Below are 57,671 nucleotides of genomic sequence, written 5' to 3' on the forward strand. Positions count from 1 at the left end.
ACTTAAAATCCTGCGGTAGGTGACTACCGTGCCGGTTCAAGTCCGGCCCTCGGCACCATTGTTTTTAATATAAGATGCGCTCTTTAATGATCATGCCGGTGTGGCGGAATTGGCAGACGCGCACGACTCAAAATCGTGTTCCTCACGGAGTGCCGGTTCGACCCCGGCCACCGGTATCTAGTTTTAGATATTCTTTCATTCATTACAGAAGAATTAAGGAATATCAACGTTTAAAACGTCTTTCTACAAATTGTAGGAGGGCGTTTTTTATTTGTTTTTTAGCTGATTTTTCACACGACAAAATTGCTTCCAATCGTGTTCTGTTCACTGGTGAAAGGGAAATTAGCTAAATGGCAAGACGTTAAAATATTTGAGACTACATTCTATTCAGTATTACATGAATAAATTTAAGAGGTTTCTTAATGTTCTAACAGTACAAGGAATAAATATTTCTGAATTAAAGCCTTACGAGGAACATATGAAGGAGATTATCTTTTACTTTATTGATGGTTACCTTATTATTAAACTAAAGGGATTGGATAATTGAAGAAGGATGAGATAAATTGTACATAGGAGAGGTGTTGTAATGGTTACGGTTAAAAATGCTGAAAGTTATCTTAAAGATATCATTGGTAAAGATACCGATGATATAAAAAAGGTTTGGGAAACATTTAAGGCTTTTTCAAAGGAGACAGTTGAGGGCGAAGAAGATAAAGAAATTTTATTTCAGTGTGGTGTCTATGACTTTACAGGAGAGGAACTATTTCATTTTGACCTTGTACGTCAGTTTACAGTTTATGAAGAAGATGATTATTCTCACATGGAACAACTACACTGTGAATTTTTATTTAAACCAACAAGCGAGTTAAAAAAGTTAAAGGTGGTAGAAGAATGGTCAATGGATTATGACGATATCGATCATTTTTTTAATCATATTGAAAGTATTCATGAGTTTAAAATACCTTTGAGTTTAAAGCCGATAAAATCAGAAATATATCAAGAAGAACTTTGATTGTTATTTCATAAACGGGTACTTTACTTTAAGAGGGTATACCTTGCCTTTTAGGAATAATTTATCATGGATTGCCGGTTCAGCTCCGGCCATCGGTATCTATTAAAAGTTTCATGATTGGTTTTTACCGTGAACCTAACGTTTCACCCTTGTGGTAAACGTTTTTTTGTGGTTATTAAAAATAGAAAACTATTAGAAAATAATGAGCATATACTTCTTTTAGCAGAATAATCTTTAGATGATTTGCAACATTTGATAAGATACATTTAACCATGTAAGGTAGCACATTCACATAAAACAGTGTACAACCTTTGTGTAACTAAATGAATATTTGGGGATACATACACATCTATAGCTGACATCATCATTGTGACCCAATTTTAGGGGAGAATTTATGAAAAAACAAAATGACCATGAAGAGTTATTGACAGGTGGCAATGTCTCGAACGTATATCGTTCGGGAGATACGGTTCGTCGAGAAGTAAAGTCAGACAATATCAATATACGAAAGCTGCTAAAGCATTTAGAAAAAAAGAATTTCTCCTATGCTCCAAAGTTTTTAGGGGTTGATGAAAAAGGTAGAGAGATCTTGTCTTTCATTGAAGGCGTAGCTGGCCATGATTCCTTAAAAGAATACATGTGCTCTCACCAAGCCTTAAAAGAAATAGCGAGGATGCTTAGATTGTATCATGATGCTGTTTGTGATTTTCCCATTTCAGACGATTGGGAACGAATGGACAATACGCCTAACAACATAGAGGTTGTATGTCATAATGATTTTGCTATGTACAATATCATTTTCAATAACGAAAAACCAGTAGGAATTATTGATTTTGATGTAGCTGCTCCTGGTCCAAGGCTTTGGGATATCGCATATACTCTGTATACATGTGTACCTATCAGTAGGTTTTTTCGCACCAAAACAGGAGATATCGTGAACTATCATTCATCAGACCATGCAGACCAGATAAAACATAGAGTCAAACTGTTTTTTGAAGCTTATGGTGAGGAAATAGCAGAAGATTATTTGGATATGGTGCTGTTGCGTTTAAAAGGGTTATGTCAGTACATGAAACGAAAAGCGAGTGAAGGGGATATCGCTTTTCAAAACATGATTCATGAGGGGCACCTTGAGCATTATCAAAAAGACATTCAATTCATTCATGAACATAGAAAAGATTGGATGTAAAGAGGCGGCGTTGTTATTGCAAACGAATACGATATTACAGACCATGATTGAAGACGAGGGATCACATGATTATCCTCTTTTTAGACAGTACTGTGTGAAAAAAGAACAGGGCCTGCGTAAAGATGCGCTAAAAGTTCTTCAGGCCTTTATTGAAGAGATGAAAGAGAACGATTTTGAAGTACAGCGTTTATTTGTTGCTTGGCTGTTTGAGAAGATTGAACGGTTTGAGGATGGTCATCATTTGCTTGTGTATCCATTGATAATTGGGGTAATTCAGCCTGTTCTGCAAGAGTGGGAGAAGGTTGACCCAATGGATGTGAGACCATATCGCTGGCAGGGCTTGTTTGTACATCAGGGAGAAGGGCTGCCCTATTTATTGAAAGCGCTAGAGTTTGGAGGCAGCAGTGAGCAGCGTGTCATTGTTCAAATTTGCGAAACCTATTTATCGGCTTTATGGTATTCGTTTCATCATATACATGAAGATCTTTATTTAAGCACCTATGAGAAAGACCAAGAGCGAATTCAAGGTATTGAAGATGTCATGATGCTGATTGAAGATAAGAGGATTCGTACTAATGTTGAAAAACAAGTAGCCTATTATGATCAGCTTTTATCGGACTGGAAGAAATTTCAGCAAACGGAGACAAGAGGCTTCATGAAATGGTGTGCGGAGCGTAAGAAGCCGTATGAGTGGGTAGAGGCTTTTTATTATCAACAATAGATGAGGAAACGGCAGAATTCATTCTGCCGTTTATTTATGCCATATTCGTTCTATTTCTACATGATCTGGTTTGAAATATTTCAGGATATAGACATCTGGATTGCTTAATTTTTCCCACTCCTCGAATCCAATCGTTGGATCGGCGTGTTTAAGAAGCAGGCTCATGATATTGCCATGTGTGATGAATAGGGTATGATCTTTTTCTAATTTTATTTGTTCGTGGAGCGCTTCTACAATACGATTCATGGCTTCTTGGCTCGATTCTCCGCCTTCACAGGTCATATGTAAGTCTGTAAAACTAAGCTTTAGCTTCTCATACCAATTGTCTATTGGCTTACTGCTTAACACACGTTCAGAGAGGCGTTGATCGATTTTTATCTCGAGCTGTTTTGCATGAGCAAGGGGCTCAGTAGTTTGGATCGCTCGTTTATAAGGACTTGAGATAATCTGATTAAGATGAATGCTGGAAAAAAACTGTGACAGTTCGTGAGATTGAGTGATGCCTTGTGGTGTTAAAGCTGCATCTTTAGATTGTCCATCTGCTTGGCAGTGTCTGACGATATAATATGTTTTCATTGGATACACCTTTCATTGAGTATAAAAAAATCATCCAGTATTGGATGAGGATTTGCGAAGATCTAGGTAAGCTTGTTCGTATCTGTTTCTTTATAGGGATCTGTGAGCTTGGAGGTCAGGTCTAGGTTGAACAAAAAATCATCGACGGTGTCTGTGCCAAAGGGAAGTGTGGAGAAGTTGATTTGGATGCTGTCTTCTTGTTTTTCTGAAGCGACTTGCTGTGCAGGCTGCTTTTTTCTCCAGTTCTTAAACAAGCGCATGTGAGGCCCCCTTTTCTTTGAAAAAGATGGATTTATACATAATATACGGGGAGAGTTGTCCAGGCGTCAAATGTTTTCTTCAAAAGGAACGATTCAATTGGTAAAAAAAGAGCCACAGGAAAGTGCGGCTCTTGTTGTTTCAGTTTACATTGCGCGTTGTAATGCTTGTAGTAATTTACGTTCGCATCTTAAGTTATATCGCTTCTTATGGAGTTTCTCCGTTTTAAACCTGCCTATGAGACGCCGGACACCGGGATCATAAATGATGAGCTCCCTGCAAGTTTGATCATGTAATAGTGCCTGAAACCAGCTATATTTTTTGAGATGTGCTGCGTTCCTCGAGATCTCCTCTTCATCCACTTTTAAAAAAGGGATATACACAGCAAGTGAAAAGATGTCTAAAATGAATCCCATTTTGCTTCCTCCTTTCATATTATTCATTACGCTTAGGAGAAGGCAAGGTTTCATTCAATAAACGTTAAAAACAATCCCAGTGCATAAACCATTCTTTTGATTCTTTGTCATAATAGAAATACATCGTGCCGTTATCACCAATCATGAAACGAGGTTTTTCTTCTGAGGCGATTTGTAGCATGAATTCGCCTTGTTGTTGATGGGGTGGGGATTGAATATACGCCCCATATCCACCGATTTTTGTGAACGAATAATTTGTGTATTGATTAAAAAAGTGGTCTGTCGCTTCTTCACTTTCGTTTACTTCTGTTAGATCCACATATGACCATGCTTCTTCCCAGCAAGGGAAATCCCTTTGCTCACTTTTGTTCCATTGGATTTGAAAGGGTTTGAGTCCTCTCACTTCTTCAGGAGTCTCAGCTACTTCTAAACCTTCGATTGATGCATATTCAATGAGCTTCCAGCCTTCGCCGTTTTTGGTGATATCAATCGGAAGTGCTTTCTGGTTGAGGAAAATTTGAATCAGCTTACACTCATTGAAGCCGTTCATTCCTCCTGGCACTTCTGGTAAATAAATTTGTAAGATCGGAATCATGGCACCATCTTGATCTGTCGGCCAGCCCTGATGAGGATCGATGAAAAAATGGCCTGCAAACCAGCTGTGTACAGCTGGATCAGGACGGAACCCGCCTATTTTGGCAATGGCTGGCGTTTTCCCAATTAGATTTAATTCTTGAAAAGCTTTGTTCTCCATCTAATGTCCCTCCAGCTGTTAGCCTGCAATGTGTGCATCATGAAATGTGCCATTTATATTTCCTGTGATAATAATGACATGTCCCCAAAATAAATCACCGTCATGATAGTAGACTTCAAACTCTCCCTCAGGGTAAACATGCAGGCTTTCAAGTGAAATGCGGCTCATAAATTGATTCAGTGTGAGTTCTTCTTGCTTTTCAACTGATTCGTCTTGTTCCTGCCAATCCTTTGCTAGATCTATCAGCTGATTCGCGGCAAATGATTTAATAGAAGAATCCCATTTAGCTTGTTCTTGTATGAGTTGTTTTGCTGTAGAAAGAGAGTCATTTATTTTTTCATCTTCTTCGAGGTTGAAGTAGAGAAGGCACTCTTCATTGCTCCATTGGATCGTCTTTTCAAATAAGTCTAGTCCTTTCACTAACTCAAAGGTTCCAAGTATGTCATCATGATAAAACACAGGCTTTTGGGCTTGTTCTAAAATTTCTTGAAGTGCTTGATCCTTTGTATCTGTATTGATCAAAGATACAAGCATGAATTCACCTTCGCCCTTTCGGACCTGGAGTGTAACGATTGATTCTTTATGTAATTGTGCCTGCTTTTCCCTTAATCCTTCGTCATCTGTTAACCAGCAAAGTCTTACATTTTCGTTTGTGATATGGCCGTTTTCCTTCCAGGCAATTAGTGGAATAGAAGCGGTCCAAAGAGGTGCCTGTCCTGCTTTTCCTGCCCCTACACCAGAAGGTCCTGTAACAGCAATGATAGTGACTATATCTTCTGAAAATCTTCCTTCAAAAGTGTTGATTTGTTTGTTAATCTTCATGTGATGTCCTCCAGCTCGATTTTTTTGTCATGAACATAAGGATGATATGATCAAAATCTACCTCTTAATCACACCGCACATTAGTAGGGGAAATCAAGCTTTTTTTGTTTAAAACTGTTTTTTTAGGAGGTACATGGATTAATGAAGGTTGAGTCACAATAAAAGAAGCATGGATCGAATTTTGTATAAATTTGGGTAAGTGAGTCGAAAAGCCTAGGTGATTCTTCCTTTTCTTTATAATTACTTTGACACGAATAGATGAAAAAAGTAAAGTAATACTGAGTGATTTACAAAACCTTCTTCATCCACTAAAACATGAAGTGTGCGTAAATTTAATGTAAATGGATATTTTTCCTTTTATTTACTCGTATTTTTTTTGAAACTTATGATGCCTCTCGTTCGTTATATTAAAGGAGCGCATGTATCCGGCGGAGACAGAGCATTGGAATGCTTGACGAAGAAGATTTACATTTGCAAAATGAATGTAAATTTTTTATGATTTCATTTATATCAGAACGATGATAAGAAAGAAGAGGTTTTATGAAAAAAATATTTGCGAACAAATATAGCTTTTTTGTTTTGGCTGTCCTATTATTCTGGGCTAAATCATACACAGCCTACAAAATGGACTTTAATTTAGGAGTAAAAGGTTCTTTTCAAGAGGGGCTTCTCTTATTGAATCCATTTAGTTCAGCCATTGTGTTTTTTGGACTTGCTCTCTTTTTGAAGGGGCGTAAATCTGCCATTGTTTTAATTGTTATTGATTTTATTATGACCGCACTTTTATATGCAAATGTAGCGTATTACCGTTTCTTTGATGACTTTTTGACTTTCTCAACAATGAAGCAGGCAGGAAATCTTGGGGGAGGCATGACTGGCGGTGTGTTAGCAAGCATTAAGCCGCATGACCTTTTATACTTCCTTGATATCATCATCTTGATTGCGATTGTCATTTGGAGACCGGAAGTGAAGAAGTTCCAAATGAAAAAGACGTTTGCACTGCTGATTGTAGCTGCAGGTATTGGACTGTTCTTTGTAAACCTTCATTTGGCTGAAAAGGATCGTCCAGAATTATTAACGAGAACCTTTGATCATAAGTATGTTGTCAAATACTTAGGTGTTTACAATTATACGATTTATGACGGGGTACAAGCAGCACAAAACGCAACGCAGGTTGCAAATGCAAGCAGTGAAGATTTAACGGATGTTGTGAACTATACGTCTTCTCACTATGCGAAGCCAAATGCAGAGTATTTTGGAAAAGCAAAAGGTAAAAACATTATTAAAATTCATTTAGAAAGCTTCCAGTCTTTCTTAATTGACTACAAATTAAATGGAGAAGAAGTGACGCCATTTTTAAACAAACTGGCTCATGGGAAAGATGACTTTACGTATTTCGATAACTTCTTCCATCAGACTGGTCAAGGGAAGACATCTGATGCTGAGCTGATGATGGATAATAGTATGTTTGGCTTGCCAGAGGGAGCAGCATTTGTGACAAAGGGTGAAAATACCTTCCAATCACTACCTGCCATCCTAGATCAAAAAGCAGGCTATACGAGTGCAGTTCTTCACGGGGACTATAAATCTTTCTGGAACCGTGACACGATTTATAAACATATGGGAATTGATCAATTCTTTGATGCTTCCTATTACAACATGGATGAAGAAAACCTTGTGAATATGGGTCTGAAGGATAAACCGTTCTTCAAAGAATCAATTCCAATGCTAGAATCAATGAAAAAGCCATTTTATGCACATTTAATGACACTGACAAATCACTATCCATTTAATTTAGATGAAAAAGATGCGACAATCGCTAAAGCAACAACGGGCGATAAAACAGTCGATAACTATTTCCAAACAGCAAGATATTTAGATGAGTCATTAGAGCAATTCTTCAAAGACTTGAAAAAATCAGGTATGTATAAAGACTCAGTCATTTTATTGTATGGTGACCATAACGGTATTTCTGAGAACCATAACCGTGCAATGAGTGAAATTCAAGGGAAAGAAATCACTCCTTATCAAAATGCACAAAACCAGCGTGTTCCGCTCATGATTCGTATTCCTGGTAAGAAGGGCGGCGTGAACCATACGTATGGTGGTGAAGTCGACGTGATGCCAACACTTCTTCACTTACAAGGTATCGATTCAAATGAATTCGTGAATTTTGGAACAGACTTATTCTCTAAAAAGCATGATGAGACTGTTGCCTTCCGTAATGGAAACTATGTGACACCGAAATACACACTTGTCGATAATACCGTTTATGATACGAAAACAGGTAAAGTGGTGAAACAAAATAAAAAGACAGAGGCGATTAAAGCCCGTGTTGATAATCAGTTAAGTCTTTCAGATAAAGTGCTCTATAGGGATCTTCTTCGATTCCATAAGTTATCTGATTTCAAACCAGTGAATCCATCGGATTATTTCTATGGTAAAGCAAACAAAGAAAAAGAAGCGGATTCTTCTGCTAACTAACTGAGTTTTGGGCAAGCACAGAAAGGTGCTTGCCTTTTTCTCTCTCTTTGCTTGATTTGTTGGCAAAATATGTTTATATTTAGGGAGAAACAAGCGTGACGCCGGCTGGCAGCTGGTGACACACATTTCGTCCTTGGGGAATTCAGGAGGAGCTTATGACAACAAATACAAAAACACAAAAAAAGAAATCAGAATTATGGGGCTGGATCAAAGCCATCTTAATCGCATTTATTGCTGTTTTTATCATTCGGAACTTTTTATTCGCACCGTACATTGTGAAAGGGACTTCTATGGACCCAACACTGCATAACACAGAGCGGGTGTTTGTGAATAAAACGGTTGATTATTTCGGTGATTATAAACGGGGACAGATCATTGTTCTTGATGGGGAAGATCGCAGCACTCATTATGTCAAACGATTGATTGGTTTACCTGGTGATAAAATTGAAATGAAAAATGATCAGCTATTTGTTAATGGGAAAAAAGTGGCAGAGCCTTACTTAGCGTCAAACAAAAAGAAAGCAGCGGCAGATGGTTCTTTGCTGACACCTGATTTTGGCCCTCTGACTGTTCCAAAAGGAAAGTACTTTGTCATGGGGGACAATCGCCAAAATTCAATGGACAGCCGCAACGGCTTAGGTCTTTTTACAAAGCGCGATATTCAAGGAACTACCTCATTTGTATTTTATCCTTTCCAAGACATTCGATTACTCAATCATTAATAAACAAGAAAAAAGCACACAGCCGTGTGCTTTTTTCTATGTCATTCAGACTGACTTTTGGTAATCGCCTGTTCAAGATCTGCAAGAATATCTTCAATCGCTTCTGTTCCAACGGATAAACGAATGAGCTCTGGTGTGACACCTGTCGCTTTTTGTTCTGCCTCGCTTAATTGTTGATGCGTTGTGCTGGCAGGATGAATGATGAGAGATTTAGAATCGCCCACGTTTGCGAGATGGGAGAAAAGTTTCACAGAATCAATGAGCTTTTTACCTGCTTCACGTCCACCTTTGATTCCGAATGTGAGGATCGCGCCTTGTCCTTTTGGTAAATAGGTTTGAGCAAGTTCATAGGATTCGTGACTTTCAAGGCCCGGATAGCTTACCCAATCGACAAGAGGATGATCCTGTAAGAACTGTGCTGTTTTCAACGCATTTTCACTATGCCGCTCAAGACGAAGGTGTAATGTTTCTAAGCCCTGCAGAAGTAAAAATGAGTTGAATGGCGACAGAGCTGCCCCTAAATCACGTAAGAGCTGTACTCGTGCTTTTGTGATATAAGCCGCTTCTCCAATCGCTTCTGTATATGTTAGACCGTGATAACTTGGATCTGGTTCAGTCAGCCCTTTGAACTTATCGCTGTCAGCCCAAGGGAATCGGCCGCTATCAACGATGACGCCGCCAATTGATGTACCATGACCGCCAATAAATTTCGTCGCTGAATGGACGACAATGTCTGCACCGAACTCAATAGGTCTTAATAAATAAGGGCTGGCGAGTGTATTGTCCACAATAAGCGGGATATGATGCTTGTGTGCAATGGCTGAGATGGCTTCAATATGTAAAATGTCGCCTTTTGGATTCCCAATGCTTTCTGCATACACTGCCTTTGTTTTGTCTGTGATCGCTGCTTCAAGTTCTTCAAGGTTGGATGAGTCGACGAATTTTACTGTAATTCCGAGTTTTTTGAGTGTATGGGCAAATAAATTGTAGGTGCCGCCATAAAGACTACTTGAGGAAACGATTTCATCCCCGGCTCCTGCAATGTTTAAAATAGAATAAGTCGTCGCTGCTTGCCCAGAAGAAACAGCAAGTGCACCAATCCCACCTTCAAGCTCTGCGATACGCTTTTCAAATACGTCATTTGTCGGGTTCATAATACGTGAATAAATATTTCCCGGTTCCTGAAGACCGAATAAATTCGCTGCATGATCACTATCTCTAAAACCAAAGGAGCTTGTTTGGTAAATAGGCACGGCTCTTGAATAGGTCGCTGAATCAAGTTCCTGACCTGCGTGAATGGCTTTTGTTTCTAAACGAAATGGACGTTCTTCTGACATGTGTGTATCCTCCTTTTGTTAGATAAAACCAACTGTTTTGATAAGAAATATTTAATAAGACTATAAATCTTGTTCACTGCTCGGTCAATCATTTTTTAGATAAATCTGAAAAAATAATAAATATAGTTGACAGGTAGGAATAGTGTGTATTAACATGAGCATACTGAAAACGCGAACAAGAATGGCTGATCGGTTAACCGAAGGCTCTATCACTCAAGCATGAGTGAAGAGCCTTTTTTTATTTGAATGAGAAAGGATGATGAAGATGGAAAAAAAGAAAAAACGAAAAAAATACAGAAAACACATGGATATCACACTAGACATCTTAATTGAGCGGAATAAATATGAGATTTACAGCAGCAAGGAACGAATAGAAGCAATTTACGATCGGATTGATGAAAAGCATACAAGGACAAAATAACTATTTTATAAAATTGAGTTGATTTATGGGATTAATGTGATTTAGGATGGTGCTAACAAATCAATATGATTAGCTGATCGGACAACACGAAGGCTCTTATCTCTTTTTTTGGGATAAGGGCCTTTCTGTGTATGTATCTGATGGCAAGAGGAGTGGAGGGTTTCAATGACGATTTCAATTGATATTGCGGATAAATCCTTTTGGAAAGACAAACAGACCATTCGGGTTCTTGAAGACTTGAGATTGAGCATGATTCCAGGTGAATTTGTAACAGTGATAGGTCCGAGTGGATGCGGAAAAAGTACATTGCTAAAAATCATAGGCGGGCTCGACACATCGTATGATGGACAAATTTTGATAGGAGACAGACGGGTCACAGAACCAGGAATGAAACAGGGCTTTATCTTTCAGGAACACCGCCTGTTTCCATGGCTGTCAGTCGAAGAAAACATAGCGGCCAATTTCAATTTAAAACAACAGGATGTACGCCGCAAAGTGGATGAATTGATTGAAATTGTTCGATTAAAAGGATTTGAACATGCCTATCCACATGAGCTTTCAGGAGGAATGTCGCAACGGGTTGCCATTGCGAGAGCACTCCTTCGTGATCCGGAGATCTTATTGCTTGATGAACCATTTGGTGCGCTGGATGCATTCACACGAAAACACTTGCAGGATGTGCTGCTGGACATTTGGCAGGAGAAAAAAACAACGATGATGCTCGTTACTCATGATATTGATGAATCGATTTATTTAGGAAATGAAATTGTGCTCTTACAAGCGAGACCTGGCCGAATCCATAAAATTCTTCCTGTGAATCTGCCTTTTCCGCGTGATAGAACATCAACCTCTTTTCAACATTTAAGACAAAAGGTGCTTTCAGAATTTGAGAAAACAGATGAATTGTTACTAACTGATGGATCAGGGATTTAGGGAGGGGAAATCGCATGAAAAAGATACAAATGATCGTGATTTTTTTGAGTCTTCTCCTTGTTTTAGCAGGGTGTGGTCAAGCAGCAGACGGCTCAGAAAACAAGGTGAAAGAAATTCGGATTGGGATTCAGCAAAGTTTGAGCCCGCTGCTTTTAGCAAAGGAAAAAGGGTGGTTTGAACAATCATTTGAAAAAGAAGGAGTGAAGGTAAAGTGGGTGGAGTTTCAAAGTGGTCCTCCCCAATTTGAAGGACTTGCTGCAAATCAATTAGATTTCTCGCAAGTTGGAAACTCACCTGTCATAGCAGGTCAGGCAGCGGGTATTGATTTTAAGGAAATTGGTTTATCTCAGGATGGGCTGAAAGCGAACGGTATTTTAGTGAATAAGAACAGTGAGATTCAAAAAGTAGAAGATTTAAAAGGGAAAAAAATTGCTGTCGCTAAAGGGAGCAGTGGCTTTGATTTTTTATACAAAGTATTAGATCAGGCAGGTTTATCTGCGAAGGATGTTCAGATCATTCAGCTACAGCCAGATGAAGCGATATCAGCATTTGAAAATGGATCCGTTGATGCTTGGTCGATCTGGGAGCCGTTCTTATCACTTGAAACGATCAAGAAAGGAGCAAAGCTGCTGGTGAATGGGGAAGCGACTGATTTATATTCTCCAGGTTTCACACTTGTTCGCACTCAGTTTGCTGATCAGCATCCTGAACTAGTGGTGAAATTTTTAAAGGTATATGACCATGCGGTGAAGTGGCAGAAATCACATCCAGAAGAGGCTGTTACTCTATATGCGCGTTTAAAAAATTTAGATAAGAAGGTCGTCACACAAGTATTAAACAATACGGAACCACTCAATAAGCCCATTTCGAAGAAGATCATCAATGCTCAGCAGCATACCGCTGATTTTCAATATAAAACAAAGGCGATCCAGCGGAAAATTGATGTCAATCAGGTTGTAGATAATTCGTTTATTGAAAAAATGCTGAAAGAGGAGATGGATGAATGAAAGCTATTTCGAACCCGGCTTTAGCATCTAAAATTGAGCGGTCAAAGAGAAAAAGGAGAAAAGCGTCTTCTTTATATAAGTTAAAGGGACTGGTATTACCTGTTCTACTTATTGCGGTTTGGCAGATTATAGCTGGTTCTCAAATTGTTTCTTCCACTGTATTGCCTTCGCCCGTTTTGATTGCTGAATCCTTTCGAGAGTTGATACGTTCTGGTGAGCTGTTTGGCCATCTTTACATCAGTCTTTATCGAGCAATATGTGGATTTTTACTTGGGGGAGGCTTAGGTCTTATGCTGGGAGTATGCGTAGGGTTTTCTAAAAAAACAGAGCAGTATGTAGATCCGACCTTGCAAATGCTGAGAACCGTTCCTCATTTAGCGGTCACCCCTTTATTCATCCTCTGGTTTGGCTTTGATGAAACGGCGAAAATTTTATTGATTGCACTTGGGGCTTTTTTTCCGATTTATATTAATACTTTTCTTGGTATTCGCAGTGTAGATAATAAGCTGTTTGATGTGGCCCGCGCCTTAGAGTTTAATCTGTATCAAAGCATCACAAAACTGATTTTACCGGCTGCTCTTCCGCATATTCTTCTGGGCGTGAGGCTGTCATTAGGAATTGCTTGGCTAGGTTTAGTGGTAGCTGAGTTAATGGGTTCAAGCAGCGGCGTCGGCTATATGATTATGGATGCAAGGCAATTCTCTCAAACGGATAAAGTGTTTGTCGGAATTATCATCTTTGCAGTAGTAGGTAAGCTGACAGATTCATTTGTACGTCTGTTAGAAAAGCGTCTGCTCAAGTGGCGCACTAGTTATCAAGGTGAATAATAACAGGGGGCGATGTCATGAATATTTTATGGTTTATTCCAACACATGGAGACGGCCGTTATTTAGGTTCAGCAAAAGGGGCAAGACAGGCAGACTATCCATATTTTAAACAGATTGCTCAAGCAGCTGATCAGCTTGGTTATACAGGGGTCTTGCTGCCGACTGGGAGATCATGTGAAGATCCATGGCTGACGGCAGCTGCTTTAGCTGCTGAAACCACTCATTTAAAGTTTCTCGTAGCTCTTAGACCAGGGCTTATGCAACCGTCTGTTGCTGCTAGAATGACGTCTACATTAGATCGTCTTTCAGGTGGAAGGCTGCTGATTAATGTGGTAGCAGGGGGAAGTAAAGAGGAGCTTGAAGGAGATGGGTTATTTATTTCTCATGATGAACGCTATGAGGCAACAGAAGAGTTTCTGACGATTTGGAAGCGATTATTGAAAGGAGAAAATGTACAATTTCATGGAAAACATCTACAAGCAGAAAATGGCCGGCTGTTATTCCCGCCAGCTCAAACCCCCCATCCACCAGTCTATTTTGGCGGATCATCAGCAGCAGGAATTCAAGCGGCCGCCAAGCATACAGATGTCTATTTAACTTGGGGCGAACCGCCTGCACAAGTAAAAGAGAAAATTGTTCAAGTGAAGAAACAGGCTGAAAAGGAAGGAAGAACGGTGAAGTTTGGCATTCGTCTTCATGTGATCGTGAGAGATACCGAAGAGGAGGCATGGCAGGCAGCAGAACATCTAATTCGCCATTTGGATCAAAAAACAATTGATGAGGCGCAAAAAGTTTTACAGGGGATGGACTCAGTAGGTCAAAGACGAATGGTGGATTTGCATCAAGGGAGAAAAGACAAACTTGAAATCAGCCCAAATCTTTGGGCAGGCATTGGCTTAGTACGCGGCGGTGCAGGAACAGCACTCGTCGGAGATCCGCAAACAGTAGCAGATCGTATCATAGAATACCAGTCTCTAGGCATTGATACATTTATATTTTCTGGTTACCCGCACCTAGAAGAAGCTTATTATTTAGCAGAGCTTGTTTTCCCGCTCCTTCCATTCAAGAGATCGGGGGATACAGGACTCTCTGTGCCAGCTGGTGAAATCATTGGGAACAATCATTTTCCAGATGCAGCCTCTGCTGCTAGTTCCTCATAAATATGAAAAAGCAAAGCAGTCTGCGATGGCTGCTTTGCTTTTTTTCATAGAATAGGAGCGAGTCATATGTTGTGTACTGCTGAACAAGGTAAGGGCTTTTTTCCCAATCGATTTTCTTGTATATACATATTTTCAGAGTCAAGAGAAGAAGGAAAATATACTCACTCTTTTATCGGAATGATCAGTAAATATTTCATAATTGATGTTATTACGACATATAATCAGGACTTTTATATCTGATATATCGGGGGAATTCTTTCTATCTCACAAAAAAGAAAGAATAAAAATGATAGATGATAAATATGGACTATTTGAAAAAGGGAAGAAAAAAGATGGTGCAAATGACATTAAATGGGTTTTGTGGTTCTTAAGAGGTGTTAAAATCTAGTAAATAAGAGAGGGTTTAAACAGATGAAAGTGAATAATTGAATAAAAAGTCACGTTTTAATCAAATGTATGTTCGGTCAAAAATGGGATGTTCTGTAGATGTTTGGCGTGTGACGCCTATGATACGATCATCATAAGCTGGGAGGTGAAAAGTATGACTTATGCAGCGCCGCAAGTTGACTATTCCACTATGGAACCTGCTATTATGGACCAAGCTTGGTTCTTAGTATTTGTTGCTGTACTTCTTGGATTGGGAGCAACAGTCGTTCTAGGAGCAGCAGTTTGGTGTTTAGCAAACGGCAAGGGTAGCTTTACAGGAGCCGTTCAGTGGGAAAGTGGCTTAAAAGTCCAAATTGAATGTAAGTAGCTATACTTAGGATTCATCTTTTTACTTCTTAGATAAGACACCAGGGCTAAACCGTCTGTGGCGGGCGGTTTAGCCTGATCTGTTTTTAAAGAAAATGCAGACACTTGGAGGTTATATGTTTACGATCGAGAATTTAACCAAAACGTATAAAAATAACGTGACTGCTGTCAATGATTTTCATTTAAAGATCAACCCTCATCAAATCGTTGCTGTTGCTGGACCGAATGGTTCGGGTAAAACAACGATGATTAACTGTATACTCGGCATCATTAAGCATACAGAAGGAAAAATTCATTTGCAGGGCGTCACTAATGATGAACCATCCTTTAAAAAACAAGTAGCCTATGTTCCAGATGATCTGCTGCTCCCTGAAGCATTGACTGGTGCTGAATATTTAGAGTTTGTTTCTTCTATGTATGAATGTAAAACAATTCACAGAAGAAATCAACTAATTGAACTGTTTGATATGGACTCGGCTTTATCAAGACCGATCGAAACCTATTCACATGGGATGAAAAAAAAGACACAGCTGATTGCTGCCTTTATGCTTGATAGTCAATTGGTGATCATGGATGAGCCTTTTAGAGGACTTGATATTGAAGCGGTTATAAACACAAAGAAACTGATGAAGCGGTATGCCGAGCACCATGGTGCGATCTTGCTTTCAACGCATGATATGCTTTCAGCGGAAGAGCTGTGCCAGAAAATCGCCATTATTTCTAAGGGAAATAAAATGGATGAAGGGACAGTCTCAGCCTTAAAGGAGAAGTATCAATCAAGCACACTGGAACAGGTGTTTCTGAAAGCTTCAATGTTAAGTGATAGGGGTGCACATTTTGATGAAATCATTAATCATTTCTAAAATGATGCTTAAAATGTGGCAGCAGGAAATGTATAAGCTCTTTGATACTCAAACGAAGCGGATCATTGTGGTCTTATTCTTTTTGTTTGCCGTCACAATGGGGGCCATTATCGGATACAGCTTTACAGGTGTCTTTATGAAGGCTTTCTTAAATGGAGATGAACGGTCACTTGGATTACTCGTTGTCTCAATGGCGATCAATGCCTCTATTTTTACAAGCTTGTTATTCGTTTTGATCAAGGTCAGAACACCTGAACAAGACCGATTTTCTATGCAGCTCAGCTGGTTTCCGCTCTCTACCTTTCAGAAAAGTTTTGGATACTTCATTCCGATGGTGACAGTGGTGGCAGGACTTGTTTTATTTTTTATCGGTATTCTGCTTTTACCTAATTTTATTGCCCAGGGAATAGGTGTTTTCTTTATCTTTACTTTCTTTTTGATGGTGCTTTTGCAGTCGCTTTTTGTCTTAATGCTCCTGCAGTTTATTTACAATATCACTTATTTACTCGTTTTGAAATTAAAATTACCGTTGCAAAAATTTGCAGCGATATTTGTTTTATTGGCACTCGTTGTGGCGTATGGATTGACGCATTTTGATATTAGCCAAATTCAGCAATCATATCTACAGTTTGATTATCATTTGATGTATTTTACAGCACCGTTTTTCTTAGCGGCACAAGGAATGTCTCCTGAAGGGGTGAATTATGCCATCTTGATTCTGTTCATCCTCTTATCGGCAGGCGGCGCATTTCTTTCTCTTGCGATGATGCCGATTATGGCAGAGAAAAAAGCGTTAACCTTTTTACACAAGATGCCATTCTCTTCTTCAAAAAAGTGGTCACTTATTGTGAAGGAAATGAAGTCACAGGTACGGAATGAAGAAAACATTTTAAACTTTCTTATTCTTCTCATAGTGATCTTATTCGTTCGTTATCAATTTGGATTCCGCTTTGAAGAAGAAGCGTTTTTTGTTCTATGTGCTCTTGCTGGATTAACAGCCTTCAATTCGTTTGGCAATGATAAACGAATGCTGGGGATGTATAAAACATTTGGCCTGAGATCCTGGGAAGTGGCTTTGTACAAGTTTATCGGTCTTCTGCTTGTTGGTGTACTGCAAATTGTTTTATTCATGCTGACAACGCTGACGCTTCCTGATCAAATTTGGCACGCGTTGATTGGTGCGGCTGTCTTATGCAATGCCACTGCGCTCTTTTATGTAGTAGGTATTTTACTTCCTCTTGATCGAAACAATCCCTACACAGGCATATTTTCATTTGGAGCGCTTATTTTACTCATGATTCCGATTGTTTTTATTGGGAACTATGTCATAGGGGCATCGAGTCAAACGCTTCAATGGCTGCTTGTCGCTGCATTTGAGGGTCTGCTCATCTTTGCCATATACAAAGGTTTTTCATGGAGGTATTCACATGATTCAACTTCTTAACAATAAGCTAAAGATTGAGCGGGTACCGGAACTAGCGCCGTATGTGACCTTACAAAAGAGGCATCTCACGGATACGCAGTATGGAAGCACACTCCCGATCAATGAAAGTGCCTATCATATGTTAACGAAAGTGGACGGTAAAAGGACAGAAGCGAGTATTACCGCAGAGCTCGCCGATTTGTTTCAGGTCGATGAGTCGGTGATTGCTCGTGATTTTTATCAGCTGATGACGGGATTGAATCAGCATCACTTGCTGTCCATTCATTATCATTCACCGTATCGGATTGTGACAGCCTGCTGTCAATTTTTCAAGCAGTATCAAATCAAAATGAAGGAACGATTTGATTGTACTGGTCACTCGTTCCTTCACATTTTTGGAACGGCTTTGCTCATGGTGACGCGTAAAATCATCTTTTTCTGGCTACTTTTTATGGTCATGGCAGGGCTCGCTTTTTTATTCATTCCTGATCCATCGATTGCAGCCATTGCGATTTATTTTACGATTATTTATTTCGGGTTAATTACCGGAACTGCCTTACATGAGGCGGCACATGGCTATGCGCATCGAAAATTTGCAGGGCGAGATGGTCCTCAAGGCTTTTTTGCGAGTGACATGATGTCAGTGAAGTTTGTAAGACCCGTGTTAGATCCGTTTCAGAAAAAGCAGGTGTGGATCACGCTGCTTGGACCGCTCGTTCCCGGTGTGATTGGCGCAGCAGGCATCATTGTGACCATTTTATTTCTAAAAGAAAATCCGGTTTCAACAGGTTTTTTCATTTTTTCAATCTCGTATTTTATCCAATTACTCTATCTTCTTCCGTTTATGGGGGATGGTAAATCCATTATGAAGCAGCTATTGCTTGGGGGAATGGGAGGACAACGATCATGAACGTACAGGCGATGAAACAAGGCGCAATAGTTGGTGGTTTTCTAGGGTTCTTAGGCTTTCCGATGCTGACAATCGGCGTATTGTTCTATCATTTATTTCAATCAAAAACGAATGATGCTTTATTATTTAACAGTCTCGCTTTTGAAATGGAAGGCTCGTCCGCATTTACTTTTCAGATCAAGCCAAACTTTTTTATTTATATGATTGTGATTTTTGCTGCGAGTTTTCTCATTGTGGCATGCCTATCAGCAATAAAGCAGAAAAGAGCGAAAGGTTAGGAGAATTCTCCTAATCTTTTTTTGTATGACAAACCAAATTTTAGTATAATAAGAAATAAAAAACATCAAAGGGGATCACAATGTTTAAAAAATGGAGCATTCTTTTATTCACAGTTTTTCTATTAGCAGGATGCGGCGAGAAGGCTGCAGAAACAACGACAACCGAAAAGACGGTTTCGACAATAAAAACAGAGCCTGCTACTAAAAACCAAGTAACCATCGAACAAATGAAACTCTCAAAAAAAGAAAAAAACTTACTAGAAGCAGAAACGACTAATGAAAAGGTGGCTCTGACACTGAAAGGATTAACGAAGAAGAACAAGAGTATTACGTTTATCGGGAGCCATTACAAAAATGGCCGATTAGTGAATAAGGAAGCATCATCTGCTACCTTTACTTTACACCAGAATGGAACCGACCAAACGGTGAATGTACTTCTTCAATTACATCATGAGAAAGATACATATGAATCACAATTTAGTATTTGGTCAGATAAAAAGAATGATGGGATGACGAAAGCGACATCAAGCTTTCCGTTCAAAGTAAGTGACTATGTATTTTCTGCACAATCTGAAACTGTCAAAGTGGCTTCAGGAGAAAAGGCTCTGATTGCGTATACAGCGGCGATGGGGAAAGACGGGGGTTCAACTATATTTGAAGAGATTGAGAAGAATCCAAAGCAAGCGCTGAAAAATAAGTCACATGCATACTTATTTTATATCCAGCTAGATAAATAACTATCGTAATATATACGGAGAATATGAATTTTTTTGACGAAAAATCTTCATATTCTCTTGACGAATTGTTAAGAAAGTTGTAACATAATAAAAGTCAACGCGATGACGTTGCTTTTAAAAAATTGATGCGGGTGTAGTTTAGTGGTAAAACCTCAGCCTTCCAAGCTGATGTCGTGAGTTCGATTCTCATCACCCGCTCCAATACATAATTTTGTTTATAACGCAGTATTTCGTTTCATAGATAAACGAAGTGTTGCGTTTTTTATTATGTCAGTATAATGTGAAAAAGCACTGTCAGGCTACAGTGCTTTTTCAATGAGTTCATATTTGCTTTCTCCCCCATGTATTTGTACAAACATCTTCGTCAAGGATTGAATAAGAGCTTCACTCTTTTCCCGGGAAATAGATGGAGGGAAAAGGATGATTTGAAGAATGTTCTTTGTGTCTGGAGAAATATGTGCTGTACTTGCTTGAGAAAATAATCCATTCAGTCCTGCGCCGTCCTGCCATTCGATGTGACCAGCCTCATGTTTTGTCAGTGAAAGCGGTCCTTTGATGCGATCGGCATCTAATGTCAGGATGGGTAAGAAATATTTTAGTGAGAAAAATATCGACAAATCCTGTACGGAATTGGTCGAGTCAATAAATTGTTCCTTTTGGATATCAGAAAGAAGTGAAAGGAAAGGAACATCTTTTAAAAGATCCGTCCATTCTTTGATGGCTGGTACTTCTTCTAAGACTTTATCTTCGTATTCAAAAAATAAAGATTCTTGAAACAGGCGTAAGCGGCCTTTTAACATTTGAGGTGATGTGCCAACTTCAATATGCGAATATTCAATCTGCCCAACATGGATAGACGGGTTTTGAGGATGAGAAATTTCCATATGTATCTTCACAGTGACTCACTCCAATCGGTCATGATACACTCGTATTATACTGAAAACAACAGAAGAAACAAAGAAAGGAGGTTTGCAAGGTGATTCATGTTGGAGAATTAAAAGAAGAATTGATTCAATATGCGAAAGAAATTGGTGTCGATAAAATTCGATTTGCAAGTGCCGATACATTTGATTCATTAAAGGACCGCCTCATCTTACATGAATCGTTAGGGTATTTGTCAGGTTTTGAAGAGCCTGATATTGAAAAACGAACAAACCCTTCTTTGCTGCTTCCGAAGGCCAAATCAATTGTTGCGATAGCGCTCGCGTACCCTTCCAAAATGAAAGATGCTCCACGAAGTACAAAGGATGCGAGAAGGGGGATCTTTTGCCGGGCTTCATGGGGAACAGATTATCATGTCGTGCTGAAAAAAAAGCTTGATATGCTCGAAGAATTTTTGCGGAGCAAGCATGTCGATATACGGACAAAATCAATGGTGGATACAGGAGAATTGTCTGATCGTGCTGTAGCAGAACGTGCTGGCATTGGTTTTAGTGCAAAGAACTGTATGATTATCACGCCAGAGTTTGGATCTTATGTGTATTTGGCTGAAATGATCACAAATGTCCCGTTTGAGCCGGATGAGAAAATTGAAGAGCAGTGCGGAACATGCAATAAATGTGTGGATTCGTGTCCAACAGGTGCGCTTGTGAATCCTGGACAGCTGAATTCTCAGCGGTGCATTTCATTTTTAACGCAGACAAAAGGGTTTTTACCTGACGAATTTCGTTCGAAAATAGGAAATCGATTGTACGGGTGTGATACGTGTCAAACTGTCTGCCCGATCAATAAAGGAAAAGATTTTCATCTGCATCCTGAAATGGAACCGGATCCTGAAATTGCAAAGCCGCTGTTAAAGCCGCTTCTGACGATCAGCAATCGTGAGTTTAAGGAAAAATACGGTCATGTTTCAGGTTCATGGCGGGGGAAAAAGCCCATTCAGCGGAATGCAATTTTGGCACTCGCTCATTTTAAAGATACATCTGCCTTACCAGTGTTAATTGAGCTGATGCACAAGGACCCAAGACCGGTCATTCGGGGAACAGCTGCTTGGGCAATTGGGAAAATTGGCGATGATCAGCAGCTCCCAGAGCTGGAAAAGGCCCTTGAGCGGGAAAGTGATGAAGAAGCGAAAGCGGAGATTGTGAAAGGGATTGAGCTCCTGCAGACACCTTTAAATACTAAATAACATCCCTGTGAACATAGAATGAACCAAACAGAGATTTTAAAAAATGTTTGGTGGTGTCTGTGTGAAACAATTATTAGAGAAAACTTTAGAAGACAGGCTGGCGTATTTAATCAATGACCGTGCAATCAAGCAGCCGCAGCTTATGTCTGATGTGGAAGCAGTAGAGCGGAAAAAAGAGCTTTTTGCTAGAAGACAGGTTGAAATTGTGAAGGCGAAAGCAAAAACAAAACTTCTCGATTCATCCATTCAAGATGATGGTGCTCAGCATGTGCAGTATCTTGCTCATCTCACATATGTCTGCAAGGATGTAGACGATTCTTTTTATTTAGAGGAACAGGTGGAAAAAAGAGAAGCATTTCTTTATAACGACATGCTTGTCAAAGATCGGATGATGCTAGAAGAACGGCAAAGGGAAGAGCTTATGGATGAGCGCTTTCAGATCGAAGAACAATTCGGCAGAGCTTTTCACTATGACCGGCGGGCAGCTGTGCAGTATGCGGAGACTTACTGGAATAAGCGGAATCCAGCCTATAAAAATTTTGAAGATAACTGTACAAATTTTATTTCACAATGTTTGAAAGCAGGGAATGCGCCAACAAGAGGATATCCGAACCGCGGGTCTGGCTGGTGGGTGCGTCCGCATACGTGGAGTTATAGCTGGACGGTGGCTCATTCGATGAAAAATTATTTAGCGAATTCGAAAGCGGGTTTGAGAGCAAAGAAACTCAAAGAAGCGCATGAGCTTCATATTGGTGATGTCATTTGCTACGATTTTGAAGGTGATGGAAGGTATAATCATACAACCATTGTTGTTGATCATGACAAAGGCGGAATGCCTCTTGTGAATGCACAGACGTATGACTGCCGTATGCGTTATTGGTCATACGAGGATTCGACCGCCTATACACCTGCTATTCGATATATGTTTTTTCACATTTTGGACGATGCCGCGAAAGGTAGTTAGTGGTATAATGTTGAGCGGAAAAGAAAATTAGAGGTGAACTTTTTTGGGACTTCATGTCGTTTTATATCAACCAGAAATTCCAGCTAATACTGGAAATATTGCGCGTACATGTGCAGCAACAAATACAACCCTTCATCTGATTCGTCCGCTTGGTTTTTCGACAGATGACAAAATGCTGAAGCGTGCAGGACTCGATTATTGGAAATATGCCAATGTGGTCTATCATGATTCACTTGATGAATTGTTTGAGGCTCATCCGAAGGGGCAATTTTTCTATATCACAAAATTTGGCCAAAAGCCGCATACGACATTTGATTACTCTCAGCTGGATGAAGACTATTTCTTCGTCTTTGGCAGAGAGACAAGTGGATTGCCAAAAGATTTGATTGAACAGAATATGGACCGTTGTCTTCGCTTACCGATGACAGAGCATGTTCGTTCTCTGAATCTGTCGAATACGGCAGCCATTCTTGTATATGAGGCACTTCGCCAGCAGCAATATCGCGATCTCATATAAGATCATGATAAAAGCCGAGATACTGATCTCGGCTTTTTTATGTGAGATAAGATAAAGATAGATGAAAAATATGACTTAATTATACTTTTTTTGACATGTTAAAAATAGGTAGTATGATAGATTGTGATGACGTTTTCAAAAAATGATGAATCCATTAGGAGGAGTAATGAGATGAAAAAGCTACTGATCACTAGTGCCATTAGCTCAGCAATTTTAATGGGGACGATTCCAGTCAGTATTCCAGGACTCTCTCAGACGCAGGAGATAGAAGCAGCTCAGCTATCAAAAGGGATTGGCGGGCGTACTTATATCAATAGTAACGGATCCATATTGGTCACAAAAATTCAGCTCCCTCCCGCAATGAGTGTGTCAAATGGTACAGCTTATATTTATTCTGGATTCACAGGTTCAAAGGAAGCGGATATTGGGCTTCAATACAGTCCAACCTATAATGTGTGGAAACCTACGATGAAAGTGGGAGCAAATAATCAAGAGACATATATCGAAGGAAAAAATGACTTTACGTATACAAAGGGATTTAAACCTGGAAGTACTGTTCAAATGACGATTTATAAAAATTTGAATGGGCATACAAGAGCGACGTTCTGGGGTACAAATAATGTTGGCTATACCGGCCGCATTATTACAGAAATTCAAAACTCAAACATTGGCGCTGTGACCAAGTGGAAACTACTGTCGACGGTAGCAGTAACTGACGATATTTATCGAAAAGACATCCGTGCGAACTTCTCTACTCGTTTTACTGACATCACATTGGATAATCGTGCTGTCACACCTGTGGTCGATACCCAAGACTTTACGAAGGTTCAGGTGTCAGGGAATACAGTGGATATGCAAGTGCTGAAAACAACGAACTAAATGAAAAAAGGATGTTCCGCAAATGGAACATCCTTTTTTTCATTTCCCAGGCTTGCCTTCGTAGCCAGCAGTGAAAATGGATACTAAAAACGTAATGATGACGCCCATCATAATGACCGTTCTCATATAAGCTCCCCCTTATCCCTTTGTTCCGTTCGCTGCCTGTTTCATATGATGTGAAGTTCACCTTGAAAAGCAGGAGAAGAAAATCATTTTTCTCCTATTTTTCCTTTATTATGAAGGGTCTTGCGGATGGTTGTCAATTCAGTTTGCCAATTCGTCATTTTGAAGAACGAAAGCATGTAATAGGACGCCTCCGCATAGATTGTAAAACAGTATCTGATTTCTAGCTTCAATCTTGAAAGAGGAGGTTCATATGGATATTTTAAAGAAAATCGAACAGCACAGAGAAGAAGAGCAGCGTCTCAAATGGGAAGGCACATTCAGCGATTATTTAGACATTATTAAGGAAAATCCACTTGTCGCTCAATCTGCTCATTCTCGCGTTTATCATATGATTAAAGATAGCGGGATTGAAGAGGAGAATGGGGTCAGAACCTACAAATTTTTTGATCAGGAGCTGTTTGGGTTAGAGGAATCACTCGAAAGATTAGTGGAGGAATATTTTCACCCTGCTGCAAAGCGGCTGGATGTCAGGAAGCGTATTTTATTACTGATGGGACCAGTAAGCGGAGGGAAATCGACGCTTGTCACTAGATTGAAAAGAGGACTTGAAGAATATTCACTGACAGATCATGGCGCAGTTTATGCGATCAAAGGCTGCCCTATGCATGAAGATCCGCTTCATCTTATTCCGCAAAATTTGCGGGAGGATTTCTATAGAGAATATGGAATTCGTGTGCAGGGGAATTTGTCGCCTCTGAACATGATGAGACTGGAAGAGGAATATGGCGGCAGAATTGAGGATGTAAGGATCGAGCGGATCTTTTTCTCAGAGGATAAACGGACCGGCATTGGTACCTTTAGTCCGTCTGATCCGAAATCTCAGGACATTGCCGATTTAACAGGAAGCATCGATTTTTCAACCATTGCCGAATTTGGATCAGAGTCAGATCCCCGTGCGTACCGCTTTGATGGAGAACTCAATAAAGCAAACCGAGGGATGATGGAGTTTCAGGAGATGTTAAAGTGTGATGAGAAATTTCTATGGCACCTCTTGTCATTAACGCAGGAAGGAAATTTTAAGGCAGGGAGATTCGCCTTGATTAGTGCAGATGAATTGATCGTCGCTCATACGAATGAAACCGAGTACCGGTCGTTTATTTCAAATAAAAAGAATGAGGCTTTGCATTCAAGAATTATTGTGATGCCAATTCCTTATAATTTAAAGGTCACAGAAGAAGAACGCATTTATCATAAAATGATTTCAGAAAGTGATGTCTCAGATGTGCATATTGCCCCGCATACGCTGAAGGTAGCAGCAATGTTCTCCATTTTGACGAGATTGAAAGAGCCGAAGCGTTCTGATATTGATTTGGTGAAAAAAATGCGTCTGTATGACGGAGAAAGTGTCGAAGGCTTCCAATCGGTCGACATTGATGAGATGAAAAAGGAATTTCATGATGAAGGGATGAGCGGAATTGACCCGCGTTATGTAATCAACCGAATTTCATCTACCATCATTCGAAAGAATATGGAATCGATCAATGCTCTGGATGTCCTGCGCTCCTTAAAAGAAGGGCTTGATCAGCATCCATCTATCTCCAGCGAGGACCGGGAGCGTTATTTGAATTTCATCTCAGTCGCGCGAAAAGAGTATGATGACATTGCGAAGAAGGAAGTGCAAAAGGCATTTGTGTATTCCTATGAGGAGTCCGCGAAAACGCTGATGGATAATTACTTGGATAATGTTGAGGCTTATTGCAATAAAAACAAGCTGCGTGATCCGTTAACGGGTGAAGAAATGAATCCTGATGAAAAGCTCATGCGTTCAATTGAGGAGCAGATCGGCATTTCTGAAAACGCCAAAAAAGCATTTAGAGAAGAAATTCTGATTCGTATTTCGGCTTATGCGAGAAAGGGAAAACGCTTTGATTATAATTCGCATGAGAGATTGCGAGAGGCCATTCAGAAGAAGTTGTTTGCCGATCTAAAAGATGTGGTGAAAATTACGACATCGACGAAGACACCGGATGAACAGCAGCTGAAGAAGGTCAACGAAGTAGTGGCTAGATTGATTGATGAGCATGGCTATAATTCAACAAGTGCAAATGAACTTTTAAAATATGTAGGCAGTCTTCTGAATCGTTAATAAATGAAGGAGGCATTATTGGCGCATCAGCACCGGTAATGTCTTTTTTAGAAATGATCGTCAACTTGGATGACGAGCAGCATAGGATAAAGGAATCGATGGTTAGAAGAATTGTGGAAAAAGGTGAGGAGGGGGATGGATGTCCCGGCAAGAAAAAAGTCAGTTTATTGTGTCTCAGGAAGACTGGTCCCTCCATCGAAAAGGCTATGACGACCAGCAGCGTCATCAGAAAAAAGTCAAAGAGGCGATTAAAAACAATTTGCCGGATCTTGTCACAGAAGAAAGCATCATCATGTCGAATGGAAAAGATGTTGTGAAAATTCCGATCCGTTCATTAGATGAATATAAAATTCGGTATAACTACGACAAAAATAAACATGTAGGTCAAGGGGATGGAGACAGCGAGGTTGGCGATGTTGTTGCGCGTGACGGCTCAGACAGTAAGCAAGGTCAAGGAAAGGGGCAGGGCGCTGGAGATCAAGCTGGTGAGGATTATTACGAAGCAGAAGTCTCATTAATGGATCTCGAGGAAGCACTGTTTCGTGAACTGGAGCTGCCAAACCTCAAGCAAAAGGAGCTTGACGACATCATTGTCGAACAAATTGAGTTTAACGATATTCGCAAAACCGGGTTAACAGGAAATATCCACAAAAAACGAACGATGCTCTCGGCATTTAAACGAAATGCGATGACAGGGAGTCCTTCCTTTTATCCCATCTACCCGGAGGATATCAAGTATAAAACGTGGAATGAAGTGACCAAACCAGAGTCGAAAGCCGTCGTTTTGGCGATGATGGATACGAGCGGAAGTATGGGTCTTTGGGAAAAATATATGGCGAGAAGTTTTTTCTTTTGGATGACACGTTTCTTACGGACAAAGTATGAGACAGTCGATATTGAATTTATTGCTCACCATACAGAGGCGAAGGTGGTAGACGAAGAACATTTCTTCTCGCGGGGTGAGAGCGGGGGGACCATTTGCTCGTCTGTTTATCGAAAGGCACTAGAGCTCATAGACGAACGATACCCGCCGTCGCGGTATAATATTTATCCTTTTCATTTTTCTGATGGTGACAATTTGACATCAGATAACGCCCGGTGTGTGAAACTTGTTTCTGAGATCATGAAAAAAGCCAATTTATTTTGCTATGGTGAAGTGAATCAATACAACCGGCATTCTACGTTAATGTCAGCATACAAGCATATTCAGGATGAGAAATTTAAGCATTATATTTTGAAGCAAAAATCAGATGTTTTTCTCGCACTAAAAAAATTTTTTCAGCAGGAAGAAGTTCATTCATAACGAGCACATTTGAAAAAACCTTTCAGCATAAGGGCTGAAAGGTTTTTTGTGTGGAGAAGGAAGGGATCACCAGAAAAAAAGTAAAACTTTCTCTTTGACATTTCAATTTTCATTTATTAATATTTAATCTTGTTAAATATAAGTTTTTCAAAAAAGATGCCGATCGTCTTTTCTTCTTTTTCTGCTCCTTGCTCATAATTGAACAATAAATATAAATGGGCTGCACACCATGTTTCGGGCGGGAGTAGATCAAGGGAAAAAGACAGATTGTTGAGCTTGTTTCATATTCTGTCAGATGATGGGCATTCTAAGTTTGCTAAAGCAGATGACACTATATTTTTATACATGAAAGGAGAAACAAAACATGAACAGAGGGCGTTTATTGCTAACGAACATTATTGGCCTTATTGTAATTCTTGCCATTATTGCCGGAGGTGCTTATTACTACTACGAAAGCACAAACTTTGTCAAAACAGATGAGGCTAAAGTGACAGGTGACATGTATCAAATCACAGCTCCAGCAGCTGGACAAATCAAAGGCTGGGATATCAACGAAGGTGACGAAGTGGAAAAAGACAGCACAGTTGCAAAAGTTGAAGGACAAACAAAAACAAACATTAAAGCAGTGGCTGATGGCACATTAGTCAAAAAAGAAATCCAAAACAACCAACAAGTGCAGCCTGGTACAGTTCTTGGTGAAACAATCGATTTAAGCAAGCTTTACATCACAGCAAATATTAAAGAAACAGATATTAAAAACATTGAAAAAGGCGATAAAGTCGACATCGTTGTAGATGGAGATCCTGATACAACGTTTGAAGGAACTGTTGAACAAATTGGTTATGCGACAAACTCAACATTCAATATGCTGCCAGCAACAAATTCAAGTGGTAACTATACAAAAGTAACGCAAAAAGTAGCAGTGAAAATTTCAATTAAAAATCCATCAGACAAAGTACTTCCAGGTATGAATGCTTCTGTCAAAATTTCATCTTAATGATGATTGATACCAAAAAATGAAAGGAGGTTGTCTGAGATGGCAAATCAACCTGCAGCGACAAAACAGGGAGCAGGCTCCTTGTCTTTACTGATCATTTTAATGGCCGGTTTGTTCGTAGCGATTTTAAACCAAACGCTTTTGAACGTAGCTATGCCCCATTTAATGACAGAATTTAATGTGAGTGCGACAACGATTCAGTGGCTGACAACAGGCTACATGCTTGTCAACGGTGTGCTGATTCCGTTGTCTGCGTTTTTAATCACACGTTTTGGACAGCGCAGCTTATTCCTAGTGGCCATGATCTCATTTACACTAGGTACATTTATTTGCGGTATTGCGCCAAACTTTTCAACAATGCTCATCGGCCGTTTGATTCAGGCTGTCGGCGGCGGTATCTTACAGCCGCTCGTCATGACAACAATCCTTTTTATTTTCCCTCCGGAAAACAGAGGGAAAGGAATGGGGATTTTCGGTCTTGCGATGATGTTTGCTCCTGCAGTAGGACCAACATTATCAGGTTACATTATTGAACATTATTCTTGGCGTATTATGTTTTACGGACTTGTGCCAATCGGTGCGATTGTCATTATCGCGGCTTTCTTTATGTTTAAAAATATTGTAGAGCCTAAAAAAATCAAGCTGGACAGTCTTGGTGCGATTCTTTCAATCGTTGGTTTTGCTTCCCTTCTTTACGGAGTGAGTGAAGCAGGAAGTGATGGTTGGACAGATCCGATCGTCTTATCTACGATTATTATTGGTGCGATTGCGATTATTCTCTTTATTTTCCAACAGTTGAAAGTTGATAATCCGATGCTTGATTTCCGCGTATTTAAATACAGCATCTTCTCATTATCAAGTGTTATTAACATCATTATTACGGTTGCCTTATATACAGGGATGTTCTTACTTCCGATTTATCTGCAAAACCTCGTTGGGTTTACGGCATTGCAATCTGGGCTATTAATGCTTCCAGGGGCACTTGCGATGCTCATTATGTCCCCGATTTCAGGGATCTTGTTTGATAAATTTGGACCTCGTCCGCTTGCGATTGTGGGGATGCTCATTACCGTTGTCACGACATATGAGTTTACAAAGCTGACCATTGATACTTCTTATAGTCACATTGTGCTCATGTATGCAGTACGTGCATTTGGTATGTCACTTCTTATGATGCCGGTTATGACAGCAGGGATGAACCAATTACCACAGCACTTAAACAGCCATGGTACAGCGATGTCTAATACATTGAGACAAATTAGCGGTTCCATCGGTACGAGTTTGATCACAACGATTTATACGAATCGGACGACATTCCATTATTCCAATATGGCGGATCAAACAAATACAGCCGACCCGCTCTTTATGAATTCATTCCAGGCGGCTGTATCGAATGTGATGCATCATATGGGCATGACAGCAGAAGCTGCTCAAAAATATGTATCCACCCAGCTCTTTACGAAAGCACAGATCGATTCAAACGTGATGGGTATCAATGATGCTTACATGTGGGTGACATTATTCTGTGCGGCTGGTGTCATTCTCAGCTTGTTCCTGCGAGATGTTCGTAAGGATAAAAAGCGAAAAGAACAGCAGCATAAGAAACAAGAAATATCATTGCTTCCAGCACCTAAGGAAGCAAACCAAGATGCAAGATAAGTGTGGAGGGACCGTACATGAAAATTTATGTTGTATACGATAGTGAAGGTGACCATACAAAAGCACTTGCAGAAGCGATTGCAGCAGGCGCAGGTGAAACAGAGCAAGCTGAAGTATTCATTGATCACGTGAAAGATGCAGACATTCGCAAGCTTGATCAAATGGATGCGATCATTTGGGGCTGCCCTGGTCACTTTGGTACTATTAGTTCTGGGTTAAAGACATGGATTGACCGTCTTGGCTACTTATGGGCAGAAGGAAAACTAATCGATAAAGTCGGTGCTGTTTTCTGTACAACTGCTACAACACACGGCGGTTTAGAAATGACAATGCATAATTTGATTACCCCGATGTTCCACCAAGGAATGCTTGTTGTCGGCCTTCCTGGGAATGTTCCTGAGAATGCTTTATACGGCTCTTACTATGGAGCTGGTGTGACATGTCCGATCGATTCTGATGAATTGATTTCGACTGAAGGCATTGAACTCGGAAAAGCACTAGGAAGACGTGTAGCATCAGTCACTGCATCATTTAAGCGATAAGGAGAGGGTTCTTTTGGCGACGATTATTGTAGCGTTAGTAGCTGCTGTTCTAGTCATTATTGGATTAGTAGCGTTCAATGTCAGACACGCATCGGCCGATAAGGAAGAGATCAAAGAAGATGTCTCCAATCAGCCTGACGTGCCGCATAGCGAGCCAGAAGCTGTGGCGAGACCTGTAGAGCCTGAAGTTGAAAAAAAAGCGTCAGAGCCTTCTCAAACAGATGATGCTGCGTCTGGCGACGATTTCTATAGACAGGCGCTTCAAAAGTTTAAACAGCCAGAACCACCTGTCAAAGAAGAAGAACCAGAAACTAAAATGAATGATGATATGTATCGTTCTGCTTTGCAGAAGCTAAAGCAGAAGGATAAATAAAAAAGAGAACCTCTCATCAGGTTCTCTTTTTTTATGGAACAAAAAAAACCGCCGGCAGAAGCCGGGCGGTTTTCCTTCACTCTATAAAGTGCTAAAAGAGCAGATGCTCTTAAATTACGCTTTGTTAACGTTAGCAGCTTGTGGTCCACGGTTACCTTCAACGATTTCGAAAGAAACTGATTGACCTTCTTCTAAAGTTTTGAAGCCTTCGCCTTGGATAGCAGAGAAGTGAACGAATACATCGTCTTGACCTTCTACTTCGATGAATCCGAAACCTTTTTCAGAGTTGAACCATTTTACTTTACCTTCTAACATGAAATTTCCTCCTAAAGCGATCTTAACGCTTAAATTCACTATTCTTGCTCTTACACAAACTTCAAAGACGAAAACTCTTACAAAACTTTCTTCTTAAAGATGATACGAACAAAAATAATTACCTTTACTTTACCAGTGTTTGCGGGAAAAAACAACTGTTATACGAAAACTTTTTTAAAAATAATTAGCGCTAACAAATTGAGGAAAATGCCTATGTCAAATGGTCTTTTTTTCTCTCTGAAAAGCTCACTTGATTTCGGCCGGACTCCTTCGCTTTATAGAGCTCTTGATCAGCTATAATCGGTAATTGCTTGATGTCTGCACCAGTTCCATGAGAATAAGCACATCCAATTGATACTGTAGTGTGAATGGACAGACCGTTTTTTAAATAAATCGGCTGATCTGCTATTTTTTTTCGTAAGCGTTCTGCAATCTGCCATGTTTTTTCAATTGTACAGTTTGGTAGAAGGACAGCGAATTCTTCACCGCCAATCCGCCCAATATAATCAGAGCTTCTTGTGTTTTTAATCAGCCTTGTACCAATTTCTTTTAAAACGATATCTCCCTCATGATGCCCATATTGATCATTAATGGTTTTGAAGTAATCGATGTCTAGGTAAATAAGGGACATTTGATGGATAGGCTGCTTCAACTTCTTAGTAAAAGCATCACTTAATACCTCATCGAACTTCCGTTTATTTAAAACACCTGTTAAAAAGTCATAATGAGCTTGGAATTTATACAAATTTAACAGCTGATATGCTTTTGTTTGATGCTCAATGACATAAAAGTTAAACAATCCAGCAATATATGAGAAAATCCAATAAGTAGAATGAAGTTGAAATGATGTCTCATGCACGACCATGATAAACAGGCTTGTGGCCATCACATTACCAATCGTAAGGGATAACAGCATTTTCACAACATGATTCATATGACGCTCTGCAATCAAAAAAGAAGAGGTTGCGATAAACATCATGGAAAAAATATTGATGGAAGAAGCGATGTTGGCTTCAATTAATAACCGGCCAATGATGACAACAAAGGCTGCAATCATTGTTTGGGCGATGCCCCCATAAAAGGCCGTTAAAATAAGGGGAATATGTCTTAAATCGATGATCGCTGGTCCTGTTTTAATAGAGAAGAACATTAAAAGGACACCGAGTAACCCAGAAAGCATGCCTTTGCATAGTTGTCTGAGCAAGGTATCTTCTTTCTTCAGAAAATTCTCTTTAAACACAAGCATAAATAAATAATGGAAAGTAACAAGAATTGTTAAATTAATAAAGAGGTCTCTTAGCAAAATAGAATCACCTTTTTAAAATTACTAAAATTTGTTGCAAAAGAAAAGGGGAAAAAGGATAATTAATAAAAATTTTAATGATGAGGAATTGAAGAATATGCGAGGAAAACGCTTTCCAGATCAAACGGACTGGCTTTCTTTTTTTGAAAAAATGCCAGATGCCGGATTTGAAAAAGAAATGCCGGTTGAATATCAAGATTTGACGTTTCGATTCGAGAATCAGGAGGAGCGATTTGTTGTGGACATGTCGCTTGCTATGCGGGAATTTACCTTAAAGGTCGTTCGAAAAAAGACCGAATCCGTTTTAGGCATATATGATTTTAAAACTGTGCAGCATGTAGAGATAAAAAAAGATCGAAAGGAAGAAAAGGAGCTTTTGCTGATATTAGAGCATCATGACGACTTCCTCACAACAATCGAAATCTCATTTTTACCTTCCTTTTGTATCATGGTCAAAGAACATTTTTCTGGAGAATAAACAGGAGCCTCTCTTTATGAAGGCTCCTGTTTTATTATTTGTGTTCGATGTCATTGATAACTTGCTGGATTGATTCATCATCCATCACATTCATCACATTTTCATCAATGTGAAGAGATTGCGCATAAGACTCTCTTGGCTGATGGGTTCTTGTTGGTGATTGGTGCTGGTTTGTTTGATTTGGCTGGACAGCTGTGAATGCTTGCTTGATCATTTGTCCAACTTCACCTGTTCCTTTTGATTCTTTATGTGAGTGGGACTCATGGCGAGATGAGTTTTGGTCCTGATGGCTTGCGCCTTTCATCATTGAAGACATATTCATTTGTGTCATGCTTTTCAGCCTTCTTCGTAAAACCGGGGAGAATAATGCAATGATAGCTGTTGATACTGCGATCATTGCGCCAGTGCTCATACCTTTTCTTTTTTTAAACAAACGAATCCCTCCATTTGGTCGTGATGATTCTTCATCATGTTTAGGATGACCAAACCCAGCTGAATTATGAATTCATTTTACGAAAACAGAGGATGTGTGCATAAAAAGCCGACTGGATGAAAAACCTATGAGCAAAAGGAGGGAATAATTGATGAATAAGAAATGGATGCTATCTTTACTGCTCGTGCCAACATTAATCACCGCTGGGTGTGGAATGAACAATCAAGGCGATGAGCGTAGAGGAACAATGAAAAGGCAATATGAAAATGTCACATATAAGAATGACAACATGAGACAGGATCAGCCAGATGTTCAAACACCTCAGAAGGTCAAAGTGGCAGATAAGGCGTCAGAACTTGTAGCGAATATGCCTGAAGTGAAAACAGCGAACGTGCTTGTCACAGGAAAAAACGCATTTGTTGCCGTTGTACTTGAAGGCAATAAAAGCGGTGATGTAACGGACGATCTGAAAAAGAAAATTTCAGACAAAGTCAAATCAACGGATCAACAAATCGACAACGTGTATGTATCTGCTAATCCAGACTTTGTCGATCGTATGAAAGGTTACGGAAAACGTATTAAAAGCGGAGAGCCAATTTCAGGATTCTTCGATGAATTTACTGAAACGGTTAGACGTGTCTTCCCTGAATCAAAATAGCTACGACAAAAGCCGTATGTCATATGCGGCTTTTTTGTTTGGAACCGCACCTCGCGCACCTGACTGCATAAAGTAAAAAATATATCACCTCTTGTTGATCTTTGTTTCTTCATAGAAAGAGAAAGAGGGTGCAGGATGAATTCAGGTGGGGAGCAAATGAAAGCCAAGCCGTCATTGATTCATAAAAAACTTGTAGGCGGAATGATTGCAGCAGGTCTGATTTTTTATGCTTTCACCGCGTACTTGATTTATGTTGCGTTTCAGCTGACAGGACAATATTTAGAGCAGCAGTCTTCTCCTAAATCGATTATAACGGAGGGACTCAATAAGCAAGTCTATGAACATATTCGAATCTACTATGCAGAGGAAGAGGAAGCTTTTGTTGATCTGACAATAGAGGCCATGAAACAGGCAGAGAAAAGGACAGCGTCAGTGTTTCAATTTGAAGCTGACAGACCTTTAGACGTTATCTATTTTGATGATAAAGAGTCGATCGAACAAATGGCGGGGATCAAGCATATTACCGGATTTTACTCTGATCATGATCAAATGATTGGCTTATATCCAGATAAACGGGAAGCATTATTGAAGAAAGAGACACTGCCTTTATACTTTTTCAATACGTTGTTTATTCATGAGTATGCTCATTTTGTTTTCTATGAAAAGGTCCATTCATATGAAGTGTCTCCAGGAATGTTTCCGCTTTGGTTCCACGAAGGAACAGCAGAATGGACGGCCTATGACGTGTTAAATGCTACGTCTGAACGCTTCGACGTGATTCCTTTTCAATCTCTTCATTCTGATCAAGACTGGCAGAATTCCCGTGTGACGTATGAGACAGATGTCTATTTACAAAGCTATTATATGATCTATGAGCTGGTGCAGCTTTACGGACGAGACGTCATACATGAAATCATAGAGGAAACTGCGAAAACGGGCCAATTTGCTAGCGGCTTTGAACAGGCGACGGGGAAGAGGCTCACAGATTTTGAAGATCAGTTTAAAGTCATGTATCAAAGAAAAAACGGCTGACCAAAGAAGGGGGTCAGCCGTTTTTTTAATGAAGAGGCTTTTGTTGATCGGCCTTGCTAGGAGGCATTTGAACCTGCCCCTGAAGCGGTGCAAAAGCTGACGTCATGGCTGTCATGTCTTGTTTGGAAAGCTGAGGAACTTGATAGTAGCCATGCTTGTTTTGATACAAGAAAATTTCATACGCCATTTCGATAAAGTTCGGAATCTGCGCAGCAAGCACACGTCTGACAACAGGGTTTGTTACTTCTAATGCTGACATTGAAAGTAACCCAGCGTGTGATTTGACTAGGCTGAGCATGTGTCCTGTGATGCCTAAGTCTTTTACATCCTGTAATGACTGATTCGGCTTCTTCGGCTGAGAAGGTTTGATTCCGTATGTCACTTGTGTGTGTTCTTTCATCATATAAGTAGCGGTTTCTTCACTAGGCTTTTGACCGGTAGAAAAACAATCTACAGTGACATTGTACTGGGATAAAACGAATTGATATTGTCGATCCAGGATGTCGGATAATGCAGGATCTTGAATAAATTGCCGGAAGATCATATATTGATCCAAAATATTAATCGTGCCGGCTAAAATTTCATGTAAATCGAATAACTCATGCCCGCCATGGTTGAGTTCAGGCTGCTGAGCGCTTCCTTGAAACATTGGCTGCTGATCGTTTTGCATTGAAATTCCTCCTTCTGTTTATACAATCTGTTTTAATGTGAGGATGTTTTCACGTTTTCATGCAAAAAACATTATTTACAATTAGAGGGTTTTCTTTCTTTTTGTCGAAAAAAAGTATCAGACGAATGAACATGGGGGTACCAGATGCAGGACAAAATCATTAATCGTTTGATAGAAGACGAACATGTGCAGACACCAGTGATCGGCATCGGTGTTTCGCCGTTTGAACAGCATCATCTTGAGGCTTTTTTTCAATCATTACCACATGAATTAAATGCCTCTTTTATTGTTGTGCAAAATCATGTGACAGGCGATTGTATAACAGATTTGGAAGCACTTGTTTTACCGATTGGCTACCGGGCAAAAACGATTATACATGGTGAGAAAGTCATGAAGAAGACGATCTATTTTTGTCCGCAGCATGCAGCAGTGACGTTAACGGAAGATCACCGGCTTCATGTGTCTGAGCAGCTGCCAACAAACAAGACATGCTCTGTCAACTCGCTTTTTAAGTCACTTGCCAGTGTTCAAAAGGAAGAGGCGTTTGCGATCTTCTTTCAAAAAGGCCATTGTGTGGGGAGTGGATTGCTGCAGTTGGTTGAGCAAGGCGGTACAGCCTTATCGTGCAGTGAGGTAGAGAGTGGTTTTGACAGTATGTATCATCACACATTCAAAAATCCAGCCACCCTTGCGGCATATATGACCAATATCATCAATGTTCCGCATACTGATGAGATGGATCCAGCTTTACTAAGAATCATTGAACGTCTTGAAATGTATAAAGGGATTGCCTTTTCAGCCTATGAGAAGAAAAGGCTGCTTTCTGTCATTCAAAAGCGTATGCGCACTGCAAACGAGCCGATGTCATTATTATCAGAGTACGATCGTTTATTAGAAAGAGAACCAGATGAGCTTGATCGCCTGCACGCTCAGCTCCTAAGCGGCACGACTACTTTCTTTAGAGATACGGAGGCTTTGCGAGTATGTGAACAGAAGGTGATACCGTCAATCATTGACCATTCAATGAACAACGGGAAATCTCGATGCCGAATTTGGATTGCGGGATGTTCGACAGGGGAAGAAGCTTATTCTTTTACAATTTTATTTTTAGAAGAAATGAAGCGAAGAGATGTGTCCATTGAACTTCAAGTCTTTGCGACAGATATCAACCGAAAAGCCATTCAAATAGCTAGTAAAGGTCTTTATTCGAGAGAATCTATGGCAAGCATACCGGAAAAATGGCGGGCGCGATATTTCGAAAAGAAAGGTGACGCTTTTATTGTGAAGCAGTCGCTTAGAAAACATATTGTTTTTGCTCCTCACAATTTATTGATTGATTCACCTTTTATCCACCTCGATTTTATCAGTTGCCGAAATGTTCTGATGTACTTTGAGCCAGAAGTGCAAAAACGAGTATTATCCCGATTCCAATATGCTTTAAAAGATCAAGGAGTGTTGATTTTAGGGCCAAATGAAACGATCTCCAATATCCCTCGATTGTTTCAATTGTTCAATGAGAAGTGGAACATTTACACCTATTCCAACGTTCCTGCACCTAGTGTCCCTTGGGTACATGACGCTCGTGATGCCGAGTTAAAAAAGCGAGCTGCACAATATATGAAGGATGTAAGCGAGGATTATGATGCATGTATAGTCATTAATGATTGTAACAAAATCCTGGCGATGTCAAATGGGGCCTATTCCTTCTTAGACCATGTAGAAGTGTCAGATCAATCATGTGAATATGTAACACCTGAATATTTGAAAGAGATGTTAAGCCAAACCTTTCAAAAGGTGTGGACTGACGAGACAGAGGTTGTGTTTCAGCATGTTCTCATTTCGGAAAAAGGAAAAAAGCAGTATGCGGATTTTACTGTAAAGAGTTTTGATCGCCGTTTTAAAGGAGTATACGTCATTCTCATTCGAATGAATGAGAGAGGGAAAAATCAAAAGAACAGCAGGGAAAATGGGATGCCAGATCAGAATTCAGTCTATCAACAGCGTATTGTCGACTTAGAAAATGAACTAAATGAAGTCAAACAAAAAGAGCAGGAGGCAAGGGCTCAATTAAAAGCGAAAAACACGCAAATAGCGGAGCTTGAGAAAAAACACGATCATTTTATTAATATCATAAACAACTTAAGGGTAACAAGGGAAGAACTGTATAGACCTTCTGTCAAGCCGGAGCTTACGACGTTGTTTGTGGACCGAGACATGAATATTCGCTACTACACTCCTACAGCTGCCTCTTTATTTACTTCAGCTCAAATAAGGCACCAGCAATCCTTTCAATCGATGGCTAAGAAACTTACGCAGGAAACGCTCTATCATGACATACAATCCGTTATCTCGGACAAGCGCGTCATCGAACGAGAAATTGAAACGAATGAAGGAGAACAATTCACCGTTCACATCACACCTATCCTTGACCAAGATCATGAGGGAGCGGTGATGACGTGGATTAAAATGACGGAAATGACAAAAATGAAACAGTCACTTCATCTAGCGGTAACAGCACTGGATAATAGCCATATCCATATTGTTGTTGCAACTGAGGAAGGGGTCATCCAATGCGTGAATCAGCGTTTTTGCCAGTTTGTGCAGCAGCATGAATATGACCTGATCGGCAAAGATATCTTTTCTGTCTATCATTCGCTGTGTCAATGTGATGATTTAGAAAAGCAATGGGACGTTTGTTTAAAAGAAGGCAGCTGGACAGGTGAGCTGTACTTTCAGGATTTATCAGGTCGTGAACGATGGGAGAGGGTCTCTTTACATCGAATTGATGATCCTGACAAAATGCAGTCTACCGTGATGCGGATTTCAGAGGACATTACGAATCAAAAGCAGTCAGAGAAGATGCTGATGAAGTCAGAGATGCTTTCCGCAGTAGGTCAGCTTGCAGCCGGCATCGCCCATGAGATAAGGAACCCGCTGACGTCGTTAAAGGGATTTTTACAGCTGATGATTCAAAGTAAGAAATATCAGAAGGATTATGCAGATGTGATGATGTCTGAATTTAATCGACTTGAAGCCATTATTAATGAATTCCTTGTGCTCTCTAGAAGCAAATCGGTGAAATTTGAGCCGGTACAAGTCAATCTTCTGCTCGAAGAAGTGATCATGGTCGTTGAATCACAGGCGGTTTTAAAAGGCGTGTCTATTCAAAAGAATTTGTCTCCGTCGCTGCCAAACATTCAAGGTATACCGAATGAGCTGAAACAAGTTTTCTTAAACATTCTTAAAAACGGTATTGAAGCGATGGATGGTGTGACAGGTGTTATTCAGGTCACATCCGTATTGGAACATAATCAGATGATGCTGATCTTTGAAGACCAAGGTAAGGGCATACCAGAAGACGAAATAGGGAAACTGGGTGAACCTTTTTATACAACGAAGGAAAAAGGGACTGGCCTTGGTTTAATGATGACGATTAAAATCATTGAAAGCCATGGCGGCAGCATTCGTTTTGAAAGCAAAAGCTTTGAGGGGACACGGGTGATTATTACGTTTCCAATGAGCTAGCAGACATAAGATTTACAAGAAATCCATCTACCATCAATATTTACTTAGTACACTATGAGAGATGAAGCTCGGAAGGGGAGAGGTCTAATGAAACGTGTTCGATCCATTCGAATGATCTGCTGTTTGGTTTTGGTGATCTTTAGTCTGCAAACTTTACTGCCTGGCGTGATCACAGCAGAACAAGCCAGTGCGTCTGAAAAGAAGGAAACGGTATGGAACCAAAAGAAGCCAATGAAAATCAAGAAAGCCCGTCAGCTAATCGGAGAGACAGTGACAGTGAGCGGAATTGTGACAGCAGATCAATCTGCTATAGGCAATGGGAAACTGTCAACGTACATTCAAGACAAATCAGCTGGAATCAATATATATTCAGCACAGCCTGACAACTTCCCAGAACTAAAAGCGGGCATGAAGGTGACAGTATCGGGGAAGATCACGTCTTATAAAGGACTGATTGAAATTGTGCCGGATCGAGACCGCCTGAAGATCGATGGTGTGAATCAAGCCTTGCCAAAGCCGAAGCGAGTCTCCGTGAAACAACTAGAAACGGATCAGGCACGTAAACATGAAGGAAAACTTGTGAAGGTCAAGGGCTATGTTGAATCAAAACCAGAGCAGCCGGCTGGCGGTGGATACAATGTGGTGATCATTGATAAAAAATATCACAGCACCACCCTTAGAGTGATGGTGGATACAAGTGCCATTGATGAAGTGAAGACAGGGAAATGGTATGAGTTTACAGGAGTGTTAAGCAGGTATGATACGCTGCAGGTGCTTCCACGACACAAGGGTGATGTCAGCCTGCTGAAACGCCAGCCAAAGCCGCCAAAAATCAAGAAAGAATACGAGGCAACGGTTGACCGGGTGGTGGATGGAGATACGATTCATTTAAAGAAGCCTGTGCTTGGTACAACAAAGGTGCGCTTTGTGAATATGGACACGCCGGAAACGTACCATAAGCCCAAAAATGAATTAGATCAAAATCAGCTGCGTTTTGGACAGAAGGCGGCGGACTATTTAAACACACTTCTTTCAAGCGGAGATAAAGTCACATTAAAGATTGGTCCAGAAGCGAAGGACGGCTATGGACGTCTTTTAGCTCAAGTGAAAACCAAAAAAGGGGTCAATACGAATTTAGAGCTTGTGAAAAAAGGATATGCTCCTACGTATTTCATCTGGCCGGTTGGAGTTGAAAAGGACTATCAGACGTTCCAAAAAGCTGTCAAAGAGGCGAAAGAAAAAGGGCTTGGCATTTGGAATGAAGCAGATCCGCTGCTGGAACAGCCGTTTGAATTTAGAGCACGTGAACAGAAAAAAGGACTGACACGCTACGTCGGTGATTCATCAGCGAAAACGTACGTATCGCCTGACAGCTGGAAAGAAATCGCTGTAGATAAACGCATCTTTTTTGCTTCAAAAGAAGAAGCAGAACAGGCTGGCTATCAGCCGGAAGAAGGAACTGGGGAAGTCCCATTAACCATTTTAAGCATGAATGATTTACACGGGAAAATTGATCAACAATACGAACTGGATCTGAAAGGTGATGGCAATAAAGGAACGTACGGACGGATGGATTATGTGGCGGCTTATATGAAACAAAAACAAGCAGCAAACAAAAATACGATCACAGTCCATGCTGGAGATATGATTGGCGGCAGCTCTCCAATATCTTCTCTTCTGCAAGATGAACCAACGGTTGAACTCATGGAGAACATTGGCTTTGATGTTGGCACGGTCGGCAACCATGAATTTGATGAAGGGGTGGACGAGCTATTACGGATCATAAATGGCGGAGAACATCCTAAAGGCACAAAGGGATATGACGGACAGAATTTTCCGCTCGTTTGTGCAAACTGTGAATACAAGGATACAGGTAAACCACTTTTACCTGCATATGAAATAATGGATGTCGAAGGAATCCCTGTAGCATTTATCGGTGTTGTGACAAAATCAGCCGCAGGAATGGTCATGCCAGAAGGAATTAAAGACATTCAGTTTACAGATGAAGTTAAAGCAGTAAATGAAGCCGCGAAGGAATTAAAACAAAAAGGGATCAAGGCCATTGCGGTTTTAGCTCATATGACAGCCTCGCAAAATGGAGATACCATCACTGGAGAGAGTGCGAAGCTTGCCAAAGAAGGCGATGATGAAATTGATGTCATCTTTGCAGGGCATAATCACGAAGTCGTAAACGGAGAGGTCAATGGGAAATTAATTGTTCAAGCCTTTGAATATGGGAAGGCCATTGGCGAAGTCAATGTAACACTTGACCGCAAAACAAAGAATATTGTCAAAAAGAGTGCGAATATCCAGTATGTTGACCAGTCTGGTATTGAAAAGGACAAGGAAGCAGCCGGCATCTTGGCTCATTACGGGAAAGAAGTTGAGCCGATTATTATTGAGGTAGTTGGAGAAGCTGGTGTCAAAATGGAAGGCGGCTATTCAAATGATGGAGACACGCCGCTCGGTAATTTGATTGCCGATGGTATGAGATATTCTATGAAAAGTGATTTTGCCATGATGAATGGCGGCGGGATCAGGCAAAACCTTGAAAAAGGGCCGATTACGTGGGGAGATCTGTTTAATATTCAGCCCTTTGGCAACGTTTTAGTTAAACTTGAGATTAAGGGGAAAGACTTGGCTGAGATCATTGAAGCGCAAATTTCTCCTCAATTTGGACCAGATTATAGCATTTCGGGCTTTTCATATTCCTATGATCCGGTAACATATAAAGTAGTCGACTTAAAGCTTCCAGATGGTTCAGCCGTTGCGCTCGATCAAACGTATACACTCACGGTGAATAATTTTATGGCAACTGCAACTGGCAGTAAATATGCACCGATAGGACGGCTGGGGAAAAATCCTGAAACAGGTCCAGAGGATTTAGAAGCCACTGTCGCTTTTGTGAAGAGCTTTGAAGGAGCTTCCATTGTGTATCAAAAAGAGGGACGCATTCAAAAAGCAAAACAAGAAGAAAAAGCAGCAAGCTAAAGACCGTATCATCTAAGAGAAATGTAACAGGTAAAGGAGTTTAAGCATGAAAAAGTGGCTTGCACTTACTGTGATGACAGCAGGAATTGTCTTGCTCGGCTGGGGAATTTGGCAAATCGCCTCTACGCACCTTCAAACGGCACAATCATTAGAAGATGCAAAGAAAGCGGTAGCGGACGATCAAGGGATGTCAAAGAAGCAGTTTTCTCCTGGTGTGGGGAAAGCCTCTGGCATCCTGACGATTCCGAAATTAAAAGCAGACCTTCCCATTGTCGAAGGGACAGATGCGGATGATCTTGCCAAAGGAGTCGGGCATTACAAAGGCAGTTATTACCCAGATCAGAAGGGACAAATCGTCCTATCTGGCCATCGTGACACGGTGTTTCGCCGAACAGGTGAACTGAATATTGGGGATCAGCTGAAAATCACTGTGCCGTATGGTGAGTTTGTTTATGAAATCACACATACGAAAATCGTGGATCAGCATGATACTTCCATTATTACTTTGCAGAATAAAAAGGAAGAGCTGGTGTTAACGACATGCTATCCATTTCATTTCGTCGGCAATGCACCAGAGCGGTATATTATTTATGCAAAAAGAGCATCTGTCTAAACAAAAAGAGCCTGCTGTTCAAATGCAGGCTCTTTTTTAATGGATGATTTCGTCCATGAGCTGGGACATATCTAGAGGAAGCGGTGCTTCTATGCTCAGGTGCTCACCTGTAAAAGGATGTGTCATGTCTACTTGTTTGGCATGGAGAGCGCATCTGTTGATATGATGACGAGCTCCGCCATAAAGTGTATCTCCGGCTAAAGGGTGCCCGAGACTGCTAAGATGGACTCGAATTTGATGTGTTCTTCCAGTCTCTAGTTGCAGCTTGACGGCTGTCATTTGCAGACGTTTATTACTGTCCATGACCTGAAAGTGAGTGACAGCACTTTGACCAGTAGGAGAGATTCTTCGTCTGACGGCATGATGCTTGTCACGGCCGATCGCTGCATCGATAGTGCCTTTCTTTTTCTTGAAAAGTCCTTCTGCGATGGCGATGTATGTTCTACGAATCGTTTTTTTAGAAAGCATTTGATCAAGCACAGCATGAGCTAACCTGTGTTTAGCAAAAATGACCGTGCCGCTTGTGTCTTGATCGAGTCTGTGAATATGTCTCACTCGCTTTTCCTCGCCATTTGCTTGAAAATGAAAGGCCACAAGGTTTGCCAGTGTGCCCGTTTGTCCCTTTTCATTTGGGTGCGTTGGTCGTCCAGCGGGCTTTTGCACAATCAATAAGTGCTCGTCCTCAAAAAGCACCTCTAATTCACCATATTCTGGCGTTACATCACTCTCTTCCGTTTCAAATAAATCGATCAAGATGTGATCGCCTGTACTAACCTTTGCCGCGTGATGGGCAGGCTTTTGATTTAAACGTATTTTTTGGTGCTCCATCCAAAAATGGATAATCGGTTTTGAGGCCGACACGGTTGTTTTTAAAAACTGACTCAGTGAAATGTCATGATGCTGCTCGCCTGCTTTTAGCGAGAGCGTGTGTCCTTTAATGTTCATGATATCCGTTCCTCTCTTTGGGTATATATAGGAAACACTTACCTTGGCGAACGCCTTTTTTTCTGTGCTATTCTGAATGGAGAAATAACGACAGAGAGGTAGATGTCACGTGAGATTAATGAAAGCTGCTACAGACCTGCAGGAGCAGGCAATTGAAGAAATATCAAAGGATGTTGAAGATCTTCTATCCCATCCTGTCGATGAAGACCCAGCTGCGCGTCAAAAAGAACGCCCGCTAACCTTTGTTGAAGGGGTTTATAACGGAACGATGGACGATGCTTTTCGTATTTTATCGGGACTTCAGCTATTACATACCATTATTGTAAAACCTAAACGCCATATTACAAAGTGTGATCGTGAGCTATTCGAGCGAAACCGTGAGCAGGTCAATGCATGCGGCTTTTCTTTTCCGTTTGATTTAGACGATTTTGCCAGCCGCCGCCTTCAAAATGCGTAAAAGTTGGTGTGAACTTCCTTGTTAACTTACAAGGCTGCCGCACATACTATTTTTAAGGGAACGGAGAAACCTTTAGATCTGTAATACCAAACCCGCTCTTTTTCAACATTGCCTATTTCTCCACGAATCGGAGCGCTTGGACCTCTTGCAGAATGAACCGAACACGGGTAGGAGCCTGACAAAATGGTACAGGCTCCTTTTATACATAATTATTTTAGCAGACATTCATCTTTGAAAGTCAATTTTATTCACGATATGATAGCATTGAGTATCATATTAAAGACTTTCGTAAAAAAAGGGAGTGGCCTCGTTGGTAAAGGCGATTATATTTGATTTTGACGGATTAATTTTAGATACAGAAACACATGAATATGAAGTATTACAAGAAATGTTTGCGGAGCATGAGTCAGAGCTGCCTCTTTCCGTTTGGGGCAACGTCATCGGGACGCAGGCAGGCTTTAAGCCGTTTGAATACTTGGAAAAACAGCTAGGAAAGACGCTCGATCATGAGGCACTCACAGCGGACCGGCGTTCTCGTTTTCAAAAGAGAATAAAGGATGAATCAGCACGACCTGGCGTAGAAGCTTATTTACAGGCAGCGAAGGAGCTTGGGATCAAGATTGGACTTGCTTCCAGCTCAGACTATAAATGGGTGTCTGATCACCTGAAGCAAATTGGTCTTTTTGATTACTTTGAATGTATCCGTACGTCAGATGATGTGGAAGAAGTCAAACCTCATCCAGAGCTTTATTTGCAAACCGCAAGCTGCTTAGGTGTAGAGCCAAAGGATTGTGTGGCTTTTGAGGATTCAGTGAATGGATCAGTGGCTGCCAAACGGGCAGGCATGAAATGCGTCATCGTCCCAAATAAAGTGACGAGCACGCTGCAATTTGAAGAATACGATGTGAGATTAGAATCCATGGCTGAAATCGAATTGCTCCAGCTATTCCATCAGCTTGAAAAAGAGGATCAGTAAGGGGGCAAAAACATCATGGCAGAAAAACTCGATTTAACGCGGTTTGAAAAAAGAATGGTGATCCGTAATATCCGGGAAGAAGATATTGACCGAATCATTGCCTTACAAGAGGTATGCTTTCCGGGCATGGACCCTTGGAAACGAGAGCATCTTGAAAGCCATCTTGAACATTTCCCAGAAGGGCAGTTTTGTGCTGAATTTGAGGGAGAAATCATTGGCTCTTGTTCAAGTTTATTAATTAACTTTGATGAATACGATGACCGTCATACTTGGCAGGACATCACAGATGATGGGTACATTACAAACCATAATCCAGATGGGATGAATATGTACGGAATTGAGGTTATGGTTAGTCCTGAGTACCGCCGCATGAAAATTGGCCATCGTTTATATGAAGCAAGAAAAGACTTAGCAAGAAGATTAAATTTGAAAAGTATCATTATTGGGGGACGCATCCCGAATTATCATAAATACCAAGAGGAAATGACGCCTCGTCAATATGTGGAGCAGGTCATGCTTCACCAAATTTATGATCCTGTTTTATCTTTTCAGCTGTTAAATGAATTCAGCCTGATGCGGATTAATCCGAATTATTTGCCGGATGATAAGGCATCCAGCACATACGCGACGCTAATGGAATGGAACAACGTCGATTATCGTCCGCAATCAAAAAGATATTATAAATCGGCGTTCCCAGTACGTATTTGCGTCATTCAATATGCGATGAAACAAATTCATTCCTTTGAGGAATTTATGAATCAGGTGGAGTATTATGTTGATGTCGCATCAGATGCGTCAGCTGACTTTGCCGTATTCCCAGAAATTTTTACAACGCAGCTCATGTCTTATTTAGAGGAGCGCTCCCCAAGTCTTGCAGTGCAGCGTATCACGGAATATACCGAGGACTACATTAATTTGTTCACAGACCTTTCTGTGAAGTACAACATTAATATCATTGGTGGATCCCATTTCGTTGAAGAGGAAGGGAAAATCTACAATATCGCGTATTTATTTAGACGTGATGGAACGATTGAAAAGCAATATAAGCTCCATATCACACCGAATGAAAGAAAATGGTGGGGGATTTCAGCAGGTGATCAGGTTCGGGTATTTGATACGGACTGTGGTAAAATTGCGATCCAAATTTGCTACGATATTGAATTTCCTGAACTGGCTCGGATTGCAGCTGATAAAGGAGCAAAAATTATTTTTACTCCGTTCTGTACAGAAGACCGTCAAGGCTATTTAAGAGTGCGTTATTGTGCACAGGCTAGAGCGGTTGAAAACCAGATTTATACCGTCATCTCTGGAACTGTCGGAAACCTTCCGCAAACCGAAAATATGGATGTCCAATATGCACAATCAGCGATTTTTGCCCCATCTGACTTTGAATTTGCAAGAGATGGGATTGTAGGAGAGTGTAATCCGAATATAGAAATGGTTGTCGTTGGCGATGTCGATTTAGAAATTTTAAGAAGACAGCGGCAAGATGGAACGGTACGTCAGCTCAAAGACCGAAGAAGAGATGTGTACCATATTGAATATAAGAAATAATGAAAGGAAGCGCCTACCACAAGGCGCTTCTTTTTTATGACATTTTTTAAAATGACATAGCAGCTGGACGAGCTAAGGCTTTCGCTGCTACCTGTTCAAGATTCATCATATATGTATTGAAAAAATAAGCTGAAGAAGGAGGAGAGCTTATTTTTTCATGTGATAAAGGGATGCTGGAGAAAAATCTGAATATACTGAAACGAGATCATGTGTTCAAAAAGGAGAGGAAAATGGGGCGACAAGCTAAACATTTGTATATCAATTTACCGGTAAAGCATGTCAAGGAATCAAAGGCTTTTTTTGAGCAGCTGGGTTTTGACTTTCAAGAGCAGCTGACGAATGATCAGGCAGCTTGTTTGGTCATTGGTGACACCATTACGGTCATGCTGTTAACCCATAAGCATTTTCAAACCATTTCAGAGAAACAATTGGTGGATGCAAGGCAGGGTTCAGAGGTCATTGTCTCTATGCGGGTTGATTCACGAAAAGAGGTCGATGAGCTGGTGGAGCAGGCGATGGCAGCAGGCGGGTCACCGTTTAAGGAAAAGCAGGATCATGGGTTCATGTACGGTTGGAGCTTTCAGGATCTTGATGGTCATTTGTGGGAAGTGTTCTATTTGGATGAGGAGAGAAGCAGCCTTTCATAAGGGCGCTTCAGCGTGTAGACAAACCCTCGCATTCGGTGTCAGGCCTGCGCTCCGATGCTCACGAATGTCAAATTCGCTCCGCTTCGGTACTCGTCCTTTCTAGACTGCAAAGGTTTTCAATCACGCTGAAAAGAAGACAAAGGGCTAAAATAAAGAACATTTTAGCCCTTTGTCAATAATCAGAAGCGGCCTATCATAAGGGTGCTTCTTTTTTATTGTTTAACAGTGGTATGATTATGAGGAAACAAAAAATAGGAATTCATCTAGAGAAAAGTAGGTGCAGCATGGAGTTTTTACTTGTCTTACTGCCAGTGTTCGGTATTTTCCTTATCGGGTATATTGGGCAGAAGGCCATTGGTTTTGACATACATACGCTCTCATCAATGTCTTTATATTTAATGTCACCATTTCTTGCGTTTGAAACCTTTTATCAAAACAAAGTGTCGATGGACTATGTGTACCTATCTATTTTTGTCGTCGGACTTTGTCTTTCACTTGTTTTATGTGTCTTTATTTTATCTCGTATTTATGGTTATTCGAAGGAAATGTATTGTGCTATGATTCTGTCGTCAGCATTTATGAACAATGGGAATTACGGCACGCCTGTTGTCCTGCTTGTCTTCGGAGCAGCTGGTTTAGATATTGCCATCGTTTTAATGGTGCTTCAGCAGCTTGTCATGAGTACGATCGGTATGTATTATGCAGCAAAGGGCGGAGAGGATGCAGGGGATGGAAAGGTCGTGCTGAAAAAAGTGCTGCGTATGCCGGTTGCATATGGGGCACTCCTCGGTCTATTATTTCAGCTAATGGATCTTTCACTACCTAAAGAGGTGATGACGGGTGTCCAGCTTGTGGGAGATGCCGCCATACCGACGATTATGCTTATTTTAGGTATGCAGCTCGCCGTCATTTCTTTTAAGCAAGTGGATTATCGCAACATTTCTTATGCTGTATTGCTGAAGCTGTTTATCTCACCACTCATCGCATTTGGCTTTACACTTATTTTACCGGTAGATGATCTAGTGAAACAAATTATGATCTTAGTTGCAGCCATGCCGACAGCAGCAAATACTACGCTCATGGCTGTACAATTTCGAACGAAGCCTGAATTTGTCTCAAGCACGACATTTCTCAGTACCGTTTTAAGCATCGTGACATTACCAGTTTTATTATGGATTTTATCTATGCACCCTCTGGGATAGGGGATAGGCGGCAAAACAAAGGGGGACATATCAATGAATGTAGATGTTCATTTTCAAGTGAGTGATGTGTTGAAAACAAAGTATTTTGCCCATGCGAAAGTGTTAGCAGGAGAAAAGGGATTGTTTCGGCAGGTCAGATGGGTTCATGTGTTAGAAGTGCCTGCTGTAGAAGATTTATTAAATGGGGGAGAGCTCATACTAACAACAGCCGCAGGCTTCCATGATCAATTGGATGTGTTTCAAGCATTTTTAAAGCAGCTGATCGATTCTGGTGCGGCAGGCTTGTGTATTGAATTTGTTCCGCTCAGATTCGATGTGCCGGAAGAACTGATTGTGTATGCAGAAGAAAGAGATTTTCCGCTGATTTTGTTTACAAAAGAAGTGAAATTCGTCAACATCACACAGCATCTCCATACGATGATGATTGAACGCCAGTATCAAATGATGGCTGATCTAGAAGCACTATCATCAAAGCTGAATGAGCTTTTGCTGACTCCCCATCCGCAGATGGATATTTTGGATCAAGTGTATCAGCACGTAAGGGGCATTCTTTTACTCATTCCTGTTCAGGGGGAGCCAATTATTGTATGTGATTCCTCCAAACAAACCGAAGAGATGGTCATGAATTATTTACAGTTTGCTTCCTTGCCAAAAGGATACGAAGTGACCAAAAAAGAAGTGCTTGCACTCAAGCAGACATTTGCAGACCTTGTGCTCATTCATCAAACAAACACACTCTCAGAATTTGAACTGCTCGTAATGGATAAAGGAGCAAATGCTCTGGCCCAGCAAACGCTAAGAGAGCTTTATACAGAAGAATTGAAGAAGACCAAAGAGAACGAATGGCTGCAAAAATGGTTCCAAGAAGAGCATACAGAAAGAGATATATTAGAGCATCTTGAAGAAACAGAAGGATTGAAAAAGCCAACCGGCTGTGTCGTGATGCTCTTTCAAAAGCATCATCAAATTGAAGAAATCGCAGGAAATCTATATTTTCTCGTATCGTGCCGCTCCATCTTTCAGCGTGCGGGTTTCCATTTGATTCCGTATGAGCATCAAGGACAAACCTTGTTTATTTTATTGAACACGAGAAAGAAAGAGGACTGGAAAGAGCGTGCAGAGAAGGCTGCAAGCGACATCAAACAATTGTATGATCGGGAGCAGCCACGCGGAACCGTGATCAATTTTGGCATCGGTCCATATTGTGAGCAGTTTCAGCATATGAGAAAAAGCTTTCAAGCAGCCAAAGAAGTGCTGCATTTAAAGAAAGTGATGCCCCAGCGGGTGGAAAGCCCATTTTATCAAGATTTGCATATGCTCCGTCTCATGCCTGTCATGCAGGAAAGCGGACTGCTTGAATGTATGGTGAAAGAGTATTTGGAGCCTGTGCTTTTATATGATAAGCAAAATAGCGGAAGACTCTATCAAACGCTGAATATCTTTTTACAGACAAACGGTTCTAAAAAGGAAACTGCAAGCCAGCTCTTTATTGTCAGGCAGACCCTTTATCATAGACTAGATAAACTGCATGCATTGCTTGGCGAGGATATGATGCAGGCCCCGAAACGACAGGCGCTTGAATTTGCGATTCTTGCATATGAATTTCTACAAGGAAATCGCCGTTAACGAGGTTTGTTAGATTTGCTAATGCACCCGAGTAGAATGTCTTATCGTTCTTTTCAATCAGTTGACGATCTGTCTAATGTAATCAGCTCGGCCCCTTTTTTATAATGAAAGTAACGGTTGGTTCTCTCTTACAGGCGGCCTAGTTTCAGTTTCATATGCCTCCCTTTTCATCCATATAATGAATGGAGAGGCAATGTGCTGCTGAACCAGTCTAAGCTTCTTTAGTGATGAAAACGGATACATGGGGGCGGGAAGATGAAAATACATGAGCAGGCTCAAAATCTTCAGGCGAAAGATGATCAGTTGATCTGGCATCATATGAAAGGGACAAACAAGGAAAATGAAAGCATGGTTATTCACGAGGCAGAAGGCGCATGGGTGACAGATATTCATGGGAATCGCTATTTAGACGGGATGTCAGGTCTTTGGTGTGTAAATGCCGGTTATGGCAGAAAAGAGCTTGCAGAAGCGGCATATAAGCAACTAAATACAATGCCTTATTATCCGCTGACGCAAAGTCATGTGCCAGCGATTCAATTGGCTGAAAAGCTAAATAAATGGCTTGGAGGGGACTATGTCATCTTCTTTTCTAACAGCGGTTCTGAAGCCAATGAAGCCGCATTTAAGATCGCCAAACAATATCATGCGCAAAAAGGAGAGAGCACAAGAACAAAGTTCATCTCCAGGTATCGATCGTATCACGGCAATACAGCAGCTGCCCTTGCCGCAACGGGGCAGGCGCAGCGTAAATATAAATATGAACCATTAGGTCAAGGCTTTATCCATGTCGCACCGCCTGATATGTATCGTCATCCTGAGGATCAAGAAACTTTGGCAAGTGCAGCGGCAATCGATCAAGCCATGACGTGGGAACTAAGTGAGACCATTGCTGGAGTTATTATGGAGCCGATCATTACAGGCGGCGGTATCTTGATGCCGCCAAAAGGGTATTTGAAGAAGGTTAAAGACATCTGTGAGGCTCATGGGGCGCTTCTCATTGTGGATGAAGTCATCTGCGGCTTTGGCCGGACAGGGAAGCGGTTTGGTTTTATGCATGAAGATGTAAAGCCGGACATCATCACAATGGCAAAAGGAATCACAAGCGGCTATTTACCTCTTTCTGCAACGTGCGTGAAACGAGAAATCTATGAAGCCTACGCAGGGGAAAATACGTATGACAGGCTGCGCCATGTGAATACATTTGGCGGACACCCTGCTTCCTGTGCGGTTGCCCTTGCGAACTTAGAGATCATGGAAAACGAGAAATTAGTAGAACGGTCTGACACGCTTGGGCAAGACATGCTTGAACGTTTGCAAGAGTTAAAAGAGCATCCATTTGTCGGTGATGTCAGAGGAAAAGGCCTGCTGTTTGGAATTGAGCTTGTCCAGGATCAACAGTCCAAAAAACCAGCTGATCCACAGGTTGTCGGTCAATTGATTGCAGAATGTAAAAAACGCGGACTGATCATTGGGAAAAATGGTGATACGGTTGCCGGCTATAATAACGTTGCCCAGCTTGCACCGCCGCTAAATATAACAGACGAAGACGCCTCATTTATTATGAACACGCTTAAAGAAAGCATGGCACAGTTATAGCAGAGAGATTTCTCTGCTTTTTTCTATGGAAAAAGCACATACGCTGCTAAGTAAAATCGGCATTGGATACACTAGGTGTATTGAAAAATAGCAGAGATTCTATTACTGTTAGGAGATGACTGAACCAATACACTTTAGAAGGAGACGGCATATGAGTTTTCATGATCAACCCATTCTACCTGCTGTTCGCAATATGAAGCAATTTGAGGAATTTTTAAAAAGTCCATTTACATATGGGGTCTTACTTGATGTCCATTTAGGCCGGCTAAAGGGCATCATGAATGAGGCAAATGCCCATCATAAAAAAATGTTTGTCCATGTCGATCTCATTCACGGGATCAAACATGATGAGTATGGAACGGAATTTATTTGTCAGGAAATGAAGCCGGCAGGAATTATTTCTACTAGGTCTTCAGTCATAGTAAAAGCCAAGCAAAAAAAGGTATATGCCATTCAGCGAATGTTTTTACTTGATACAAGTGCCATGGAAAAAAGCATGGAGTTCGTGGGGAAACATCGCCCAGATTTTATTGAAGTATTGCCAGGGGTGGTACCCGATTTAATTACAGAAGTGCGCGAGCGAGCTGGGATTCCAATATTTGCAGGCGGGTTTATCCGTACAAAAGAAGATGTAGAAAGGGCGCTTGAAGCAGGTGCTACAGCTGTGACAACATCGAATACAGCCCTTTGGAAAGCGTTCCAAAAGTGAAAAAGATAAAATGTGAAAATTGATTGACAACGTTTTCATTCTCTGATACTATAGCACTAAGTTAATATCATGTGATGGAGAAACGGAGATCCACAACAGCGCTTTACTAGGTGACAAATGACCCTGATGTAAAGTATGTTTGTTGTGGATCTTTTTTCTTTATCTTTTTTACACATTCATAGGGGATGGCAACTGAACCAGAGGAGGAATTTTCATGACACCATTTTGGGGTGAAGTCGTAGGTACAATGCTGCTTATTATTTTTGGAGGCGGTGTATGTGCGGCAGTCAATTTAAAGAAATCGCTCGCATATCAGTCCGGCTGGATTGTAATCGCTTTCGGATGGGGATTTGCAGTAGCCATAGCAGCTTATGCAACAGGTGGAATCAGCGGAGCGCATTTGAATCCTGCACTGACAATCGGGCTTGCGTTAGAAGGAAGTTTTCCTTGGGCTGATGTACCAATGTATATTGCCGGTCAAATGCTTGGCGCATTATTAGGAGCTATTATTGTCTTTTTACATTACTTACCGCACTGGAAAGCAACAGACGATCCAGGTGCAAAGCTTGGTGTATTCTCAACTGGTCCTGCGATTCCGCATACTTTTGCAAACGTACTTAGTGAAGTCATCGGTACATTTGTATTGGTTCTAGGAATCTTAGCGATTGGTGCAAATAAATTCGCGGATGGAATCAATCCGCTGATTGTTGGTTTCTTAATTGTCGCAATTGGTCTTTCATTAGGCGGAACAACTGGTTATGCAATCAATCCTGCACGTGATTTAGGTCCGAGAATTGCTCATGCGATTCTGCCGATTCCAGGTAAAGGTCCATCGAATTGGAAGTATGCGTGGGTGCCGGTCGTTGGTCCAATTTTAGGTGGTGCATTTGGCGGTGTTTTCTACAATGCAGCCTTTAAAGCGAACATCACTCCAGCCTTTTGGATTGTAAGCGTTATTTTAGTTGTGGTATTGTTAGGACTCTATGTCTCTACGAAAAATCAAACAAATGCTGTAAATGAAAGTATGTAAGGGGAGGAAAACACCATGGCAAAAGAAAAATATATTCTCGCTTTAGATCAAGGGACAACAAGCTCAAGAGCGATCTTATTTGATCAAGAAGGCAAAATTGCACATACAGCTCAGAAGGAATTTAATCAATATTTTCCGAACCCAGGCTGGGTAGAACATAACGCAAATGAAATTTGGAGCTCTGTTCTATCTGTCATTTCAACTGCTTTAATTGAATCAGGCATTGAAGCAGATCAAATCGCCGGTATCGGCATTACGAACCAGCGTGAGACAGCTGTTGTTTGGGATAAACATACAGGCGCACCTGTTTATAATGCAATTGTTTGGCAGTCTAGACAAACGTCAGGCATTTGTGAAGAGTTAAAAGCGCAAGGACACAATGAAACGTTTAGAAATAAAACAGGTCTTCTCATTGATGCTTATTTCTCAGGGACAAAAGTAAAATGGATTTTAGACAATGTAGAAGGTGCTCGTGAGAAAGCAGAAAATGGCGACTTGCTGTTTGGCACAATCGATACATGGCTCATTTGGAAGATGACAGGCGGTCAATCACACGTCACAGATTACTCCAACGCGTCAAGAACGTTAATGTTCAACATTTACGATCTGAAATGGGATGAAGAATTACTGGATATCCTTGGCGTACCTGCTTCTATGCTTCCAGAGGTGAAACCATCTTCACACATCTATGGTGAAACAACAGACTATCACTTCTTCGGCAGAAATATTCCGATTGCAGGAGCTGCGGGAGACCAGCAGTCTGCACTATTCGGTCAGGCTTGCTTTGAAGAAGGAATGGCGAAGAACACGTATGGTACAGGATGTTTCATGTTGATGAATACAGGGGAAAAAGCAATTAAGTCGGATCATGGTTTATTAACGACAATTGCATGGGGCATTGACGGTAAAGTTGAATATGCTTTAGAAGGAAGTATTTTCGTAGCTGGTTCAGCGATTCAGTGGTTGCGCGACGGACTGAGAATGTTTAAAGACTCAAAAGACAGCGAAGCTTATGCGGAGCGCGTTGAGTCAACAGAGGGCGTATATGTCGTTCCAGCATTCGTTGGTCTAGGCACACCATACTGGGACAGTGATGTCAGAGGCGCTGTATTCGGATTAACACGCGGTACTTCTAAAGAGCACTTTGTCCGTGCAACGTTAGAATCACTTGCTTATCAAACGAAGGATGTTTTAGATGCGATGGAAAAGGATTCAAACATCTCATTAAAAACTTTGCGTGTAGATGGCGGAGCTGTAAAGAATGATTTCTTAATGGGCTTCCAAAGTGATTTGCTGGATGTACCAGTAGAGCGTCCAGAAATTAATGAAACGACGGCACTCGGTGCGGCCTATCTTGCGGGAATAGCAGTTGGCTTCTGGAACGACCGTTCAGACATTGCAAAACAATGGAATCTTGACAAGCGCTTTGACCCTAAAATGGAAGAGGACAGCCGTGACTCGTTATACAGCGGGTGGAAAAAGGCTGTAAAAGCAGCTCAAGCTTTCAAATAAACCAAAAGTATGGTATACTTCAAGTAAGTTAATAGAACGGTTGGAGAACTGGAGAGACCGCAGGCACCGAAGTGTAGAAATACGCTTTGGGTGTTTGCGGTCTCTTTTTCTTTACCGTACAACATGGGAGGAACAAGAGATGACTTTTTCTAGCTTAGAAAGAGAACAAATGCTGCAGGAAATGACAAAAAAACCATATGATGTGTTTATCATTGGTGGGGGTATAACAGGCGCTGGTACAGCACTTGACGCGGCTTCACGCGGAATGCGTGTCGGTCTTGCAGAAATGCAGGATTTCGCAGCAGGTACGTCTAGCCGCTCAACGAAACTAGTGCACGGCGGACTTCGTTATTTAAAACAATTTGAAGTGAAAATGGTCGCAGAGGTCGGTAAAGAGCGTGCCATCGTATACGAAAATGGTCCTCATGTCACGACGCCAGAATGGATGCTTCTTCCGATGCATAAAGGCGGGACATTTGGGAAGTTTTCAACCTCTATTGGACTGAGAGTGTATGACTTTTTAGCTGGCGTAAAGCATAGCGAACGCAGAAGCATGCTAAGTGCGAAAGAAACGCTTGCAAAAGAACCGCTTGTCAAAAAGGACGGCTTAAAAGGCGGCGGCTACTATGTTGAATACCGTACAGATGATGCACGCCTCACAATCGAAGTGATGAAAGAGGCTGTGAAATTCGGAGCGGAAGCGGTCAACTATGCGAAAGTAAAAGAATTTATTTATGATAAAGGCAAAGTGGTTGGTGTTGTCATTGAAGATGTCATGACGAAGAAAACATACGATGTGTATGCGAAGAAGATCGTCAATGCGACAGGTCCATGGGTAGATCAGCTTAGAGACAAAGATCACTCAAAAGAAGGAAAACACTTACAGCATACAAAAGGAATTCACTTAGTATTCGACCAATCGGTCTTCCCATTAAAACAAGCGATCTACTTTGACACACCTGATAAACGTATGGTCTTTGCCATTCCAAGAGAAGGCAAAACGTACGTTGGAACAACAGATACAGTGTACAAAAAACAGCTGGAGCATCCGCGTATGACAAAAGCCGATCGCGACTATGTCATTCAAGCGATCCAATACATGTTCCCTGATCTCAATATTACAGAAAAAGATGTGGAGTCCAACTGGGCCGGTCTTCGTCCGCTCATTCATGAAGAGGGCAAAGATCCTTCAGAAATTTCTCGTAAGGATGAAGTGTGGACATCATCTTCAGGCTTAATCACCATTGCTGGTGGTAAATTAACAGGCTATCGCAAAATGGCTGAGCATATTGTCGATCTCGTACGTGATGGATTGAAACAAGAGACTGGCAAAGATTACGGACCATGTAAAACAAAGCATATGCCAATCTCAGGCGGTCATGTAGGCGGATCTAAAAACATGGCAGCTTTTGTTCAAGCGAAAACGGCAGAAGGAGCATCTGTTGGTTTAACAGAACCGATTGCACAAAAACTAGCTGAAAAATATGGTTCAAACGTCAGCAGTGTCTACAAACGAGTAGAGCAGCTTCAAGGGGAAGCAGACAAACGAAACATTCCAGCATATGTGCTGGCAGAGCTTGTCTATGCGATCGAAGAAGAACTAGCTGTAACACCAGTCGATTTCTTCTTAAGAAGAACAGGAAGCCTATTATTTAATATCAATTGGGCAAAAAAATACGCACAGCCTGTTGTTGATTACATGGCAGAGCGTTTTGGCTGGGATGAAGCAGCAAAACAGAAACATCAAACAGAATTAGATCAACTATTCCATGAAGCAGTCGTACCGCTTGATGCTGAATAAAAGGAAAAGCCGATCATGTATCGGCTTTTTTAATTGTCTATCGCAATTTTTGATATAGCATGACATTAAGGATGATTCGATATAAAATATAAGTAGATATTATTTATAATGATGGTAAGAAATAGGAGGACGACCATGAGTTGGAAGACGAATTATGAGCGATGGATCAATGAGAAGCACCTGGAAACTGAACTAAGGGAATGGCTGGAGACGCATCAAGATGATCATCAAGCACTTGAAGACTGTTTCTACAAAAACCTTGAGTTCGGCACTGGAGGAATGCGCGGTGAGATTGGTGCAGGCACGAACCGAATGAATGTGTATACTGTTCGTAAAGCTTCAGCAGGTCTTGCTGCGTATA

Annotated in this window: 56 protein-coding genes and 2 tRNA genes (1 of these 58 running past the window's edge); 46 read left to right on the forward strand and 12 right to left on the reverse strand. The window is 40.9% G+C overall.

Going from position 1 to position 57,671, the window contains the following annotated elements:
* The first annotated feature begins 94 nt into the window (after nt 1-94).
* From C9414_RS12895 to C9414_RS12910, 4 genes are all read left to right on the forward strand, one after another.
* A tRNA-Leu gene (locus C9414_RS12895) sits at nt 95-176 on the forward strand.
* 410 nt (nt 177-586) lie between these two features.
* Nucleotides 587-1,012, forward strand: a complete 426-nt coding sequence (locus C9414_RS12900) for a hypothetical protein (RefSeq protein ID WP_107163787.1) — start codon at nt 587-589, stop codon at nt 1,010-1,012.
* 394 nt (nt 1,013-1,406) lie between these two features.
* Nucleotides 1,407-2,201, forward strand: a complete 795-nt coding sequence (locus C9414_RS12905) for a phosphotransferase (RefSeq protein ID WP_058838703.1) — start codon at nt 1,407-1,409, stop codon at nt 2,199-2,201.
* A 16-nt stretch (nt 2,202-2,217) separates the two neighbouring features.
* Nucleotides 2,218-2,922: a hypothetical protein gene (locus tag C9414_RS12910; RefSeq protein ID WP_047202906.1), complete on the forward strand. Its 705-nt coding sequence runs from the start codon at nt 2,218-2,220 to the stop codon at nt 2,920-2,922.
* Nucleotides 2,923-2,952: 30 nt separating this feature from the next.
* Here C9414_RS12910 and C9414_RS12915 read toward each other — a convergent pair whose 3' ends face one another.
* The 5 genes from C9414_RS12915 to C9414_RS12935 form a co-directional block, all read right to left on the reverse strand.
* Nucleotides 2,953-3,498 carry a histidine phosphatase family protein gene (locus C9414_RS12915; protein WP_106025354.1) on the reverse strand — a complete coding sequence of 182 codons (546 nt, stop codon included), beginning with the start codon at nt 3,496-3,498 and terminating at the stop codon, nt 2,953-2,955.
* A gap of 62 nt (nt 3,499-3,560) precedes the next feature.
* On the reverse strand, nt 3,561-3,758 hold the full coding sequence (locus tag C9414_RS12920; protein ID WP_039177342.1) for a hypothetical protein: 198 nt from the start codon (nt 3,756-3,758) through the stop codon (nt 3,561-3,563).
* 144 nt (nt 3,759-3,902) lie between these two features.
* Nucleotides 3,903-4,172 (reverse strand): hypothetical protein, encoded by a 270-nt coding sequence (locus tag C9414_RS12925; protein ID WP_106025353.1) that lies wholly within the window; start codon nt 4,170-4,172, stop codon nt 3,903-3,905.
* A 64-nt stretch (nt 4,173-4,236) separates the two neighbouring features.
* Nucleotides 4,237-4,926: a DUF1963 domain-containing protein gene (locus C9414_RS12930; protein ID WP_106025352.1), complete on the reverse strand. Its 690-nt coding sequence runs from the start codon at nt 4,924-4,926 to the stop codon at nt 4,237-4,239.
* An 18-nt stretch (nt 4,927-4,944) separates the two neighbouring features.
* A complete protein-coding gene (locus C9414_RS12935; protein ID WP_107163788.1) occupies nt 4,945-5,748 on the reverse strand; it encodes a DUF2262 domain-containing protein in 804 nt (267 codons plus the stop codon).
* Nucleotides 5,749-6,288: 540 nt separating this feature from the next.
* Here C9414_RS12935 and ltaS point away from each other — a divergent pair.
* Both ltaS and lepB read left to right on the forward strand, forming a co-directional pair.
* Complete coding sequence (gene ltaS, locus C9414_RS12940; protein WP_024427404.1) at nt 6,289-8,232, forward strand: lipoteichoic acid synthase; 1,944 nt, start codon at nt 6,289-6,291, stop codon at nt 8,230-8,232.
* A gap of 155 nt (nt 8,233-8,387) precedes the next feature.
* Complete coding sequence (gene lepB, locus C9414_RS12945; protein WP_107163789.1) at nt 8,388-8,954, forward strand: signal peptidase I; 567 nt, start codon at nt 8,388-8,390, stop codon at nt 8,952-8,954.
* A 41-nt stretch (nt 8,955-8,995) separates the two neighbouring features.
* On the opposite strand, the gene C9414_RS12950 is transcribed toward lepB, so the two are convergent.
* Complete coding sequence (locus C9414_RS12950) at nt 8,996-10,291, reverse strand: homocysteine synthase (protein WP_039177356.1); 1,296 nt, start codon at nt 10,289-10,291, stop codon at nt 8,996-8,998.
* A gap of 265 nt (nt 10,292-10,556) precedes the next feature.
* Between C9414_RS12950 and C9414_RS12955 the strand changes: the two genes are divergently transcribed.
* From C9414_RS12955 to C9414_RS13010, 12 genes are all read left to right on the forward strand, one after another.
* A complete protein-coding gene (locus C9414_RS12955) occupies nt 10,557-10,712 on the forward strand; it encodes an FbpB family small basic protein (RefSeq protein WP_039177358.1) in 156 nt (51 codons plus the stop codon).
* A 165-nt stretch (nt 10,713-10,877) separates the two neighbouring features.
* Nucleotides 10,878-11,645 carry an ABC transporter ATP-binding protein gene (locus C9414_RS12960; protein ID WP_107163790.1) on the forward strand — a complete coding sequence of 256 codons (768 nt, stop codon included), beginning with the start codon at nt 10,878-10,880 and terminating at the stop codon, nt 11,643-11,645.
* A 29-nt stretch (nt 11,646-11,674) separates the two neighbouring features.
* Nucleotides 11,675-12,652, forward strand: a complete 978-nt coding sequence (locus tag C9414_RS12965) for an aliphatic sulfonate ABC transporter substrate-binding protein (protein WP_371412179.1) — start codon at nt 11,675-11,677, stop codon at nt 12,650-12,652.
* On the forward strand, nt 12,649-13,479 hold the full coding sequence (locus C9414_RS12970) for an ABC transporter permease (RefSeq protein ID WP_039177367.1): 831 nt from the start codon (nt 12,649-12,651) through the stop codon (nt 13,477-13,479). The genes C9414_RS12965 and C9414_RS12970 overlap by 4 nt, the downstream gene beginning before the upstream one ends.
* A gap of 17 nt (nt 13,480-13,496) precedes the next feature.
* A complete protein-coding gene (gene ssuD, locus C9414_RS12975) occupies nt 13,497-14,639 on the forward strand; it encodes an FMNH2-dependent alkanesulfonate monooxygenase (protein WP_107163791.1) in 1,143 nt (380 codons plus the stop codon).
* A gap of 541 nt (nt 14,640-15,180) precedes the next feature.
* The gene (locus C9414_RS12980) at nt 15,181-15,393 is read left to right on the forward strand and encodes a hypothetical protein (RefSeq protein WP_003211695.1); all 213 of its coding nucleotides are present in this window, start codon (nt 15,181-15,183) and stop codon (nt 15,391-15,393) included.
* 115 nt (nt 15,394-15,508) lie between these two features.
* Nucleotides 15,509-16,255 carry an ABC transporter ATP-binding protein gene (locus C9414_RS12985; RefSeq protein WP_058838756.1) on the forward strand — a complete coding sequence of 249 codons (747 nt, stop codon included), beginning with the start codon at nt 15,509-15,511 and terminating at the stop codon, nt 16,253-16,255.
* Entirely contained in the window at nt 16,233-17,699 is a 1,467-nt protein-coding gene (locus C9414_RS12990) for a hypothetical protein (protein WP_107163792.1), read from the forward strand. The genes C9414_RS12985 and C9414_RS12990 overlap by 23 nt, the downstream gene beginning before the upstream one ends.
* Complete coding sequence (locus tag C9414_RS12995; protein WP_107163793.1) at nt 17,683-18,588, forward strand: PqqD family protein; 906 nt, start codon at nt 17,683-17,685, stop codon at nt 18,586-18,588. The genes C9414_RS12990 and C9414_RS12995 overlap by 17 nt, the downstream gene beginning before the upstream one ends.
* Nucleotides 18,585-18,866, forward strand: coding sequence for a hypothetical protein (locus C9414_RS13000; RefSeq protein ID WP_041089539.1), 282 nt, complete (start codon nt 18,585-18,587; stop codon nt 18,864-18,866). The genes C9414_RS12995 and C9414_RS13000 overlap by 4 nt, the downstream gene beginning before the upstream one ends.
* Nucleotides 18,867-18,946: 80 nt before the next feature.
* Nucleotides 18,947-19,603, forward strand: a complete 657-nt coding sequence (locus C9414_RS13005; protein ID WP_107163794.1) for a hypothetical protein — start codon at nt 18,947-18,949, stop codon at nt 19,601-19,603.
* Between the two features lie 127 nt (nt 19,604-19,730).
* Nucleotides 19,731-19,804: transfer RNA gene (locus tag C9414_RS13010), tRNA-Gly, on the forward strand.
* Nucleotides 19,805-19,902: 98 nt separating this feature from the next.
* On the opposite strand, the gene C9414_RS13015 is transcribed toward C9414_RS13010, so the two are convergent.
* Nucleotides 19,903-20,499, reverse strand: a complete 597-nt coding sequence (locus C9414_RS13015) for a hypothetical protein (protein WP_224927855.1) — start codon at nt 20,497-20,499, stop codon at nt 19,903-19,905.
* An 83-nt stretch (nt 20,500-20,582) separates the two neighbouring features.
* Here C9414_RS13015 and queG point away from each other — a divergent pair, with 83 nt between their 5' ends.
* The 10 genes from queG (at nt 20,583) to C9414_RS13065 (ending at nt 31,237) form a co-directional block, all read left to right on the forward strand.
* The gene (queG, locus tag C9414_RS13020) at nt 20,583-21,731 is read left to right on the forward strand and encodes a tRNA epoxyqueuosine(34) reductase QueG (RefSeq protein WP_107163883.1); all 1,149 of its coding nucleotides are present in this window, start codon (nt 20,583-20,585) and stop codon (nt 21,729-21,731) included.
* A 61-nt stretch (nt 21,732-21,792) separates the two neighbouring features.
* Nucleotides 21,793-22,695, forward strand: coding sequence for an amidase domain-containing protein (locus tag C9414_RS13025; RefSeq protein ID WP_107163884.1), 903 nt, complete (start codon nt 21,793-21,795; stop codon nt 22,693-22,695).
* A gap of 43 nt (nt 22,696-22,738) precedes the next feature.
* Nucleotides 22,739-23,212 (forward strand): tRNA (uridine(34)/cytosine(34)/5-carboxymethylaminomethyluridine(34)-2'-O)-methyltransferase TrmL, encoded by a 474-nt coding sequence (gene trmL / locus C9414_RS13030; protein WP_034282301.1) that lies wholly within the window; start codon nt 22,739-22,741, stop codon nt 23,210-23,212.
* A 171-nt stretch (nt 23,213-23,383) separates the two neighbouring features.
* Nucleotides 23,384-24,091 (forward strand): YrpD family protein, encoded by a 708-nt coding sequence (locus C9414_RS13035; protein WP_047202857.1) that lies wholly within the window; start codon nt 23,384-23,386, stop codon nt 24,089-24,091.
* A gap of 376 nt (nt 24,092-24,467) precedes the next feature.
* A complete protein-coding gene (locus C9414_RS13040; RefSeq protein ID WP_107163795.1) occupies nt 24,468-26,363 on the forward strand; it encodes a PrkA family serine protein kinase in 1,896 nt (631 codons plus the stop codon).
* 139 nt (nt 26,364-26,502) lie between these two features.
* Complete coding sequence (gene yhbH, locus C9414_RS13045; protein ID WP_034282299.1) at nt 26,503-27,666, forward strand: sporulation protein YhbH; 1,164 nt, start codon at nt 26,503-26,505, stop codon at nt 27,664-27,666.
* 364 nt (nt 27,667-28,030) lie between these two features.
* Nucleotides 28,031-28,663, forward strand: a complete 633-nt coding sequence (locus C9414_RS13050; protein WP_039177397.1) for a biotin/lipoyl-containing protein — start codon at nt 28,031-28,033, stop codon at nt 28,661-28,663.
* Between the two features lie 39 nt (nt 28,664-28,702).
* Nucleotides 28,703-30,322 (forward strand): DHA2 family efflux MFS transporter permease subunit, encoded by a 1,620-nt coding sequence (locus C9414_RS13055; protein ID WP_039177398.1) that lies wholly within the window; start codon nt 28,703-28,705, stop codon nt 30,320-30,322.
* A 17-nt stretch (nt 30,323-30,339) separates the two neighbouring features.
* Nucleotides 30,340-30,864: an NAD(P)H-dependent oxidoreductase gene (locus C9414_RS13060; RefSeq protein WP_024425322.1), complete on the forward strand. Its 525-nt coding sequence runs from the start codon at nt 30,340-30,342 to the stop codon at nt 30,862-30,864.
* A gap of 13 nt (nt 30,865-30,877) precedes the next feature.
* Nucleotides 30,878-31,237, forward strand: a complete 360-nt coding sequence (locus C9414_RS13065) for a hypothetical protein (protein WP_039177402.1) — start codon at nt 30,878-30,880, stop codon at nt 31,235-31,237.
* Between the two features lie 114 nt (nt 31,238-31,351).
* On the opposite strand, the gene cspB is transcribed toward C9414_RS13065, so the two are convergent.
* On the reverse strand, nt 31,352-31,552 hold the full coding sequence (gene cspB / locus C9414_RS13070; RefSeq protein WP_008349061.1) for a cold shock-like protein CspB: 201 nt from the start codon (nt 31,550-31,552) through the stop codon (nt 31,352-31,354).
* 211 nt (nt 31,553-31,763) lie between these two features.
* Nucleotides 31,764-32,855: a GGDEF domain-containing protein gene (locus C9414_RS13080; protein WP_107163796.1), complete on the reverse strand. Its 1,092-nt coding sequence runs from the start codon at nt 32,853-32,855 to the stop codon at nt 31,764-31,766.
* A 97-nt stretch (nt 32,856-32,952) separates the two neighbouring features.
* Between C9414_RS13080 and C9414_RS13085 the strand changes: the two genes are divergently transcribed.
* Nucleotides 32,953-33,333, forward strand: coding sequence for a hypothetical protein (locus C9414_RS13085; protein ID WP_047202859.1), 381 nt, complete (start codon nt 32,953-32,955; stop codon nt 33,331-33,333).
* 34 nt (nt 33,334-33,367) lie between these two features.
* Here C9414_RS13085 and C9414_RS13090 read toward each other — a convergent pair whose 3' ends face one another.
* Nucleotides 33,368-33,766, reverse strand: coding sequence for a hypothetical protein (locus tag C9414_RS13090; RefSeq protein WP_047202860.1), 399 nt, complete (start codon nt 33,764-33,766; stop codon nt 33,368-33,370).
* 151 nt (nt 33,767-33,917) lie between these two features.
* Here C9414_RS13090 and C9414_RS13095 point away from each other — a divergent pair, with 151 nt between their 5' ends.
* Complete coding sequence (locus C9414_RS13095) at nt 33,918-34,424, forward strand: YhcN/YlaJ family sporulation lipoprotein (protein ID WP_047202861.1); 507 nt, start codon at nt 33,918-33,920, stop codon at nt 34,422-34,424.
* Between the two features lie 156 nt (nt 34,425-34,580).
* Nucleotides 34,581-35,456, forward strand: a complete 876-nt coding sequence (locus tag C9414_RS13100) for a hypothetical protein (protein WP_107163885.1) — start codon at nt 34,581-34,583, stop codon at nt 35,454-35,456.
* Nucleotides 35,457-35,481: 25 nt separating this feature from the next.
* Here the strand turns inward: C9414_RS13100 and C9414_RS13105 are convergent, their stop codons facing one another.
* Nucleotides 35,482-36,126 (reverse strand): spore coat protein, encoded by a 645-nt coding sequence (locus C9414_RS13105; RefSeq protein WP_047202862.1) that lies wholly within the window; start codon nt 36,124-36,126, stop codon nt 35,482-35,484.
* 144 nt (nt 36,127-36,270) lie between these two features.
* Here C9414_RS13105 and C9414_RS13110 point away from each other — a divergent pair, with 144 nt between their 5' ends.
* From C9414_RS13110 to C9414_RS13120, 3 genes are all read left to right on the forward strand, one after another.
* The gene (locus C9414_RS13110) at nt 36,271-39,651 is read left to right on the forward strand and encodes a CheR family methyltransferase (RefSeq protein WP_107163797.1); all 3,381 of its coding nucleotides are present in this window, start codon (nt 36,271-36,273) and stop codon (nt 39,649-39,651) included.
* Nucleotides 39,652-39,738: 87 nt separating this feature from the next.
* Nucleotides 39,739-42,642 carry a 5'-nucleotidase C-terminal domain-containing protein gene (locus C9414_RS13115; protein ID WP_107163798.1) on the forward strand — a complete coding sequence of 968 codons (2,904 nt, stop codon included), beginning with the start codon at nt 39,739-39,741 and terminating at the stop codon, nt 42,640-42,642.
* Nucleotides 42,643-42,688: 46 nt separating this feature from the next.
* Nucleotides 42,689-43,255 carry a class D sortase gene (locus C9414_RS13120; protein ID WP_075611082.1) on the forward strand — a complete coding sequence of 189 codons (567 nt, stop codon included), beginning with the start codon at nt 42,689-42,691 and terminating at the stop codon, nt 43,253-43,255.
* 36 nt (nt 43,256-43,291) lie between these two features.
* Here C9414_RS13120 and C9414_RS13125 read toward each other — a convergent pair whose 3' ends face one another.
* Nucleotides 43,292-44,200: an RluA family pseudouridine synthase gene (locus C9414_RS13125; protein ID WP_107163799.1), complete on the reverse strand. Its 909-nt coding sequence runs from the start codon at nt 44,198-44,200 to the stop codon at nt 43,292-43,294.
* Between the two features lie 109 nt (nt 44,201-44,309).
* Between C9414_RS13125 and C9414_RS13130 the strand changes: the two genes are divergently transcribed.
* The 12 genes from C9414_RS13130 to C9414_RS13185 form a co-directional block, all read left to right on the forward strand.
* On the forward strand, nt 44,310-44,657 hold the full coding sequence (locus C9414_RS13130) for a DUF5365 family protein (protein WP_047202867.1): 348 nt from the start codon (nt 44,310-44,312) through the stop codon (nt 44,655-44,657).
* Nucleotides 44,658-44,967: 310 nt separating this feature from the next.
* Nucleotides 44,968-45,633 carry an HAD family hydrolase gene (locus tag C9414_RS13135; RefSeq protein ID WP_039177430.1) on the forward strand — a complete coding sequence of 222 codons (666 nt, stop codon included), beginning with the start codon at nt 44,968-44,970 and terminating at the stop codon, nt 45,631-45,633.
* Nucleotides 45,634-45,648: 15 nt separating this feature from the next.
* Nucleotides 45,649-47,187, forward strand: a complete 1,539-nt coding sequence (locus C9414_RS13140; protein WP_012009394.1) for a bifunctional GNAT family N-acetyltransferase/carbon-nitrogen hydrolase family protein — start codon at nt 45,649-45,651, stop codon at nt 47,185-47,187.
* Nucleotides 47,188-47,417: 230 nt separating this feature from the next.
* On the forward strand, nt 47,418-47,834 hold the full coding sequence (locus C9414_RS13145; protein WP_047202910.1) for a VOC family protein: 417 nt from the start codon (nt 47,418-47,420) through the stop codon (nt 47,832-47,834).
* A gap of 284 nt (nt 47,835-48,118) precedes the next feature.
* A complete protein-coding gene (locus C9414_RS13150) occupies nt 48,119-49,036 on the forward strand; it encodes an AEC family transporter (RefSeq protein WP_039177433.1) in 918 nt (305 codons plus the stop codon).
* 33 nt (nt 49,037-49,069) lie between these two features.
* A complete protein-coding gene (locus C9414_RS13155) occupies nt 49,070-50,662 on the forward strand; it encodes a PucR family transcriptional regulator (protein WP_107163800.1) in 1,593 nt (530 codons plus the stop codon).
* A gap of 255 nt (nt 50,663-50,917) precedes the next feature.
* Complete coding sequence (locus C9414_RS13160) at nt 50,918-52,258, forward strand: aspartate aminotransferase family protein (protein WP_107163801.1); 1,341 nt, start codon at nt 50,918-50,920, stop codon at nt 52,256-52,258.
* A gap of 151 nt (nt 52,259-52,409) precedes the next feature.
* Nucleotides 52,410-52,967: a glycerol-3-phosphate responsive antiterminator gene (locus C9414_RS13165; protein ID WP_024425304.1), complete on the forward strand. Its 558-nt coding sequence runs from the start codon at nt 52,410-52,412 to the stop codon at nt 52,965-52,967.
* A 214-nt stretch (nt 52,968-53,181) separates the two neighbouring features.
* Nucleotides 53,182-53,997: an MIP/aquaporin family protein gene (locus C9414_RS13170; protein WP_039177442.1), complete on the forward strand. Its 816-nt coding sequence runs from the start codon at nt 53,182-53,184 to the stop codon at nt 53,995-53,997.
* 15 nt (nt 53,998-54,012) lie between these two features.
* Nucleotides 54,013-55,509, forward strand: a complete 1,497-nt coding sequence (gene glpK / locus C9414_RS13175) for a glycerol kinase GlpK (protein ID WP_039177444.1) — start codon at nt 54,013-54,015, stop codon at nt 55,507-55,509.
* 139 nt (nt 55,510-55,648) lie between these two features.
* Entirely contained in the window at nt 55,649-57,310 is a 1,662-nt protein-coding gene (glpD, locus tag C9414_RS13180; protein WP_047202870.1) for a glycerol-3-phosphate dehydrogenase, read from the forward strand.
* Between the two features lie 135 nt (nt 57,311-57,445).
* Nucleotides 57,446-57,671, forward strand: the 5' end (the start) of a protein-coding gene (locus tag C9414_RS13185; protein WP_107163802.1) for a phospho-sugar mutase. Its footprint extends 1,520 nt past the window's final position; only the first 226 of its 1,746 coding nucleotides appear in the window; its start codon is at nt 57,446-57,448; its stop codon lies off the right edge, out of view.

It is taken from the genome of Bacillus sp. Nf3 (assembly GCF_003028545.1).
Classification (GTDB): domain Bacteria; phylum Bacillota; class Bacilli; order Bacillales; family Bacillaceae; genus Bacillus; species Bacillus safensis.

Coding starts and splice junctions, on each gene's coding strand:
- C9414_RS13115 (WP_107163798.1), top strand. CDS start 39,739: ATGAAACGTGTTCGATCCATTCGAATGATCTGCTGTTTGGTTTTGGTG.
- C9414_RS13150 (WP_039177433.1), top strand. CDS start 48,119: ATGGAGTTTTTACTTGTCTTACTGCCAGTGTTCGGTATTTTCCTTATC.
- C9414_RS13165 (WP_024425304.1), top strand. CDS start 52,410: ATGAGTTTTCATGATCAACCCATTCTACCTGCTGTTCGCAATATGAAG.
- C9414_RS12995 (WP_107163793.1), top strand. CDS start 17,683: ATGATTCAACTTCTTAACAATAAGCTAAAGATTGAGCGGGTACCGGAA.
- C9414_RS13060 (WP_024425322.1), top strand. CDS start 30,340: ATGAAAATTTATGTTGTATACGATAGTGAAGGTGACCATACAAAAGCA.
- ssuD (WP_107163791.1), top strand. CDS start 13,497: ATGAATATTTTATGGTTTATTCCAACACATGGAGACGGCCGTTATTTA.
- C9414_RS12915 (WP_106025354.1), bottom strand. CDS start 3,498: ATGAAAACATATTATATCGTCAGACACTGCCAAGCAGATGGACAATCT.
- C9414_RS13055 (WP_039177398.1), top strand. CDS start 28,703: ATGGCAAATCAACCTGCAGCGACAAAACAGGGAGCAGGCTCCTTGTCT.
- C9414_RS12950 (WP_039177356.1), bottom strand. CDS start 10,291: ATGTCAGAAGAACGTCCATTTCGTTTAGAAACAAAAGCCATTCACGCA.
- glpD (WP_047202870.1), top strand. CDS start 55,649: ATGACTTTTTCTAGCTTAGAAAGAGAACAAATGCTGCAGGAAATGACA.
- C9414_RS13110 (WP_107163797.1), top strand. CDS start 36,271: ATGCAGGACAAAATCATTAATCGTTTGATAGAAGACGAACATGTGCAG.
- C9414_RS13120 (WP_075611082.1), top strand. CDS start 42,689: ATGAAAAAGTGGCTTGCACTTACTGTGATGACAGCAGGAATTGTCTTG.
- C9414_RS13005 (WP_107163794.1), top strand. CDS start 18,947: ATGTTTAAAAAATGGAGCATTCTTTTATTCACAGTTTTTCTATTAGCA.
- C9414_RS12985 (WP_058838756.1), top strand. CDS start 15,509: ATGTTTACGATCGAGAATTTAACCAAAACGTATAAAAATAACGTGACT.
- C9414_RS13125 (WP_107163799.1), bottom strand. CDS start 44,200: ATGAACATTAAAGGACACACGCTCTCGCTAAAAGCAGGCGAGCAGCAT.
- glpK (WP_039177444.1), top strand. CDS start 54,013: ATGGCAAAAGAAAAATATATTCTCGCTTTAGATCAAGGGACAACAAGC.
- C9414_RS13000 (WP_041089539.1), top strand. CDS start 18,585: ATGAACGTACAGGCGATGAAACAAGGCGCAATAGTTGGTGGTTTTCTA.
- C9414_RS13100 (WP_107163885.1), top strand. CDS start 34,581: ATGAAAGCCAAGCCGTCATTGATTCATAAAAAACTTGTAGGCGGAATG.
- yhbH (WP_034282299.1), top strand. CDS start 26,503: ATGTCCCGGCAAGAAAAAAGTCAGTTTATTGTGTCTCAGGAAGACTGG.
- C9414_RS12920 (WP_039177342.1), bottom strand. CDS start 3,758: ATGCGCTTGTTTAAGAACTGGAGAAAAAAGCAGCCTGCACAGCAAGTC.
- C9414_RS12960 (WP_107163790.1), top strand. CDS start 10,878: ATGACGATTTCAATTGATATTGCGGATAAATCCTTTTGGAAAGACAAA.
- C9414_RS13105 (WP_047202862.1), bottom strand. CDS start 36,126: ATGCAAAACGATCAGCAGCCAATGTTTCAAGGAAGCGCTCAGCAGCCT.
- C9414_RS12970 (WP_039177367.1), top strand. CDS start 12,649: ATGAAAGCTATTTCGAACCCGGCTTTAGCATCTAAAATTGAGCGGTCA.
- C9414_RS13095 (WP_047202861.1), top strand. CDS start 33,918: ATGAATAAGAAATGGATGCTATCTTTACTGCTCGTGCCAACATTAATC.
- ltaS (WP_024427404.1), top strand. CDS start 6,289: ATGAAAAAAATATTTGCGAACAAATATAGCTTTTTTGTTTTGGCTGTC.
- C9414_RS12925 (WP_106025353.1), bottom strand. CDS start 4,172: ATGGGATTCATTTTAGACATCTTTTCACTTGCTGTGTATATCCCTTTT.
- C9414_RS13140 (WP_012009394.1), top strand. CDS start 45,649: ATGGCAGAAAAACTCGATTTAACGCGGTTTGAAAAAAGAATGGTGATC.
- C9414_RS13035 (WP_047202857.1), top strand. CDS start 23,384: ATGAAAAAGCTACTGATCACTAGTGCCATTAGCTCAGCAATTTTAATG.
- C9414_RS12905 (WP_058838703.1), top strand. CDS start 1,407: ATGAAAAAACAAAATGACCATGAAGAGTTATTGACAGGTGGCAATGTC.
- C9414_RS13160 (WP_107163801.1), top strand. CDS start 50,918: ATGAAAATACATGAGCAGGCTCAAAATCTTCAGGCGAAAGATGATCAG.
- C9414_RS12900 (WP_107163787.1), top strand. CDS start 587: ATGGTTACGGTTAAAAATGCTGAAAGTTATCTTAAAGATATCATTGGT.
- C9414_RS12980 (WP_003211695.1), top strand. CDS start 15,181: ATGACTTATGCAGCGCCGCAAGTTGACTATTCCACTATGGAACCTGCT.
- C9414_RS12965 (WP_371412179.1), top strand. CDS start 11,675: ATGATCGTGATTTTTTTGAGTCTTCTCCTTGTTTTAGCAGGGTGTGGT.
- C9414_RS13155 (WP_107163800.1), top strand. CDS start 49,070: ATGAATGTAGATGTTCATTTTCAAGTGAGTGATGTGTTGAAAACAAAG.
- C9414_RS13145 (WP_047202910.1), top strand. CDS start 47,418: ATGGGGCGACAAGCTAAACATTTGTATATCAATTTACCGGTAAAGCAT.
- C9414_RS13040 (WP_107163795.1), top strand. CDS start 24,468: ATGGATATTTTAAAGAAAATCGAACAGCACAGAGAAGAAGAGCAGCGT.
- C9414_RS13050 (WP_039177397.1), top strand. CDS start 28,031: ATGAACAGAGGGCGTTTATTGCTAACGAACATTATTGGCCTTATTGTA.
- lepB (WP_107163789.1), top strand. CDS start 8,388: ATGACAACAAATACAAAAACACAAAAAAAGAAATCAGAATTATGGGGC.
- cspB (WP_008349061.1), bottom strand. CDS start 31,552: ATGTTAGAAGGTAAAGTAAAATGGTTCAACTCTGAAAAAGGTTTCGGA.
- C9414_RS12955 (WP_039177358.1), top strand. CDS start 10,557: ATGGAAAAAAAGAAAAAACGAAAAAAATACAGAAAACACATGGATATC.
- C9414_RS12935 (WP_107163788.1), bottom strand. CDS start 5,748: ATGAAGATTAACAAACAAATCAACACTTTTGAAGGAAGATTTTCAGAA.
- C9414_RS12990 (WP_107163792.1), top strand. CDS start 16,233: ATGAAATCATTAATCATTTCTAAAATGATGCTTAAAATGTGGCAGCAG.
- C9414_RS13085 (WP_047202859.1), top strand. CDS start 32,953: ATGCGAGGAAAACGCTTTCCAGATCAAACGGACTGGCTTTCTTTTTTT.
- C9414_RS13170 (WP_039177442.1), top strand. CDS start 53,182: ATGACACCATTTTGGGGTGAAGTCGTAGGTACAATGCTGCTTATTATT.
- C9414_RS12930 (WP_106025352.1), bottom strand. CDS start 4,926: ATGGAGAACAAAGCTTTTCAAGAATTAAATCTAATTGGGAAAACGCCA.